The following is a 57,671-nucleotide window of genomic DNA, read 5'->3' as shown; positions in this document are numbered from 1 at the left end:
GCGCACCTGCAGCTCATCCTCGGGGGCGTAGTCGAAGATCCAGAAACCGAGCTCATTGCCCAATCCTTGGCTCCTCAAGAACTCTTCGGTGAGGATCTTGTCTGGGATCTGGTTTAGCCGATCCTGCAGTTGCTGATTCATGCGAACACTCCTTATTCCACGCCTACTATCCGGTGGCATTGGATACTTCCAAACAGGCTTTTATGCGATTGCGGTAGCTGTCATCCAGCAATACGCGGACCTCTGACCGAATCATCAGGTTTTGTAGTTTCATGTTGCGGGTGCTTTTCAACAGGCCGACCTCGGTCAGCATGCGATAGACGACCTGCGCCATCTTCTTGCGACTGGACTCCGTCCAGGTGGTGATGGCCGAATCTCGATGGCTGCGTTCATCCAGAAACTCATTCCAGTGGTAGGATTCGAGCACGCCGGCGCGGGTGACAAAAGCGTCTTTGAGGACGGTCTCGATGAATTCGACGAGGAGCAGGTTGCGCTCCAAGGCCGAGCAGAACACCACTTGGGTAGCGAGTTCATCATCTCCATCTCGAATTGCCCGCCAGAAAGGGGCATCCAGTCGCTCCAGACGCTTGCGGATGGCTTGAGCCACACGCTTGGCCGAAGCTGGTGCGCGTTTCTGCAGCCGGTTCTGTTGCTGTATGACCTCATGCCATTGCTCAGGGCTGGCGTCCTGCAGCAGCAGGTCTGCAACGATGCGTGATTCACGCACCTGCAACGAGCCGCCGATTAAGTCAGAGTCGTAATGGAAGCTATGCATGCCTATTCCCCATCACAGCTAAAAAGGAAGGGAGTTAGCTTGGCGCGATCAGCTGGAAGCAATTGCAATGGATGCTCGCGTACTCGCTCGGCTTCTTCTGAGGTGATGGCAGCCTGATAACGTTGAAGGGTGTAGTGGGCAAGTGCTGTGCGAACGGTCAGTTGTAGGCGGCCTTCTGGCATACCGAAATCGCGTTCAACTAAAGACTTTTGGGCATCGCTGAGTAGTTCATTAGGGATTAGTGTCAGGTTGACTTGGTCGTGCCAGCCAATGTCTGTACTCGATAAGGGGGCGTGAGCGTCGCACGATTTTGGCGTGCGATAGATACGTGAGAGTAAAAAGTCGCGGAAGGCCTGGCGCTTATGGCACCAAGCGCGAACGTGCCAGCGGAAACCCGTATAAACGAGAGTGTGAGGTGAAATCACACGTTCATGAATTTGCGGGTTGGACATGGAGGCGTAGAGTACTTTCAGGCTGCCGGCATTGCGGCAGGCTCTAATTAACTCGCGAACCACTTCAGGGCGGGCTGCACGGTCTGGAAGTTGGACTGTAGTGACGCTGGGGTGAGCTTCCAAAATCTCAGACACGGGCTGATCAGATTGCTCCCCGATGAGTGCCATGTACTCATTGATGTGTCCAGCGCTCAGTACGGGTTGAAAGCCAGCCGTCGGGACATAGCCTTTAACTGCAGGGCTGTGAATTAGCGAGCCTGGATTGAACTCACTGTTATAGCGATTGATGTCGGAAGAAGCTTGCTGGCGGCTGATGCCAAACCATGCCATCAGCTGAGTGGTGACCAGGCGACCCTCCCAATAGCTGATTAGCTCTATCGCGCGTAGCCTGAGGAGGGCTTCGTGTTTGGGGAGCGGCATTGGTATTCCTGAATGTGAACTGGTGCAAATGATGCCTGATACAGGGTGTGAGTGTAAGTTTATTTACTGTAAAGTTTTTTGCGCTCTGGGTGATTCCCTATATATTTGTGTATTCAATCGGTGGATGCTCGCTTCGGGTCGAGCGCCGGTTGTTGTCACTGCGGCCCGATGTGTCCAGGGCGGATGCAAATGCCGGGTCAGCTGGAATGCAGTAGCGGGGGGCATTGTAATCAAACGCTTGGGCAATATTTTCGTGACTGCGGAGTTAGATCAGTGGTGAGCTTAACGTGATCACGTCCCCATCGCGTGATCACGGAGCAGCGACTTGAGCATCCCCAAAAAACCAATGCCGCGTCAGAAGACGCGCCGCGACAACCACAAATTAGCGGGCGTTACCCGTATGACGGTCGGCCTGGATAAAATTACGATCCACATCCTGCGATCGCAGGCGGTCGAGCACAAGGTGACCCAGTCCGAAGTGCTTGAGATGGGTATGAAACTAGCGCGCAATGCGCTGAAAGTGTTTGCGGGGCGTCAATTGCCTTGTATCTGCTCCTTAGTACCAGTTGATCCTGTCGCCGTGCTGGCTAATCAGGTTTGTCAGTTTGCCCAGCTAAAAGTGGAGGGTGCGCTAGCTGCGAAGGCTTGTCCGCGAATTACAACAGCAGAAGATCGTACCGTTTCACTATTTGGCACCCATTCCCCTGAGATGCTCGAGTTGCGGGCATGAGCGTTACTGCTGAAATTTGTGCGGCTGCTGAGCCCTGCGCTGATGGAGTCGAATACTTTCAATGGGTGCCGGGCAAGCGCCATTTCCGTTGTGAGAAATTATGCGGCACTTGGAGTACCGACGACTGCTCGAGTCGGTACATGCGAGCCATGGCTAGTGATGAGCGCGTTTCGGCCTGCCGATTTTGCCCAATTGGTGCAGTTCACGCTGGGAAGGTGGACCCCAATCAGGCTGCGATACCCTCCGCTAAGGTCAAGATCACCGGGCGCCCAGATCATGACTCCAGATGTAAGAGTTGTGGGCGATTCAATCTGCGTATCATCCATTCTGGAGCAGAAATCTGTGTGAGCTGTTGGAACCGTCAGCGTGAGTGGAGGCTCGGTAGGAATTCCAGAGGTAAGGCGCCGATCACCTTCGTTCCGCTCCAGATTCGTCGTGTCGGTATCATGGTAGATGGCGTGCCCAGCTATCAAATGATCGCCGACACGCAGAATGAGGTCGAGCCTCTCGCCAAATGCATCCGCTTCGCTCGTGAATCCGTTCCCTTCCATGATGAACAGCCAGGCATAACTGTATGGAACGCACAGACTCGGAGGTTCGAGTACCGCGATCGAGCCGACCCTAGCAGGGTAATGCTTGAGCTGAAGCAAGACGGTGTGATTCGCTACGTCTCGGCAGCAACTGACAATCTATGTCCTGGAGACGTGGCGGCGGTAGTGCGAATGCCAACGCTCCGCTTGAGTGTTTACACTGCGGCCGACTGGCTGGGTATGGATGAGGAGGGTGATGGTGCGGCAATCTCAGTCGAGTGGCGCCCGCAGGCGATAGTTTGGGCGTCCTGCAACATTGCGCTGGTGCAGGCCCGCCGCTTTGCCGGGCGCATTGAGTGCCGCTGCCCCGCATGTAAATCGTCATCAATTGTCCATTAAGCGCAGTGTTGAGCGGAAATGAACTGTTGAGCAATTCGTTGAGCAGAAACAAAAAAGGCCAGCTAAGCGCTGGCCTTTTTCGTTGAATTTACTGGCTCCACGACCTGGACTCGAACCAGGGACCCAGTGATTAACAGTCACTTGCTCTACCAACTGAGCTATCGCGGAATGGCGTGTATGTTACTGATTCAAAAAGAGAAGTCAAGCACCTATGAGCAGATTGCGCGATTCTCGAAGACGAGTGGTGGTTTATCGCTGATTGGCGGTTACCAGAATCACCCCAGAGGTCTACCATGGCCGCCCGGAAGTGGTTACACGCGCTGCCGGCCATTCGCCGAAAAGGTACGCGCCATGAATCACCCAGTCCTCATCACCTCTCACCACGGGGTGTACGCATGAGCATCGCCCAGATCAGCCTGCCCAAAGGCGTCGGCCCACACGCGGAAAAGCTGTTCGACGCAATCACCCAGGCCAGCACCGCCGAAGAATTGAACCGAGCTGGCGGCAAGGCCGAGGGCTTTGTTCTCGGTCTGGAAAGCACCAAGGCGATCAAGAGCCAGGTCGCTGAATCGCTCTACGTCGCCTATGACGACGCTGCCAGCCAGCGTGCCGGCGAACTGGCCTAACCGCCGAACGTGAAGGTGCCAAGCATCACCTTGGCATACAGCATCGTGGCCGCCAGTTGCACCAGCCACAGCGCCAGGCCGCCGAGAAACACGCCGGTGGCCACCTGCATCACCAGGTTATTGCCGCGTTTGGCGGCGGGGCGCGGGACGAAATCGTCCAGTTCATCCCGGTCATCGCGCTCGGCGCGTAGGTCATCGTTTTTCATGAAGGTTCTCGCAGAAATTCCAGGCTGTACACAGACCCTGTAGGAGCTGCCGAGTGAAACGAGGCTGCGATCTTTTGATCTTGCTTTTTTAAAGGCCAGGTCAAAAGATCGCAGCCTCGTTTCACTCGGCAGCTCCTACAGATCAGATGTGTGACAGTCTAGAGGGCTTGTTCGGCCGATTGAAAAATATCTGCTGCAAATAAAAACGGGAAGCCCAAGGGCTTCCCGTTTTTCGTCACCAAACCGACTCAGATCACCGCAACAATGGCATCCGTCACGGCCTTGATGTTGCTCTGATTCAGCGCCGCAACGCAGATGCGGCCGGTGTCCAGGGCGTAGATACCGAACTCGTTGCGCAAGCGGTGAACCTGCTCGGTGGTCAGGCCGGAGTAGGAGAACATGCCGCGCTGGCGACCGACGAAGCTGAAATCACGCTGCGGTGCTTTCTGTGCCAGCAGGTCGACCATCTGAGTGCGCATGCCGCGAATGCGCAGGCGCATTTCGGCCAGTTCCGCTTCCCACTGGGCGCGCAGCTCAGGGCTGTTCAACACGGCGGCGACGATGCTGGCACCGTGGGTCGGCGGGTTGGAGTAGTTGGTGCGGATCACGCGCTTGACCTGGGACAGCACGCGCGCGCTTTCTTCTTTCGATTCGCTGACGATCGACAGGGCGCCAACGCGCTCGCCGTACAACGAGAACGACTTGGAGAACGAGCTGGAGACAAAGAAGGTCAGGCCCGATTGCGCAAACAGGCGCACCGCCGCAGCGTCTTCTTCGATGCCATCGCCGAAGCCCTGGTAGGCCATGTCGAGGAACGGCACGTGGCCTTTGGCTTTTACCACGTCCAGCACGTTGTTCCAGTCAGCCGGGCTCAAGTCCACGCCGGTCGGGTTGTGGCAGCAGGCGTGCAGCACCACGATCGAACCGGACGGCAGGGCGTTCAGGTCTTCCAGCAGGCCGGCACGGTTAACGTCATGGGTGGCGGCGTCGTAGTAGCGATAGTTCTGCACCGGGAAGCCGGCGGTCTCGAACAGCGCGCGATGGTTTTCCCAGCTCGGGTCGCTGATCGCCACGACGGCGTTCGGCAGCAGTTGCTTGAGGAAATCGGCGCCGATTTTCAGCGCGCCAGTACCGCCCACGGCTTGAGTGGTGATGACGCGGCCGGCAGAGATCAGCGGCGAGTCATTGCCAAACAGCAGTTTTTGCACGGCCTGGTCGTAGGCAGCGATGCCATCGATCGGCAAGTAGCCACGGGAAGCGTGTTGAGCGACGCGAATCGTCTCGGCTTCGACAACGGCGCGCAGGAGTGGAATTCGCCCCTCCTCGTTGCAGTAAACACCGACCCCCAGGTTGACCTTGGTGGTGCGTGGATCGGCGTTGAATGCTTCGTTGAGGCCCAGGATTGGATCGCGTGGTGCCATTTCGACAGCGGAGAACAGGCTCATTTTTGCGGCGGCTCTGAATGGAGTGTGGAGGGACGTGTCGCGCTCCAGCCGAATGCACTAGAGCGGTGCACAAACGGGGAGCTAGTATAGAGGCCATCATTGATCGATGGCGACAGACGATTCGGCATTTCCTGTAAGTTTTTTGCATTATTTATCGACCGTTAGTCGAACTGAACCGTCAAAGACTACAAGGGATGTAGGACGTTTGCCTTGAAAGCGCAGGCAATCGGCTCCACATTGAGCACAATCCAGTTTTTTCCTCGGGCGGCGTCAGTCGTTTGCGGCTTTTCTCGTTCCCGCCGGTTTGACTGTGCAGGCGCGACTCCCTGCTTCGAGAACCGAGAGGTACACATGTCTGAATTTCAGCTAGTCACCCGCTTCGAGCCCGCCGGCGATCAGCCGGAAGCCATCCGCCTGATGGTCGAGGGCATTGAGGCCGGGCTGGCCCACCAGACGCTGCTCGGTGTTACCGGCTCGGGCAAGACCTTCAGCATCGCCAACGTGATCGCCCAGGTGCAGCGTCCAACCCTGGTGCTGGCGCCGAACAAGACCCTGGCCGCGCAGTTGTATGGCGAGTTCAAGGCGTTTTTCCCGAACAACGCCGTGGAATATTTCGTTTCCTACTACGACTACTACCAGCCCGAAGCCTACGTGCCGTCCTCGGACACCTTCATCGAGAAGGATGCCTCGATTAACGACCACATCGAGCAGATGCGCCTGTCTGCGACCAAGGCCCTGCTGGAGCGCAAGGACGCGATCATCGTCACCACGGTGTCGTGCATCTACGGCCTGGGCAGCCCGGAAACCTATTTGAAGATGGTGTTGCACGTTGATCGCGGCGACAAGCTCGATCAGCGCGCCTTGCTGCGCCGCCTGGCGGACCTGCAATACACCCGCAACGACATGGATTTCGCCCGGGCGACCTTTCGGGTCCGCGGCGACGTGATTGATATCCACCCGGCGGAGTCGGATTTTGAAGCGATCCGCATCGAGTTGTTCGACGACGAGGTCGAGCGGATCTCCGCGTTCGACCCGCTGACCGGCGAAGTCACCCGCCAGCTGCCGCGATTCACCTTCTACCCGAAGAGCCACTACGTGACTCCGCGGGAAACCCTGCTCGGCGCCATCGAAGGGATCAAGGTCGAGCTGCAGGAACGCCTGGATTACCTGCGCTCCAACAACAAACTGGTGGAAGCCCAGCGCCTGGAGCAGCGCACCCGTTTTGACCTGGAAATGATTCTCGAGCTGGGCTACTGCAACGGCATCGAAAACTACTCGCGCTACCTCTCGGGTCGCGATTCCGGCCAGGCGCCGCCCACCTTGTTCGACTACCTGCCGGCCGACGCCTTGCTGGTGATCGACGAATCCCACGTCAGCGTGCCGCAGGTCGGCGCGATGTATAAGGGCGACCGTTCGCGCAAGGAAACCCTGGTGGAATACGGTTTCCGCCTGCCGTCGGCGCTGGATAACCGGCCAATGCGTTTCGACGAGTTCGAACAGATCAGTCCGCAGACCATTTTCGTTTCGGCAACGCCGGGCAACTACGAGGCGGAGCACGCCGGCCGCGTGGTCGAGCAACTGGTGCGACCGACCGGCCTGGTAGACCCGCAGATCGAAATTCGCCCGGCGCTGACCCAGGTCGACGATTTGCTTTCGGAAATCGGCAAGCGCGTGGCGCTGGAAGAACGGGTGCTGGTCACCACGCTGACCAAGCGCATGTCCGAAGACTTGACCGATTACCTGGCCGACCATGGCGTGCGTGTACGTTATTTGCACTCGGACATCGACACCGTGGAGCGGGTGGAAATCATCCGCGATTTGCGTTTGGGCACCTTTGATGTGCTGGTGGGGATCAACCTGCTGCGTGAAGGCCTGGACATGCCGGAAGTGTCGCTGGTGGCGATTCTCGATGCGGACAAGGAGGGTTTCCTTCGCTCCGAACGGTCGCTGATCCAGACCATCGGCCGTGCGGCGCGTAACCTCAATGGTCGGGCAATTTTGTACGCGGACCGGATTACCGGCTCCATGGAGCGGGCGATCGGCGAGACCGAGCGGCGCCGGGAAAAGCAGATTGCCTTCAACCTGGCCAACGGCATCACGCCCAAGGGGGTGTTCAAGGACGTCGCCGATATCATGGAAGGCGCCACCGTGCCGGGTTCGCGCAGCAAGAAGCGCAAGGGCATGGCCAAGGCCGCCGAGGAAAGCGCCAAGTACGAAGCCGAACTGCGCTCGCCGGGCGAAGTCGCCAAGCGCATCAAGGCGCTGGAAGAGAAGATGTACGCCTTGGCGCGGGACCTGGAGTTCGAAGCGGCTGCGCAGATGCGTGATGAGATTGGCAAGTTGCGGGAGCGGTTGATTAGCGTCTGAGATTTGTGCAGCCTTGCGGACCCCATCGCGAGCAGGCTCACTCCTACACTGGATCTCGGTGTGGCACCTATTGTGTGTCCACCAATGATCCGTGTAGGAGTGAGCCTGCTCGCGATGGCGTCGTGTCTGGTGCGCTACAAAATCAATGTGCCTCCCCAGCCTTGATCCCCGCCGGCAACGCCTTCGTCAACAACACAGCAATCATGCTGACCCCCAACGCAATCCCGACAAAATGAAACGCATCGTTATAGGCCATGATCGAAGCCTGCTGGTGCGCAATCTCGCTCAATTTTCCCAGCGCCGCCGTCTCACTGCCAAAACGGTCGGTCATCGAAGCCATGCGCTCCGCCACCTGCGGATTGGTCGGCACGAGCGCCTCGCGCAAGTAATCGAAGTAAGTCTTGGTCCGCGCATCCAGCAACGTGGCGAGGAGGGCGATGCCAATCGCGCCGCCGAGATTGCGCAGGATGTTGAACAGGCTCGACGCCGACCCTGCATCTTGCGGCAGGATATAAGCCGTGGCGATCAGCGAAATGGTGACCATGATCAGCGGCTGGCCCAGGGCACGGACAATCTGGATCTGGTTGAACTGCGGCCCGGCGAAATCCGGATTCAATACCCCCGATGAAAAACTCGCCAGGCCGAACAGCCCGAACCCCAGGGTGCACAGCCATTTCGGCGAGATGTATTTCATCAACTTCGGCACCAGCGGAATTAAAAACAGCTGGGGTACGCCCATCCACATGATCACTTCGCCGATCTGCAGGGCGTTGTAGTTCTGGATCTGCGCCAGGTACAGCGGCAGCAGATAGATTGAGCCATACAACCCGACCCCCATCCCCAGACTGGAGATGCTCGACAGGCCAAAGTTGCGATTGCGCAGGATGCCCAGATTGATCAGCGGGTTCGGCTTGGACACCTGCACGATCACAAAAGTAATCAGGCTGATCAGCGCAATACTGCCCAGGCTCACGATCAGGCTCGACTCCAGCCAGTCCTTGCGATGACCTTCTTCGAGAAAAACCTGCAGGCAGCCGAGGCCGACGCCCAGGGTGAGAATGCCCATGTAGTCCGTGCTTTTGAGCAGCTCCCAGTGCGCTTCCTTTTTTTCCAGGCCGTACATTAGGCCGACGATCATGAGCAGGCCCGGCGGGATGTTGATGTAGAAAATATATTCCCAGCCCCAGTTTTCCGTCAGCCAGCCGCCCAGCGTCGGGCCGATTGAGGGTGCGAAGGTCGCGGTCATGGCGAACATCGCCATGCCCTTGGCGCGGTGGTGTTCGGGCAGCTTGATCAGGGTCAGGGTGAACGCCAGCGGGATCAGCGCGCCGCCGGTAAAGCCCTGCAAGGCGCGAAACACGATCATGCTTTCCAGGCTCCAGGCCATGGAACAGAGCAGCGAAGCCACCAGGAACCCCAGCGACACCCACACCGCCAGGCGTCGCGCTGACAGCAACTGCACCAGCCACGCGGTCAGTGGAATCATGATGATTTCCGCTACCAGGTACGACGTGGAAATCCACGAACCTTCTTCCAGGGTCGCTGACAGCGCGCCCTGAATATCCTTGAGCGAAGAGTTGGTGATCTGGATGTCGAGCACGGCCATGAAGGCCCCGAGCATCACGCTCATCACCGCGATCCAGTCCCGCCGGCTCGGTTCGCCGACAGGGCGGATCAGTTGATCACCGGCCATTGTCAGGGGCGTCTTTGATGTTCACTTTGGCGGTGACCGACATTCCCGGACGGATCTTGCCGTGCAGCGGATTGTCCGCAGCGAAGGTCAGTTTGACCGGAATCCGCTGTACGACTTTGGTGAAGTTACCCGTGGCATTGTCCGGCGGCAGCAAGCTGAACTGCGCCCCGGAAGCGGCAAACAGGCTGTCGACCCGGGCTTCGATCGGCGTGTCGCTGTAGGCGTCGAAGGTCAGTTCGGCCTTTTGCCCTGGCTGCATATGGCCGATCTGGGTTTCCTTGAAGTTGGCCTGGATCCAGATGTCCTGGTCCGGCACGATCGACAGCAGATACGCCCCGGCCTGCACGTACTGACCGTTACGCGCGGCGCGTTGGCCGATCAGGCCGCTGATCGGCGCGTGGATTTCGCTACGGGTCAGGTTCAGCTCGGCCTGGGCCAGATCGGTTTTAGCGTTGGCGATCATCGCGTCCAGCCGCTTGATCTCGGCGCTCAGCGCGTTGACCTGCTGGCGCTGGCTTTGCGCGTCGGCCTGGGCCTTGGTCACTTGCGAGCGGGCGATGTGGGTGTCGGCGGAGAGGGTGGTGACTCGTTCTTCGGACACGTAACCGGGCTTGCGCAAGGTTTCTGCCCGGGACAGATCGATCTGCGAGCGACTGAGGCTGGCCTGGCTGGAGGCCACCTGCGCATCGCTCGCAGCGATCAGGCTGCCCTGTTGCGTCAGTTTGCTCTGGGCTTGCAGGCGTTCGGCCTGGCGGGTGGCGAGGGTCGCGTTGGCGCGGTCGACCGCGAGGTGGAAATCGTCGCCCTCAAGTTTCACCAGCAACTGGCCCTTCTCCACGTGCTGGTTGTCCTGCACCAGCACCTGGTCGATGCGCGCGCCGAGCTGGCTCGACACGCGGGTGATCTCGCCCTGGACATAGGCGTTGTCGGTGCTTTCATAGAACCGTCCCTTGAAAAACCAGTGGGCGAAGAAGCCCCCGGCGATGAGCACGACGATCAACAGGAAGATAAACAGGCGACGCTTGAGTTGGGCAGGCATGGGGCAGACTGTAGTCGAGAAATTGTAAGGAAAAGTATCAGCAGACAAATCTGGCATACAGCCGATAAACGGTAAATGGCCGCTACTGATATTCGACCATTCACCGGGTGCGCAGCACGTTGTAGACGCAACCTTGGCTTAAATGCCCTGCTGACTGGAGCCGGGCCGGTGTCGCCTGTTACCATTCGCCCTTTGTTTTACTTTCATTTCGAGACTTGCCATGACCACCGTCCGCACTCGCATCGCGCCATCGCCTACCGGGGACCCCCACGTAGGTACCGCTTACATCGCATTGTTCAACTACTGCTTTGCCAAGCAGCACGGCGGTGAGTTCATCCTGCGGATCGAAGACACCGACCAGTTGCGTTCGACCCGCGAGTCCGAACAGCAGATTTTCGACGCCCTGCGCTGGCTCGGTATCGACTGGAGCGAAGGCCCGGACGTCGGCGGCCCTCACGGTCCTTATCGGCAGAGCGAGCGCGGCGAGATCTATCAGAAATACTGCCAGCAGCTGGTGGAAATGGGCCATGCCTTCCCGTGCTTCTGCACCGCCGAAGAACTGGACCAGATGCGCGCCGAGCAACAGGCTCGCGGCGAAACCCCGCGCTACGATGGCCGTGCGCTGCTGCTGTCGGCAGAAGAAGTTGCCCGGCGCCTGGCCGCTGGCGAGCCGCACGTGATCCGCATGAAAGTACCGAGCGAAGGCGTCTGTGTGGTGCCGGACATGCTGCGTGGCGACGTCGAGATCCCGTGGGATCGCATGGACATGCAAGTGCTGATGAAGACCGACGGCCTGCCGACCTACTTCCTCGCCAACGTGGTCGACGACCACCTGATGGGCATCACCCACGTGTTACGTGGCGAAGAGTGGCTGCCATCGGCGCCGAAACTGATCCTGCTCTACGAGTACTTCGGCTGGGAACAACCGGAGCTGTGCTACATGCCGCTGCTTCGTAACCCGGATAAGAGCAAGCTGTCCAAGCGCAAGAACCCGACCTCGGTGACCTTCTACGAGCGCATGGGCTTCATGCCGGAAGCGATGCTCAACTACCTGGGGCGCATGGGCTGGTCGATGCCGGACGAGCGCGAGAAGTTCTCGTTGCAGGAAATGGTCGACAACTTTGACCTCAAGCGTGTGTCCCTCGGCGGGCCGATCTTCGATATCGAAAAACTTTCGTGGCTCAACGGCCAGTGGCTGCGCGACCTGCCAGTGGAAGAATTCGCCTCGCGCCTGCAGGCCTGGGCACTGAACCCTGAATACATGATGAAGATCGCCCCGCACGTGCAGGGCCGGGTCGAAACCTTCAGCCAGGTCGCACCGCTGGCCGGGTTCTTCTTCGCCGGTGGCGTCAACCCGGATGCGAAGCTGTTTGAGTCGAAAAAACTTTCGGGCGATCAGGTACGGCAGTTGATGCAGTTGATCCTGTGGAAGCTGGAAAGCCTGCGGCAGTGGGAAAAAGACAGCATCACCGCAACGATCCAGGCAGTGGTTGAATCCCTCGAACTGAAACTGCGCGACGCCATGCCGCTGATGTTCGCCTCGATCACTGGCCAGGCCAGCTCGGTGTCGGTGCTCGACGCCATGGAGATCCTCGGCCCGGACCTGACCCGTTTCCGCCTGCGCCAGGCCATCGATCTGCTCGGTGGTGTGTCGAAAAAGGAAAACAAGGAGTGGGAGAAGCTGCTGGCCAATATCGCCTGATCCCGAAAAGATCGCAGGCTACGCCAGCTCCTACATTGAAACGCATTCCCCCGCGTAGGAGCTGCCGAAGGCTGCGATCTTTTGATCTTGCCCTTCGGCAACACCCCTATTTCTCGGGGGAGGGGCGGTAAGTGATTGTAATCCCGGCAAAAAACTTTGAAATATTTTAAAAATAAATTTGACAGCCTCCCGAAGCGCCATTAAGATTCGCCCCGTCCTCAGCGATGACATCAACGATGAGGGGCTATAGCTCAGCTGGGAGAGCGCCTGCATGGCATGCAGGAGGTCAACGGTTCGATCCCGTTTAGCTCCACCAATTTACACTTTGAAGCCTGGCCACACTGGCTTCGAAGCGGTCAACGCTCAGTGTTGATCTGTTGTATAGAAGGGTTACGTCCCCTTCGTCTAGTGGCCTAGGACACCGCCCTTTCACGGCGGTAACAGGGGTTCGAGTCCCCTAGGGGACGCCAGTTTTACAGAAGTGATGTTGCAAGATGTCACTCCGCCGCGAGGCGAAAAATCCGGGGCTTTAGCTCAGCTGGGAGAGCGCCTGCATGGCATGCAGGAGGTCAGCGGTTCGATCCCGCTAAGCTCCACCAATTTTACAATTCAAGGTCTGGCCACACCGGCCTTGAATCGATCAGCTCTCAGCACTGATCAGTTGTATAGAAGGTTTTGCGTCCCCTTCGTCTAGTGGCCTAGGACACCGCCCTTTCACGGCGGTAACAGGGGTTCGAGTCCCCTAGGGGACGCCACGATTACCCGCTCTGCGGGATTTTATAAGGGTCATTCAATTATTGAATGGCCCTTTTGTTTGTCTGGCGTTTGGCCAAACCCCCTCTCTAGCTCAAACTGTTCTTCAGACCAGCGGTCACATTCGTGACTTGCAGAATATTATTATGAGAATAATATTCTAGTCGTAATATTCGGAGGCAACGATGAACGATAAAAAAGCTCAAACCCGCGAACGCATTCTCAAGGCCGCCAGCGCCGCGCTGATCCAGCGTGGCCCGGCCGAACCGAGCGTGGGCGAAGTGATGGGCGCGGCCGGCCTGACCGTCGGCGGCTTCTATGCGCACTTCGAAAGCAAGGACGCGATGATGCTGGAAGCGTTCAAGCAGCTGCTCGGTCACCGCCGTGGCCTGATCGCCGAGATGGACACCGAATTGACCGGCGAAGAACGTCGGGCGCTGGTTGCCGCGTTTTACCTGTCACGCAAACACCGCGACTCTTCCGAGTCCGCTTGCCCGATCCCGGCCTCTGTCGGCGAATTGGGGCGGCTGCCGGAAGCGTTTCGCGTGGCGTTGAATGAGCATGTGGAAATGATGGTCGCGCAATTGGCGGCCAGCCCGGAAGACACCGACAAAGCCCTGGCCGACATGGCCTTGATGGTCGGTGGCCTGGCACTGGCGCGGGCGCTGGGGCCGGGAGAGTTGTCCGATCGATTGTTGCGCGCCGCCAAATCGGCGGTGCTATGACCTGAAGGCGCAAGCCTGGGGAGTGTGAGCGATGAGCGGGTTAAAGTGGGTTCGTGGCGTCAACGGCACCTTGGGCTGGTTTGCCCCTCATCTGGTCGCGAGCAAGATGCGACTGGCGTTCATGACCCCGCGCGAGCGCCCCCCGCGTGATTGGGAGCTGCCCATGTTGGCCAAATCCGAGCGCATCACTCTGCGCTTTGGCCTCTCGGCACTGCGCTGGGGGCAAGGCCCGGCGGTCCTGCTGATGCACGGTTGGGAAGGGCGGCCGACACAGTTCGCCAGCCTGATCAACGCGCTAGTCGATGCCGGCTACACCGTGGTGGCCCTGGACGGCCCGGCTCATGGTCGTTCACCTGGCAGTGAAGCGAACGTCGTGCTGTTCGCCCGTGCCATGCTCGAAGCTTCCGCCGAGTTGCCGCCGTTGCAAGCGGTGATTGGCCACTCCATGGGCGGCGCCAGTGCGATGCTCGCCGTGCAACTGGGGCTGCGTACCGAAACCCTGGTGACCATTGCCGCTCCGGCACGAATTCTCGGGGTGCTGCGCGGTTTTGCGCGTTATATGCGGCTGCCGCCCAAGGCCCGTTCGGCGTTTATTCGCCAAGTCGAGCAAGATGTCGGCATGCGCGCGGCGACCCTGGATGTGGCCCACTATCAGCTCGATATGCCCGGGCTGATCGTGCATGCCGAAGACGACAATATGGTCTCGGTGAAAGAGTCCCAGCTGATCAACGAGGCCTGGTTCGACAGTCGCCTTTTACGCCTGGCAGAAGGTGGCCACCAGCGGGTACTGGCCGATCCGCAGGTGATTGATGGCGTGTTATCACTGCTGGCCGGGCGCAGTCTGCAATCGCGCCAATCGGCCTGAGCATCCGTTACACTGCGCCGGTCGACTATCTGACTGGAGTGGGGCATGGGCTGGGATCGGGCAACGCCGTTTATCATTGACCTGGAAGTGGGCGCCGAGGACATCGACGGCCTGGGGCACGCCAACAACGCGGTGTACGTTACCTGGCTGGAACGCTGCGCCTGGCGCCACTCGCAGCGGCTGGGGCTGGACCTGGTCGAGTACCGCCGCCTGGACCGGGCGATGGCGGTGGTGCGCCACGAGATCGACTACCTTGCGGCTGCCTACGAGGGCGACGAGTTGCAGTTGGCGACCTGGATCGTCGACTGGGACCAGCGCCTGAAAATGACCCGGCACTTCCAGCTCAAGCGCCCGAGTGACAACACCACGTTGCTGCGAGCGCAGACCACCTTTGTGTGCATCGAACTGTCGACCGGCAAGCCCAAGCGCATGCCGGCGGAGTTCATCGAAGGCTACGGCCCGGCGTTGCAACTGGAAAGTTAAGGAGCTTGGGCGGACTCTAATCGCGGGCAAGCCTTGCTCCCACAGGGTAGGTGGTTGCCTGTGGGAGCAAGGCTTGCCCGCGATTGGCGTCTGCAGAGTCAAACCACCCCGTCCGATGCCATACCGTCCGGCCCCTTAAACCAGTAAACTGCCCCACGTTTTTCGTCGAGTGTGTTTTTCATGCAAATTGCTTTAGCGCCCATGGAGGGGTTGGTCGACAACATCCTGCGGGACGTGCTCACCCGTGTCGGCGGTATCGACTGGTGCGTGACCGAGTTCATCCGGATCAACGACCAGCTACTCACGCCTGCCTATTACCACAAGTTCGGCCCTGAACTGCTGCACGGTGCGAAAACCGCCGCAGGTGTGCCGTTGCGCGTGCAGTTGCTCGGCTCGGACCCGGTGTGCCTGGCGGAAAACGCCGCGCTGGCCTGCGAACTCGGCTCCCAGGTGATCGACCTGAACTTCGGCTGCCCGGCCAAGACCGTGAACAAATCCCGCGGTGGCGCGGTATTGCTCAAGGAGCCGGAGCTGCTCAACCAGATCGTCGAGCATGTGCGCCGCGCCGTCCCGGCGCATATCCCGGTCACCGCGAAAATGCGCCTGGGCTTCGACAGTCCAGACGGCTCGCTGGTCTGCGCTACGGCCCTGGCCGAAGGCGGCGCGGCGCACATCGTGGTGCACGCACGAACCAAAACCGACGGCTACAAACCGCCAGCCCACTGGGAATGGATTCCGAGGGTGCAAGAGGTGGTCAAGGTCCCGGTATTCGCCAACGGCGACATCTGGGACGTCGCCGACTGGCGCCGTTGCCGCGAGATCAGCGGAGTCGAAGACATCATGCTCGGTCGCGGCCTGGTGTCGCGCCCGGACCTGGCCCGGCAGATCGCCGCCGCACGCGCCGGCCAGGAGGTCGTCGAGATGACCTGGGCGGAGCTGTTGCCGCTGATCCAGGCGTTCTGGCTGCAGGCCAAGGCGCAGATGACCCCGCGCCAATCCCCCGGTCGCCTGAAGCAATGGCTGGCCATGCTGACCCGCAATTACCCCGAAGCAGTGCAGCTGTTTACCCTGTTGCGGCGGGAAACCGAGCTCGACCAGGTCTCGCGTCTGCTCGGTTTACCGGTCGCCGAAGCGGCCTGAAAAAATCTTCAAATAATCTCTTGAAATGCAATCAGCGGTCCCTATCTAAGGGTTACGCGATGCCGAATTCGGGTCGCGGAGACATAAAACCTTGCTGATTGTTTTCAGGAGATTTGAACCATGACTACTGCATTTTCCCTGGCCCCACTGTTCCGTTCCTCGGTAGGCTTCGACCGTTTCAACGACCTGTTCGAAACCGCCCTGCGCAACGAGCCAGGCAGCACCTACCCACCTTACAACGTGGAAAAACACGGTGACGACCAGTACCGCATCGTCGTGGCGGCGGCCGGTTTCCAGGAAGAAGACCTGGACCTGCAAGTCGAGAAGGGCGTGCTGACCATCAGTGGCGGCAAACGCGACGCCAGCGAAGGCGTGACCTTTCTGCATCAGGGTATCGCCCAGCGCGCGTTTAAGCTGTCGTTCCGTTTGGCGGACCACATCGAAATCAAGGCTGCTGACTTGCGTAATGGTTTGTTGAGCATTGACCTGTTGCGAGTGGTTCCTGAGGAGGCGAAGGCTAAACGCATTCCGATTAATGGGATGGAAAAGCCGGCTTTGCAACACTGAGTCAAAGTGGGAAAAGGGCGCCATCAGGCGCCCTATTCTATTAAAGTAAATCTGTCCCCATTTAGCAGGTCGACAAACCCTGTAGGAGTGAGCCTGCTCGCGATGACGTTGGCTCTGGCGGCAATCGTATCGACTGACCTGACGCCTTCGCGGGCATGCCCGCTCCCACAATGGATCGCTGCCAGGCTCATCAAGTCGGGCCCGGAGCGCTACCTGAGCAACAACTGAAACTCCTCCACCGGCAACGGCCGGCTATGCAAATATCCCTGATAAAAGTGACACCCCAACCCCTGCAAGAACTCCAGCTGTTCCGGCGTTTCCACGCCCTCGGCTATCACCTTCAATTGCAGGCTGCGGGCCATGGCGACGATGGCGCGGATGATCTCGGCGTCGTTGGGGTCGGTAGTGGCGTCGCGGATGAACGACTGGTCAATTTTCAGGGTGTCGACCGGCAGGCGCTTGAGGTAGGTCAGTGACGAGTAGCCGGTGCCGAAGTCATCCATGGCGAAGCTCACGCCGAGTTTTTTCAGGCGGCACATTTTGCTGATGGTGTCTTCGATGTTCTGGATGACGATGCCTTCGGTGATTTCCAGTTTCAGCAGCGAGCAGGGCAGGCCGTGGCTGCTGAGGCTGTGCTCGACCCGTTCGACGAAGTCATTCTGCCGGAACTGGCGAGGGCTGATGTTCACGCACAGGCTGAAATCCAGCGGGTCGATCAGGCCCTCGGTCATCAGGTGTCTGAAGGCCGCGCAGGCTTCATCAATGATCCAGTTGCCGACCTCGAGGATCAGCCCGCTGTCTTCCAGCACCTTGATGAACTCGTGGGGCGACTGCGCACCGAGTTCCGGGTGATTCCAGCGCACCAGCGCCTCGGCGCCGACGATTCGGTTGTCCCTGGCGTCGATCTGCGGTTGGAAGTGCACGCGAAATTCGTTGCGAGAGAGCGCCAGGCGCAGGTCGGTTTCCATGCGCAGGCGTTCGCTGGCGGCCTTCTGCATGGTGTTGTGGTACATCTGCGTGGTATTGCGCCCCGAATCCTTGGCCCGATACAGGGCGATGTCGGCGCGCTTGAGCAGGTCGGTGGGGGTCGAGCCGTGGTCGGGAATCAGCGCGATGCCGATGCTGGGCGTGACTTGCAGGCGTTGGCCGTCGAGAAACATCGGCTCCGACAGCAGTTCGCGCAGGGTATCCGCCAGGCTGCGAACCTGCTCGCTGACCTCGTTGCGCGAGCCTTCCAGGCCGCTGAGCAGCACCACAAATTCATCACCACCCAGGCGCGCCACGGTGTCTTCCATGCGCACGCTGGCTTCGAGCCGTGCGGTGATGATTTTCAGCACGGTGTCGCCCACCGGATGGCCGAGGGAATCGTTGATGTGCTTGAAGTGGTCGAGGTCGAGAAACAGCAGTGCACCGCGCAGGTTGTGGCGCTTGAGCAGGGCGATCTGCTGGCTCAGGCGGTCCATCAGCAGTGCGCGGTTGGGCAGGTTGGTCAGGGGGTCGTGGTAGGCCAGGTGGCGAATCTGCGCCTCGGCGTTTTTCAGCAGGCTGACGTCCCGGGCGGTCAGCAGCAGGCAGTCGGTTTCGTTGAGGGTGATCGGTTCTACCGAGACTTCCACGGTGAGCAACTCGCCACGCTTGTTGCGCCCGAGCATTTCCTGGTGATGCACCCGGCCATTGAGCTGAAGTTCAGCGAGCAGCGAGGAGCGTTGTTTTTCCTCGGCCCAGATGCCGACCTGGTACACCGTGCGCCCGACCACCTCATCGGCGCGATAGCCGGTCAGGCGGCAGAAGCCGTCGTTGACCTCCAGGTAGCGTCCTGTGTCGCGTTCGGTGATGGTGATGGCGTCGGGACTTGAGTGGAAAGCCTTGGCGAACTTCTCTTCGCTGGCCTTGAGTGCCGCTTCGGAGCGTTGCTGCTGGGTGATGTCGCGCAGGGTGGTGACCACGCAGGGCTGATCGCCGACGCTGATCTGCCGGCTGGAGATCACGCAGGTCAGGGACTGGCCGTCCTTGTGCTGGACCTGGATGGCGACGTTGTTCAAGCCCTGTTCGCGGATCACCTGTTCGATCCGCCGCAGGCTTTTCGACGAGGCGTCCCACAGGCCGATTTCGTCGGCGCTGTGGCCGAGCACATCGGCGGCGCTCCAGCCAAAGGTCTGGGTGAAACTGGAGTTGATCTCGATAAAGTGGCCGCTGTCCTGGCGCGTCACGCAAATCGGGTCCGGGCTGACCTGAAACAAAGTGGCGAATTTCTCTTCCGAAGCAATCAGCAGCTGCTCGCGTTCCACCTGGTCGGTGATGTCGAGCAAGGTGCCGGCCATGCGCAGTGGCGTACCATTTTCGTCGCGGTAGAGCCGCGCCCGGCTTTCCAGGAAGCGCGAGCTGCCATCGGCGAGTTGCACGCGGTAAGTCAGCTGGTAGTTGCCCGCCGGACCTTCGCGCAAGCTTCTATAGGCGTCGCGCATGCTGTCGCGTTCTTCACCGGGCACGCCTTCGAAGAATGCGTCGAACGATTCATGGAACGGTATGGCTTCCAGACCGTGCAATTGCGCGGCCCGCGCCGAGCCGTAGAGCATGCCACTGGGGATATGCCAGTCCCAGGTGCCCAGTTGCGCAGAATCGAGCGCCAGGTCGAGGCGCTCCTGACTGTCCTTGAGCGCATGTTCGGCGGCTTTGCGTTCGGTGGTATCGAGGAAGGTGCTGAGCAGGTAGGGCTGTCCTTCGAGTTCGACCTTCTGGGCGCTGAGAATGCCATCGTGGATTTGCCCGTTGCTGGCGCGAAACTGCACCTCCATGCTGACCAACTCGCCTTTGGCCTTGGTCGCCTTGACCAGGCGCTCCCGCTGTTCCGGATGCACCCACAGGCCCAGTTCGACGGTGGTGCGGCCAATGGCGTTCTGCACCGGCCAGCCGAACAGGCTTTCAAAATACTGGTTGGCTTCGGTGATCAGGCCGTCTTCCTGACGGGTCAGCAGCACCATGTTCGGGCACAGGTGAAACAGCGTGGCGAAGCGTTTCTCCGAACTGCTCAGTGCCTGTTCGCGCTGGCGCTGGTGAGTGATTTCACGAATCACGCCGATCATTCGCGGGCGCCCGTCCTTGTCTGGCAGCAGGCTGCCGTTGATCTCCAGCCAGTGCAGGCTGCCGTCGGGCCAGCGAATGCGGTGATGCATCGCCTGTTCCAGCGGTGCGCCGGCGATCACTGCATGAAAGGCCCGGACGGTTTTCGCCCGGTCTTCCGGCGGCAGCAGGTCGAGGTATTCCAGGTCGGCGGGCAGCGGTGCATGGGGATCGAAGCCAAACAGCGCCTGGGTCCCCCGCGACCAGCTGATCTGCCCGCGCTCGATGTCCCAATACCAGGCGCCCAGGCGCGCTCCGTTGAGGGCAGCCAGCAACTGTGGCGCGCTTTCCCAGCTCTGCTCGGACCGTTTCGGGTCAAGCGCCTGGATACGCGGCATCGGCGGAATACGGTCAACAGATTTCGGCATTGGCAAGCCTTAGACTGAATGGGTGTTAGGCGCAGGGTCTCGCGGCTCTATAGGAGTAGCACAAGTTAGCCATGTGTCCCTGGCAGAGCGATTTGTGCATCCAGCAAGGCCATGAAAGCCCGTGCCGCATTCGACAGCGTCCGTTCGGTGTGCAGGATATAGCCTAGCTGGCGAGTGAGCTGTATGCCCGGCAAAGGTATCCGTGCCACCTGGTCATCGAGCATGGTGCGCGGCAGCACGCTCCAGGCCAGGCCGATCGAGACCATCATCTTGATGGTTTCCAGGTAATTGGTGCTCATGGCGATGTTCGGCGTCAGCCCCTGAGTCTCGAACAGGCGCTGCACGATGTGATGGGTAAAGGTGTTGCCGCCGGGGAATACCGCCGGGTGCAGGGCAATGTCTGCGAGGCTGACCGCACCGTTGCTGATCAGCGAATGCTCGGGCGCGACCACAAAATCCAGCGGGTCGTCCCACACCGGGGTGGCCTTGACCAGGTTGTGCGGCTCAGGCGCGAGGGTGATTACCGCCAGTTCCGCGCGGCCATGGAGGATTTCTTCGTAAGCCACTTCCGAATCGAGAAACTGTATATCCAGCGCCACTTGTGGGTAGCGTCGGGTGAACTCCCTTAATAGAGGTGGCAAACGGTGCAAGCCAATGTGGTGACTGGTGGCCAGGGTCAGGCGGCCACTGACTTCGCCGGTCAGGTTGGTCAGGGCGCGGCGGGTGTCGTCCAGCACATTAAGAATCTGATAGGCGCGGGGCAGCAGGGCGCGGCCGGCCTCGGTCAGGCCGACTTCGCGGCCCAGGCGATCGAACAGGCGCACCTTCAATTGTTGCTCCAGGCCGGCGATGCGCTTGCTGATCGCCGGTTGGGTCAGGTGCAGCCGTTCGCCCGCGCCAGAGAAGCTGCCGGTCTCGGCGATGGCGATAAAAGCATTGAGGTTGGCGAGGTCCATCTTAGTATTCCAGTTGGTTATCCAAAGCATAAAAAATATGAATTTGAGTTATTTAATGTAACCCCCTAGGATCGACCTCACAAGCCAAAGGGTTATTGAGTCGATCAAAACCCGGGGCATAGAAACAAATGATGAGGAAACCGTCTGATGGCCGGCAAAACGCTCTACGACAAGCTCTGGGATTCGCATTTGGTCAAGCAGCGCGACGATGGCTCGGCGCTGATCTATATCGATCGTCACATCATTCATGAAGTGACCTCGCCGCAAGCTTTCGAAGGCCTGCGTCTGGCCGGGCGCAAGCCATGGCGCATCGATGCCAACATCGCGACCCCGGACCATAACGTACCGACTACGCCGGAGCGCAAGGGCGGCATCGAAGCCATTGCCGACCAGGTCTCGCGCCTGCAGGTTCAGACCCTCGACGACAACTGCGATGAATATGGCATCGTCGAATTCAAGATGAACGACGTGCGTCAGGGCATCGTCCACGTCATCGGTCCGGAGCAGGGTGCAACCTTGCCGGGCATGACCGTGGTCTGCGGCGACTCCCACACCTCGACTCACGGCGCATTTGGCGCCCTGGCTCACGGCATCGGCACTTCCGAGGTGGAACACGTACTCGCCACCCAGTGCCTGGTCGCCCAGAAAATGAAGAACATGCTGGTATCCGTCGAGGGCAAGCTGCCGTTCGGCGTGACCGCCAAGGACATCGTGCTCGCCGTGATCGGCAAGATCGGCACCGCCGGCGGCAACGGCCATGCCATCGAGTTCGCCGGTAGCGCGATCCGTGACCTGTCTGTTGAAGGCCGCATGACCATCTGCAACATGTCCATCGAGGCCGGCGCGCGTGTGGGCCTGGTAGCAGCGGATGAAAAGACCGTGGCCTACGTCAAAGGTCGTCCATTCGCCCCGAAAGGCGCGGAATGGGACCTGGCGGTCGAAGCCTGGAAAGACCTGGTGTCCGATAAGGACGCTACTTTCGATACCATCGTCGAGCTCGACGCGACGCAGATCAAGCCGCAAGTCAGCTGGGGCACCTCGCCCGAGATGGTCCTGGCGGTTGATCAGAACGTGCCGGACCCGGCCAAAGAGCTGGACCTGGTCAAGCGCGGCTCCATCGAGCGCGCCTTGAAGTACATGGGTTTGACCGCCAATCAGGCGATCACCGACATCCAGCTGGACCGCGTCTTCATCGGCTCCTGCACCAACTCGCGGATCGAGGATCTGCGCGCTGCTGCGGTAATCGCCAAAGGCCGTAAAGTGGCGTCGACCATCAAGCAGGCCATCGTGGTACCGGGCTCGGGCCTGGTCAAGGCGCAAGCCGAGTCGGAAGGCCTGGACAAGATTTTCCTCGAGGCCGGTTTTGAATGGCGCGAGCCGGGCTGTTCGATGTGCCTGGCGATGAACCCCGACCGCCTGGAATCGGGCGAGCATTGCGCTTCCACCTCAAACCGCAACTTCGAAGGCCGTCAGGGCGCCGGTGGTCGTACCCACCTGGTAAGCCCGGCCATGGCCGCCGCCGCCGCCGTAAACGGTCGTTTCGTCGACGTCCGTGAATTGATCTAAAGGAGCGCAGCATGAGAGCTTTTACCCAGCACACTGGACTTGTCGCGCCTCTGGATCGTGCCAACGTCGACACCGACCAGATCATTCCGAAGCAGTTTCTCAAATCGATCAAGCGCACGGGTTTTGGCCCGAACCTGTTCGATGAGTGGCGCTACCTGGATGTCGGGCAGCCGTATCAGGACAACTCCAAGCGTCCGTTGAACAAGGATTTCATCCTCAACGCCGAACGTTATCAAGGCGCCAGCGTGCTGCTGGCCCGGGAGAACTTCGGTTGCGGGTCGAGCCGTGAGCACGCGCCGTGGGCTTTGGAAGAATACGGTTTCCGCAGCATCATCGCGCCGAGCTATGCCGATATTTTCTTTAACAACAGTTTCAAGAATGGCTTGTTGCCGATCATCTTGAGCGACGCTGAAGTGGATGAGCTGTTCCAGCAGGTTGAGGCGAATCCTGGGTATCAGCTGCAAGTTGATCTGCAGGCGCAGACGGTGACTCGTCCGGACGGCAAGGTGCTGGCGTTCGAGATCGATGCGTTTCGCAAGCATTGCCTGTTGAACGGCCTGGATGATATTGGCCTGACGTTGCAGGACCATGAGGCGATTGCGACGTTTGAAGGCAAGCATCGGGCTAGTCAGCCGTGGTTGTTTCGTGATGCCTGATGTTCTGAGGTGACCGTTGAAAAGATCGCAGCCTTCGGCAGCTCCTACAAGGAGCGGCGTACACCCGTAGGAGCTTCCGAAGGCTGCGATCTTTTGACCTTAAAGCTGCACCCCCAAAGGAAGCTCTCATGACCAGCACCCCCCAACACGCCCAAGTCGTGCAAAAGCAATTCGGTGAACAGGCCGCCGCCTACCTGAGCAGCGCCGTCCACGCTCAAGGCACCGAATTCGCCCTGCTACAGGCCGAACTGGCCGGGCAGGGCGATGCCCGTGTGCTGGACCTGGGTTGCGGTGCCGGTCACGTCAGTTTTCACGTGGCGTCGCTGGTGAAAGAAGTGGTGGCCTACGACCTGTCCCAACAAATGCTCGACGTGGTGACGGCCGCTGCCGCAGAACGTGGCTTGGCCAACGTCACCACCGTCAACGGCGCCGCCGAGCGCCTGCCGTTTGCCGATGGTGAGTTCGACTTCGTCTTCAGCCGCTATTCGGCGCACCATTGGAGCGACCTAGGGCTGGCGTTGCGCGAAGTGCGCCGGGTGTTGAGGCCGGGCGGGGTGGCGGCGTTCATTGATGTGTTGTCACCGGGCAGCCCCTTGTTCGACACTTACCTGCAAAGCGTCGAGGTGCTGCGCGACACCAGCCATGTGCGCGATTATTCCGCCGGCGAGTGGTTGCGCCAGGTCAGCGAAGCGGGGCTGCATACCCGCAGCACCACCCGCCAGCGCCTGCGTCTGGAGTACACCAGCTGGGTCGAGCGCATGCGCACGCCGCCGGTGATGCGCGCCGCGATCCGCGAGTTGCAGCAGTCCATGGGCAACGAAGTGCGCGACTATTTCGAGACTGCGCCCGATGGTTCGTTCAGCACCGATGTATTGGTGCTGTTCGCCGAACGATAGAATTTTTCCGGGTGTGCTCCAGAGGCCCACCGACTGATGACAAGAGGAAAGCATGAGCAAGCAGATTCTGATTCTCCCAGGTGACGGTATTGGCCCGGAAATCATGGCCGAAGCGGTCAAGGTGCTGGAGCTGGCGAGCGACAAGTACAGCCTGGGTTTTGAGTTGAGCCACGACGTGATCGGCGGCGCAGCCATCGACAAGCACGGTGTGCCGCTGGCCGACGAAACACTGGAGCGTGCCCGTGCTGCGGACGCAGTACTGCTGGGCGCGGTGGGCGGACCGAAATGGGACACCATCGAGCGCGACATCCGCCCTGAGCGCGGCCTGCTGAAAATCCGTGCACAACTGGGCCTGTTCGGCAATCTGCGCCCGGCGATCCTCTACCCGCAACTGGCCGAAGCATCGAGCCTGAAACCGGAAATTGTGGCCGGCCTGGACATCCTGATCGTTCGCGAGCTGACCGGCGGCATCTACTTCGGCGCGCCACGCGGCACCCGCACCCTGGAAAACGGCGAGCGTCAGGCCTACGACACCCTGCCGTACAGCGAAAGCGAAATCCGCCGCATCGCCCGGGTCGGTTTCGACATGGCCATGGTGCGCGGCAAGAAGCTGTGCTCGGTGGACAAGGCCAACGTATTGGCGTCCAGCCAGCTGTGGCGTGAAATCGTCGAGCAAGTGGCCAAGGATTACCCGGAAGTCGAACTGAGCCACATGTACGTCGACAACGCCGCCATGCAGCTGGTGCGCGCGCCGAAGCAGTTCGACGTGATCGTCACCGACAACCTGTTCGGCGACATTCTGTCCGACCAGGCGTCGATGCTCACCGGTTCCATCGGCATGCTGCCGTCGGCGTCCCTCGACACCAACAACAAGGGCATGTACGAGCCGTGCCACGGTTCTGCGCCGGACATCGCGGGCAAGGGCATTGCCAACCCGCTGGCGACCATTTTGTCGGTATCGATGATGTTGCGTTACAGCTTCAACCAGCAGGTTGCCGCCGACGCCATCGAGCAGGCCGTGAGCCTGGTGCTGGACCAGGGGCTGCGCACGGGCGACATCTGGTCGACTGGTTGCACTAAAGTCGGAACGCAGGAAATGGGTGACGCAGTAGTCGCCGCGCTGCGGAATCTGTAATCTCTCGGGCCCGCTGCCACTTTCAACTTTGAAAGCAGCGGCCCACTTTTCAAGAAGGTGTAGTTGCGATGAAACGTGTAGGTCTGATCGGTTGGCGCGGTATGGTCGGTTCCGTGCTCATGCAGCGGATGCTGGAAGAGCAGGATTTCGATCTTATCGAGCCGGTGTTTTTCACCACTTCGAATGTCGGTGGCCAAGGCCCGTCCGTGGGCAAGGACATTGCTCCGCTCAAGGACGCTTACAGCATTGAAGAGCTGAAAACCCTCGACGTGATTCTGACCTGCCAGGGTGGCGACTACACCAGCGAAGTCTTCCCCAAGCTGCGCGAAGCCGGCTGGCAGGGTTACTGGATCGACGCCGCTTCCAGCCTGCGCATGCAGGATGACGCAGTGATCGTGCTGGACCCGGTGAACCGCAAGGTCATCGACCAGCAGCTCGATGCGGGCACCAAGAACTACATCGGCGGCAACTGCACCGTCAGCCTGATGCTGATGGGCCTGGGCGGTTTGTTTGAAGCCGGCCTGGTCGAGTGGATGAGCGCCATGACGTATCAGGCGGCCTCCGGTGCCGGCGCGCAGAACATGCGTGAACTGATCAAGCAGATGGGCGCGACCCACGCCGCTGTCGCCGATCAACTGGCCGACCCGGCCAGCGCGATCCTCGACATCGACCGTCGTGTGGCCGAAGCCATGCGCAGCGATGCGTACCCGACCGAAAACTTCGGTGTACCGCTGGCCGGCAGCCTGATCCCTTGGATCGACAAGGAGCTGCCGAACGGTCAGAGCCGTGAAGAGTGGAAGGCCCAGGCCGAAACCAACAAGATCCTCGGCCGCTTCAAGAGCCCGATCCCGGTGGACGGCATCTGCGTGCGCATCGGCGCCATGCGTTGCCACAGCCAGGCGCTGACCATCAAGCTGAACAAAGACGTGCCGATCGCCGATATCGAAGGGCTGATCAGCCAGCACAACCCATGGGTCAAGCTGGTGCCGAACAGCCGCGAAGCGAGCATCCAGGAACTGAGCCCGACGAAAGTCACCGGCACCTTGAATGTTCCGGTGGGCCGTCTGCGCAAGCTGAACATGGGCACCCAGTACCTCGGCGCCTTCACCGTTGGCGACCAGCTGCTGTGGGGCGCGGCCGAACCGCTGCGTCGCATGTTGCGGATTCTGCTGGAACGTTGATCGCTTGAAGCAATGAAAGAGCCCGTGCCTTGAAAGAGGTGCGGGTTTTTTTATGGATTTGTGTCGCCTGTGCCGGCCTTATCGCGGGCAAGCCTTGCTCCCACAGGTTTGGAGTGTCCACAGGTTCTGTGGTTGTCGCGGCACTTGTGGGAGCAAGGCTTGCCCGCGATGAGGCCAGCCCGGGCACCGCAAGTCCCGGATCAATTGCCTGCACCCCCACCACCCGGTAAAGTGCCGCTCCCCCCGTTTCGCCAGAGGTAGACCCATGACCCAGTCCTTTGACATCGCCGTAATCGGCGCCACCGGAACTGTCGGCGAAACGCTGGTGCAGATTCTCGAAGAACGCGACTTTCCGGTCGCCAACCTGCACCTGCTGGCCAGCAGCGAATCCGCCGGGCATTCGGTGCCGTTTCGCGGCAAGAACGTGCGGGTGCGCGAAGTCGATGAATTCGACTTCAGCAAGGTCCAACTGGTGTTTTTCGCTGCCGGCCCAGCGGTCACCCTCAGTTTCGCCTCGCGCGCCACTGCCGCCGGTTGCTCGCTGATTGACCTGTCCGGCGCCTTGCCCGCCGACCAGGCTCCGCAAGTGGTGCCCGAGGCCAACGCGCAGGTAATCGTCGGCCTGAAAAAGCCGTTCCAGGTCAGCAGCCCAAGCCCATCAGCCACCACCCTGGCCGTACTGCTGGCGCCATTGCTCGGCATCATCGACCTGCAGCGCATCAACCTGACCGCCAGCCTGGCAGTGTCGGCCCAAGGCCGCGAAGCGGTGACCGAGCTGGCCCGCCAGACCGCCGAGCTGCTCAACGTGCGCCCGCTGGAGCCGAGCTTCTTTGACCGGCAGATGGCGTTTAACCTGCTGGCCCAGGTCGGCAAGCCTGACGAGCAGGGCCACACCCTGCTGGAAAAGCGCCTGGTACGCGAAGTGCGCCAGGTCATGGCGCTGCCATCGTTGAAGATTTCCGTGACTTGCATTCAAGCCCCGGTGTTTTTCGGCGATAGCTTTAGCGTGACCCTGCAGACTTCGGCTGAAATCGACCTGGCGCAAATCAACGCGGCGCTGGAAGACGCACCCGGCATCGAACTGGTCGAGGCCGGCGATTATCCGACCGCAGTCGGTGATGCAGTCGGGCAGGACGTCGTCTACGTCAGTCGGGTTCGCCGGGGAATCGACGACCCGTCGGAACTAAATGTCTGGCTGACGTCAGATAACGTACGCAAAGGTGCCGCCCTCAATGCAGTGCAGGTGGCTGAATTGTTGATAAAAGCCCTTTCGTAAAAGATACTTGCCAATAATTTGTCGACTGAATGCTGTCGGGCGCTATGCTTGCCCGCAGTGCTCGACAGCGCGGTTCAAACTAAGGATGAGGCTATGGTTCAAGTTCGCAAACTGGTGTTAGCAATAGCGGCCGCCTCGGCGCTGTCCTCCGGTATGGCGCATGCCCTCGGGCTCGGGGAGCTGACCCTGAAGTCGACCCTGAACCAGCCGCTGGTGGCGGAAATCGAGCTCCTCGATATCAAGGAGCTCACGGCTGCCGAAGTGGTGCCAAGTCTCGCCTCGGCCGAAGATTTCGCCAAGGCCGGCGTTGATCGCCAGGCGTTCCTCAACGACCTGACCTTTACTACGGTGCTCAACCCCGGCGGCAAAAGCATCCTGCGGGTCACTTCCAGCAAACCACTGTCGGAACCGATGGTGAAATTCCTCGTGCAGGTGATGTGGCCCAACGGCCGTTTGCTGCGCGATTACAGCGTGCTGCTCGATCCTTCGAAATTCTCGCCGCAGACCGCTGACGCGGCTGCGCAGCCGGCTCCAACACAGACCGGCACCGCGCCTGTGACCGGTGCGACCAAGCCGACCGAGTACACTACCACCCGCCGCGACACCCTGTGGGAAATCGCCGCGAAGGCACGTAATGGCGGTTCGGTGCAGCAGACCATGCTGGCCATCCAGGCGCTGAACCCGGACGCCTTCATCGATGGCAACATCAACCGTTTGAAGACCGGCCAGGTACTGCGCCTGCCGGACCAGACCCAGAGTACCAATCTGCCGCAAGCCAAAGCCGTCGCCGAAGTCGCCGCGCAAAACACCGCCTGGCGCCAGGGCCGTCGTTATGTGCCGCAACCCGGCACCGGCCAGCAGCAACTCGACGCGACCAATCGTCCGCGTGGCGAAGGCCCGACCTCCCAGGCCGCAAAGGACAACCTCAGCCTGGTTTCAGCCGAGACCGGCAAGGCCGGTAAAAAAGGCGCCGCAGGTGATGCAAAGAACCTGAGCAACAAGCTGGCAGTGACTCAGGAAAGCCTCGACACCACCCGTCGCGACAATGAAGAACTGAAAAGCCGCATGACCGATCTGCAGAGCCAGCTGGACAAGCTGCAGAAGCTGATCGAGCTGAAAAACAATCAACTGGCCAAGTTGCAGGCTGAAGGCGCTAAAGAAACGCCGGAGGATGTTGCCGTCGCTCCGGCGATCAGTGCCGAGCTGGCTGCTGCTCCTGCGGCGACCCCGGCTGAAGCCGTGCCGCCAGCGCTGGTTGTCGCTCCCGAAGCTTCGCCGGTGGTGCAGGACAAGCCTGTCGAGCCTGTAGCGGCTACTGACGAGCAGAAATACAACGACCTGCTAACCAACCCATGGCTGCTGGGCATGGTCGGCGGTGGCGCCGTTGTTCTACTACTCCTTTTGCTGCTGCTGGCTCGCCGTCGCAAGGCCCAGCAGGAAGCCGAGAAGCACCTGCGCATGGCTCGCGCCCTTTCCGAAGAGCAGGATTTCCCGGTCGATCACGACCTGCCGGAAAGCAGCTTCGAAGGTCTGGAAGTTGCGCCGCCAAGCGTGAAGCTGGCAAATGTGCCAGAGCCGACTCCTGCGCCAACGCCTGCACCAGCACCCGCGCCGGTGATTGCCCCGGTTGTCGTCACGCCACCGATCGCTGCACCTTTGATCTCGCCGGCCGCAGAGCATTCCGACGACGTGTTGCCACGGGCGCAGTCGCACATCAACGCCGGTCGCCTGAATCAGGCGGGCGCGCTGCTCGAAGAAGGCATCAAGCAGGAACCGCAGCGCAGTGACCTGCGACTCAAGCTGATGGAAGTCTACGGCCAGCAGGGCGATCGTGATGCATTCGTTGCCCAGGAACGCAAGCTGGTGGCCAATGGCGACAACTATGCCCAGGTCGAGCAGCTTAAAAACCGTTTTCCGGCCATGGCGCTGGTTGCCGCGGGTGGTATCGCCGCTGCTGCCCTGACCGCACAAATGGATGCGCAATACGTCAAGGACCTGATGCTGGACGAGCCGCAAGAGCCGGCTCCAGTCCCGGAACCGGTTGTCGATGAGAGTCTGGACGACACGTTCGATTTGAGCCTGGATGACCTGGAAGCTGCCTCTCCAGCGGTAGTTGCGACAGAGGCGGAGCCGGACACGCTGGGCGAACTCGAAGAATTCCCGTCGGACGACGACCTGAGCTTCGAGTCGGTGCTGCAGCAGCAGACCGAAATCAAAGAAAACCTCGACGACCTGTCGGATTTCGATCTGGACATGGACCTCGGTGCCGGCGATACCTCGCCCGCCATCCTGGCCGAAGATGACTTCCTGTTGGACCTCGACGAAGGGGTCAAGGACCTGCCGGTCGCTGAAGCTCCAGGTGCAGCGCAAGTGCCGCTGGACGACCTGGAACTCCCTGACGATTTCGACCTGTCGCTGGCGGACGAGATGGACGCGCATACCGCGCCTGAAGCATTGCCCGCTGAACCGGACGACATGAGCGCCGAGCTCGATCGCCTGTCCCGGGATATCAGCGCACCGACCTTCACGGCCGACGACGCCCTGGTGTCCGCCGACGACGAGCCGGAGTTCGATTTCCTCTCGGGTACCGACGAAGTCGCCACCAAGCTCGACCTGGCCCAGGCCTACATCGACATGGGCGACAGCGACGGCGCGCGGGACATCCTCAATGAAGTGGTCAGCGAGGGTGATGATGGGCAGAAGAGCGAAGCGAAGGAGATGTTGTCGCGTCTGGCATGATTCGTAAGGTGTGAAATAAAGCGGCAGCCATTGAGGCTGCCGTTTTTTTTATAAGAGCAGATCAAAAGTTCGCAGCCTTCGGCAGCTCCTACAGAGGATGGTGTGAACTCTGTAGGAGCTGCCGAAGGCTGCGATCTTTTGATCTTGGCTGGCATCCCATCCCCACAGCCTTATAATGCCCGCCTTTGCGCACATCAGCAGGCTCTCACCCCTTGGCAAATATTGATAATCCGGCTGCCGAAATGGCGGCCGATGGCTTTTTCCGCATCGCCCTGGGCGTTGAATACAAAGGCTCGCGCTACCGCGGCTGGCAGCGCCAGGCTTCCGGTGTGCTCACCGTGCAGGAAACCCTGGAAAAGGCCCTGTCGAAAGTTGCCGACGCACCTGTTTCACTGCTGTGCGCCGGGCGCACCGACGCCGGGGTGCATGCCTGCGGCCAGGTGGTGCATTTCGACACCCAGGTCGAACGCACGATGAAGGCCTGGGTCATGGGTGCCAACATCAACTTGCCCCACGACGTCAGTGTCAGTTGGGCCAAAGCCATGCCGGCGGATTTCCATGCGCGGTTCAAGGCCGTCGCCCGACGCTATCGCTACGTGATCTACAACGACCAGATACGCCCGGCGCACCTGAACGAAGAAATCACCTGGAACCATCGCCCGCTGGACGTCGAGCGCATGGCCGAGGCGGCACAGTACCTGGTCGGTACCCATGACTTCAGCGCGTTCCGTGCCGGCCAGTGCCAGGCCAAGTCTCCGGTCAAGGAGCTGCACCACCTGCGCGTGACCCGTCATGGCAAAATGATTGTGCTGGACATCCGCGCCAGCGCGTTTCTGCATCACATGGTGCGCAACATCGCCGGCGTCTTGATGACCATCGGTGCCGGCGAGCGACCGGTGGAGTGGATGAAGGAAGTGCTGGAGAGCCGGATCCGCCGATCGGGCGGGGTCACCGCGCATCCTTTCGGCCTGTACCTGGTGCAGGTGGAATACCGCGACGAGTTCCAGCTGCCCGAGCGTTACATTGGCCCACACTTCCTCACCGGTTTCGCCGAACTTGACGGCTGACGCCCTCGAACGAGTTTGTTACCATCCGGGACTTTCCCGGAATTACCTTGGGGTTTAATCGACATGCCAGCCGTTCGCAGCAAGATTTGCGGGATTACCCGCTTGGAGGATGCGCTGGCGGCGGTCGAAGCGGGGGCGGATGCCATTGGTTTTGTGTTCTACGCCAAGAGCCCACGCGCAGTGAACGTGCAACAGGCCCGCTCGATCATCCAGGCGCTGCCGCCGTTCGTGACCACCGTCGGCCTGTTCGTCAACGCCAGTCGCTGCGAGCTGGGGGAAATCCTCGACGCCGTACCGTTGGATCTGCTGCAGTTCCATGGCGATGAAGCGGCAGAGGACTGTGAGGGCTGGCATCGGCCGTACATCAAGGCGCTGCGGGTCAAGGCAGGCGATGATATCACTGCGGCGTGCAACGCTTTCCCAAGCGCCAGCGGCATTCTGCTGGATGCCTACGTCGAAGGCGTGCCGGGCGGAACCGGCGAGGCGTTCGACTGGTCTCTGATTCCGCAGGGCCTGAGCAAGCCGATCATCCTTGCGGGTGGCTTGACGCCGGATAATGTCGCCGAGGCGATTTCCCGGGTGCAGCCTTACGCGGTGGATGTCAGCGGCGGAGTGGAAGCGAGGAAGGGCATCAAGGATCAGGCGAAGATTCAGGCTTTCATCAAGGCGGTCGCAGGAGCTGCCGTAGGAGCTGTCGTAGGAGCTGTCGAGTGAAACGAGGCTGCGATCTTTTGATCGGGCCTTTGATCCAGGCGTTGATGTGACGGCTGGCAGTCTGCCGCCGTCCATAACTGCACTTGCACAAAGCAGGCATGGCTGAGGATTCATGCGTTGTACGCAGGTCACGTTTTTCGCTGACCGTGGCCACCCATCGATCATCGCCGCACACATGAATTTAGCTCAAGGGCATACGCGGGGCTGCGAACCAGAGCGTTCGAGCCGCCGGTACTGGAGAAAGAAAGCATGAGCAACTGGTTGGTAGACAAACTGATCCCTTCGATCATGCGTTCCGAGGTCAAGAAGAGCTCGGTGCCTGAAGGTCTGTGGCACAAATGCCCATCTTGCGAGGCGGTGCTGTACCGTCCGGAGCTGGAAAAGACCCTGGATGTTTGCCCCAAGTGCAATCACCACATGCGTATCGGCGCCCGCGCGCGCATCGACATCTTCCTCGACGCCGAAGGCCGTGCCGAACTGGGCGCTGACCTGGAGCCGGTTGACCGTCTGAAGTTCCGCGACGGCAAGAAGTACAAGGACCGCCTGGTTGCGGCCCAGAAAGCCACTGGCGAGAAAGACGCCCTGGTGTCCATGAGCGGCACCCTGCTGGGCATGCCGGTGGTGGTTTCGGCGTTCGAATTCTCCTTCATGGGCGGTTCCATGGGCGCCATCGTCGGCGAGCGCTTTGTTCGCGCGGCCAATTACGCCCTGGAAAACAAGTGCCCGATGATCTGCTTCGCCGCTTCCGGTGGCGCGCGGATGCAGGAAGCTCTGATCTCCCTGATGCAAATGGCCAAGACCTCCGCGGTATTGGCGCGTCTGCGTGAAGAAGGCATCCCGTTCATCTCCGTATTGACCGACCCGGTCTACGGCGGCGTATCCGCCAGCCTGGCGATGCTCGGCGACGTGATCGTCGGTGAGCCGAAAGCGCTGATCGGCTTTGCCGGCCCGCGCGTGATCGAGCAGACCGTGCGGGAAAAACTGCCGGAAGGCTTCCAGCGCAGCGAGTTCCTGCTGGAACACGGCGCGATCGACATGATCGTTCACCGTCAGGAACTGCGTCCACGCCTGGGCAACCTGTTGGCACAGATGATGGGCCTGCCGACGCCGAAATTCGTCGCTGCGCCAATCGAACCGATCGTGGTTCCGCCGGTGCCTGCCAACATATGACCCAACGTACCCTTGGCGAGTGGCTCGCCTACCTGGAACAGTTGCACCCTTCGGCCATCGACATGGGGCTGGAGCGTTCGCAACAGGTAGCGTCCCGCATGGGGCTGGGCAAGCCGGCGCCTCGGGTGATCACGGTCACCGGCACCAACGGCAAGGGTTCGACCTGCGCATTCGTGGCGTCATTGCTGCGCGCGCAGGGCCTGAAAGTCGGTGTCTACAATTCTCCGCACCTGCTGCGTTACAACGAGCGGGTGCAGGTCAACGGCGTTGAAGCCACTGACGCCGAGCTGTGCCAAGCCTTCGCTGCAGTCGAGGCGGGCCGCGGCGAGACCTCGCTGACTTACTTCGAAATGGGCACCCTGGCGGCGTTCTGGCTGTTTCAACAGTCCGGGCTTGACGCCGTGGTGCTCGAAGTCGGTTTGGGCGGGCGCCTGGATACGGTCAACGTGGTGGACGCGGACATGGCGCTGGTCACCAGTATCGGCGTCGACCACGCTGATTATCTGGGCGACACCCGCGAGTCGGTGGCCTACGAAAAGGCCGGTATCTTTCGCCAGGGTGCTCCGGCACTCTGCGGCGACCTGAATCCTCCACAACCCTTGCTGGATAAAGCGCGCGAGCTGGCTTGCCCGTTTTTCCTGCGTGGGCGCGATTTTGATCTGGGCGTGACCGATCACCACTGGCAATGGCGCGGTGTTGACGTCCAAGGGCACACGGTCGAGCTGCGGGATCTGCCGCTGCTAGACTTGCCAATGGAGAACGCCGCACTGGCCTTGCAGGCTTATCTGCTGCTCGGGCTGCCTTGGGTGGATGCACAGATCATTGCAGCCCTGGAAGCCACTCGGGTGGTAGGGCGCCTTGATCGCCGCGAGTTCGACTGGCAGGGCAAGCGCCTGCACCTGTTGCTCGACGTGGGGCATAATCCCCATGCAGCCGAGTATCTGGCGCGCCGTCTGTCCAGTCGTCCGCCGGTCGGCAAGCGCCTGGCAGTTTTCGGTTTGCTGGCGGACAAGGATCTGCAAGGTGTTGTTGGCGAGTTGCATGCCAGTGTCCAGCACTGGGCTGTTGCGCCGCTGGATTCACCCCGGGCGCGCCCGGTTGCGGATTTACAGCAGGCGCTGCAGAACCTTGGCGCTTCGGTAACGTCCTATGCCAGCGTGGCCGCCGCCCTTGAAGGGCAGTGCGCACGAGCGACGAGCGACGACGAGATTCTGTTGTTCGGATCATTTTATTGTGTCGCCGAGGCCCTTGAGTGGTTGGCCCGGCGCTCCACGGAGGAAGCGGCAAATGGCATTGCTGGATAAGGCTTACAAACAACGCATGGTCGGCGCCCTGGTGCTGGTGGCCCTGGCGGTGATTTTCCTGCCGATGCTGTTCTCCCGTCAGGATGAACAGCGCCAGGTGACCGTCGAGGCGCCGTCTGCACCGCAAGCGCCTGCGCAGCCTCAGGTTCAGATTGAGCCCGTGGTCGTGCCTGAACCTCAGGCCCTGCCGCAGGAACCGGTGCCGAGCGATGAAGAAATCGCCCAGCAGGAAGCACCCTCCACGCCAATCGCGCCTGCCGCCCCAGCCCCAGCCCCAGCCCCGGCGCCGGCTCCAGCAGCCAAGCCTGTAGCACCGGCCCCGGCACCCGTGCCAGCGCTGGCCGCCAAGCCAAGCACGCCGCCGGCCCAGCCAATCACTGCAGCGCCAGGCAAGCCGGACACCAGTCAAAGCCGTGTCGACGCCAATGGCCTGTCGGTCAGCTGGTCGGTGCAACTGGCCAGTCTGGCGAACCGTGCCAGTGCCGAAAGCCTGCAGAAATCCCTGCGCAGCCAAGGCTACAACGCCTACATCCGCACGGCTGACGGCAAGAATCGGGTGTTCGTCGGACCGCTGATCGAGCGCGCCGAAGCCGACCGCTTGCGTGATTTGCTGGGTCGCCAGCAGAACCTCAAGGGTTTTGTCGTGCGTTTCCAGCCTGAGCGCGGTTGAAAACTATCGCCCTCATTTGAAATGCACTGCTAATCGCAGCTTACCGACAGGCATGCGCTCTGCTAAAATGCGCCGCCTTATCCGTCTGTAGGCTGCACTGTGCCATTTACCTGGGTTGACTGGGCGATCGTTGCAATCGTCGCCATCTCCGCATTGATCAGTCTTAGCCGCGGCTTCGTCAAAGAAGCATTATCGCTGGTGACCTGGATCATCGCAGGAGTCGTCGCCTGGATGTTCGGTGGCGCACTGTCCGAGCACCTCGCCGGATACATCGAAACGCCATCAGCCCGTGTGATCGCGGGCTGTGCCATCATGTTTGTCGCCACTTTGATAGTAGGCGCAATGATCAATTATCTTATCGGCGAGTTGGTACGCGTCACCGGGTTGTCCGGGACCGATCGATTCCTCGGCATGGCCTTCGGCGCCGCGCGTGGCGTGCTGTTGGTGGTCGTGGCGGTCGGGCTGTTGAGCCTGGGGCCGGTACAGCAGGACGGGTGGTGGAAAGAATCACAGCTCGTGCCAAAGTTTCTATTGGTCGCCGACTGGTCCAAGAACCTGATTCTCGGGTGGAGCAGTCAGTGGCTTGCCAGCGGTATCAGCGTACCCGCTGAGATACCGTTCAAGGAGCAACTCATGCCGACGGCGAAAACGCCTCAGTGAGAGTTGCTCAGTTCAGATCCATTAAGTAGGGGTTGCGTCGCATGTGTGGCATCGTCGGTATCGTCGGTAAGTCGAACGTCAATCAGGCGCTGTATGACGCGCTAACCGTCCTCCAGCACCGCGGCCAGGACGCTGCCGGTATCGTGACCAGCCATGATGGCCGGTTATTCCTGCGCAAGGACAATGGCCTGGTACGTGACGTGTTCCATCAGCGTCACATGCAGCGCCTGGTCGGTCACATGGGTATCGGCCACGTCCGTTATCCGACCGCCGGCAGTTCGACTTCGGCCGAGGCTCAACCGTTTTACGTCAACTCGCCTTACGGCATCACCCTGGCGCACAACGGCAACCTGACCAACGTTGAACAGCTGGCCAAGGAGATTTACGAATCTGACCTGCGCCACGTCAACACCAACTCCGACTCGGAAGTGCTGCTCAACGTGTTTGCACACGAACTGGCCCAGCGCGGCAAGTTGCAGCCAACCGAAGAAGACGTGTTCGCCGCCGTCACCGACGTGCACAACCGTTGCGTGGGTGGTTACGCAGTCGTGGCGATGATCACCGGCTACGGTATCGTCGGTTTCCGTGACCCGCACGGCATCCGTCCGATCGTCTTCGGTCAGCGTCACACCGACGAAGGCGTCGAGTACATGATCGCCTCCGAAAGCGTGTCCCTGGACGTGCTCGGTTTCACCCTGATTCGCGACCTGGCGCCGGGCGAAGCGGTCTACATCACGGAAGACGGCAAGTTGCACACCCGTCAGTGCGCCAACAACCCGTCCCTGACCCCGTGCATCTTCGAACACGTCTACCTGGCGCGTCCGGACTCGATCATCGACGGCGTGTCGGTGTACAAGGCACGCCTGCGCATGGGCGAGAAACTGGCCGAGAAGATCCTGCGCGAGCGTCCGGAGCACGACATCGACGTGGTTATCCCGATCCCGGACACCAGCCGCACCGCCGCCCTGGAGCTGGCGAATCACCTGGGCGTGAAATTCCGCGAAGGCTTCGTGAAGAACCGCTACATCGGCCGGACCTTCATCATGCCGGGCCAGGCAGCACGGAAAAAGTCCGTACGCCAGAAGCTCAACGCCATCGAACTGGAATTCCGCGGCAAGAACGTGATGCTGGTGGACGACTCGATCGTGCGCGGCACCACCTGCAAGCAGATCATCCAGATGGCTCGCGAAGCCGGCGCCAAGAACGTCTACTTCTGCTCCGCAGCACCAGCCGTGCGCTACCCGAACGTGTACGGCATTGACATGCCGAGCGCGCATGAACTGATCGCGCACAACCGTTCGACCCAGGATGTGGCGGATCTGATCGGCGCCGACTGGCTGATCTACCAGGACCTGCCTGACTTGATCGAAGCCGTCGGTGGCGGCAAGATCAAGATCGACAAGTTCGATTGCGCAGTGTTCGACGGCCAGTACGTCACCGGTGACGTCGATGAGGCTTACCTGAACAAGATCGAGCAGGCACGCAACGATGCCTCCAAGGTCAAGACCCAGGCAGTCAGCGCGATCATTGATCTGTATAACAACTGAGTAACTACCGGCTTGTAGGAGCAAGGCTTGCCCGCGATGGCGTTTGCGAGACCCCATCGCGGGCAAGCCTTGCTCCCACAGGCCGGTTTGGTTTCCATTACCGAGCAAGGCAAAGGAGTGACAGCATGAGTCAGGATTGGGATGCCGGTCGGCTGGACAGCGACCTCGAAGGCGTAGCGTTCGATACCCTGGCCGTACGCGCCGGTCAACACCGCACGCCGGAAGGCGAACACGGTGATCCGATGTTCTTCACTTCCAGCTATGTCTTCCGCACCGCTGCAGACGCCGCGGCACGTTTTGCCGGGGAAGTGCCAGGCAACGTTTACTCGCGCTACACCAACCCGACCGTGCGCGCCTTCGAAGAGCGCATCGCTGCGCTGGAAAGCGCCGAGCAAGCCGTGGCCACCGCCACCGGCATGGCGGCGATCATGGCCGTGGTCATGAGCCTGTGCAGCGCCGGCGATCACGTACTGGTGTCGCGCAGCGTGTTCGGTTCGACCATCAGCCTGTTCGAAAAGTACTTCAAGCGTTTTGGCGTCGAAGTCGACTACGTGCCCCTGGCGGACCTGTCCGGCTGGGATGCGGCGATCAAGGCCGACACCAAATTGCTGTTCGTCGAGTCGCCGTCCAATCCGCTGGCCGAGCTGGTGGATATCGCCGAACTGGCGAAGATCGCCCACGCCAAAGGCGCGATGCTGGTGGTCGACAACTGCTTCTGCACCCCTGCATTGCAACAGCCGCTGAAGCTGGGCGCGGACATCGTCGTGCACTCGGCGACCAAATTCATCGACGGCCAGGGTCGTTGCATGGGTGGTGTGGTCGCCGGTCGTAGCGAGCACATGAAAGAAGTCGTCGGCTTCCTGCGCACCGCCGGGCCGACGTTAAGCCCGTTCAACGCCTGGATTTTCCTCAAAGGCCTGGAAACCCTTGGCTTGCGGATGAAGGCGCATTGCGCCAATGCCCAGCAACTGGCCGAATGGCTGGAACAGCAGGACGGCATCGAAAAAGTCCACTATGCCGGCCTCAAGAGCCATCCACAGCACGAACTGGCCCAACGTCAGCAGAAAGGCTTTGGCGCGGTTGTGAGCTTCGAGGTCAAAGGCGGCAAAGAGGGCGCCTGGCGCTTTATCGATGCAACCCGGTTGATTTCCATCACCGCCAACCTCGGCGACACCAAGACCACCATCACTCACCCGAGCACCACGTCCCACGGCCGCCTGGCGCCGCAGGAACGTGAGGCGGCGGGTATTCGTGACAGCTTGATCCGCGTTGCGGTCGGCCTGGAAGACGTGGCAGACCTGCAAGCCGACCTGGCGCGCGGTCTGGCTGCGCTGTGATCGAGTTGTCGACGCCCGGTACCGGCACCAATGGCCGGGTTGCGCTGGTCACGGGTGCTGCCCGCGGCATCGGCCTGGGTATTTCGGCCTGGCTGATCAGCGAAGGCTGGCAAGTCGTGCTGACCGACCTGGATCGGGTCCGCGGTTCGAAAGTGGCCAAGGTGCTGGGTGATAACGCCTGGTTCATTGCCATGGACGTCTCGAACGAAGGGCAGGTGGCACTGGGTGTGGCCGAAGTGCTGGGGCAGTTCGGGCGGCTGGATGCGCTGGTCTGCAACGCGGCGGTGGCCGACCCGCACAACATCACCCTGGAAAGCCTCGATCTGGCCTACTGGAATCGGGTGCTGGCGGTCAATCTCAGCGGCCCGATGCTGTTGGCCAAGCACTGCGCGCCGTACCTGCGCGCGCACAGCGGAGCGATCGTCAACCTGGCCTCGACCCGCGCCGGGCAGTCGGAGCCGGACTCAGAGGCCTATGCGGCGAGCAAGGGCGGCCTGTTGGCCCTGACTCATGCCCTGGCGATCAGCCTGGGGCCGGAGATTCGGGTCAATGCCGTCAGCCCCGGCTGGATCGACGCCCGGGATCCATCCGCGCGTCGCGCCGAACCGCTGACCGATGCCGACCACGCCCAGCATCCGGCGGGCAGGGTAGGGACGGTCGAGGACGTGGCGGCGATGGTGGCGTGGTTGCTGTCGAGAAATGCCGGCTTCGTCACGGGGCAGGAGTTTGTGGTGGATGGTGGTATGAGCAAGAAGATGATTTATAGCGAGTGACAGGGTCAGGCCCCATCGCGAGCAGGCTCACTCCTACAGGTGCAACGCGGACCATTGTAGGAGTGAGCCTGCTCGCGATAGCGGTCTGGCAGTCATCACGCCCATCAGCAACTGACACCATTTCGTCTTTTTCAGAAAAACTTCAATCCTGCTATTGACTTAGCATCGGTACCTGCGTAAATTTCGCGGCCTCGGAGATGCAAACGGGTGATTAGCTCAGCTGGGAGAGCGTCTGCCTTACAAGCAGAATGTCGGCGGTTCGATCCCGTCATCACCCACCACTTCCGAGAGTCTTGCGCAAGCAAGATGGAAGCTGTTAAAAGCCTCCACCGACGCGCAGCGGTAGTTCAGTCGGTTAGAATACCGGCCTGTCACGCCGGGGGTCGCGGGTTCGAGTCCCGTCCGCTGCGCCATATTTTCCGAGTCAGGTCTAACCTGGCTCGAGATTGAAAGCCTCGAAGCTTCCAGTCAGACGAGTTAGGACGCAAGTCCAAAGCGATACGCAGCGGTAGTTCAGTCGGTTAGAATACCGGCCTGTCACGCCGGGGGTCGCGGGTTCGAGTCCCGTCCGCTGCGCCATATCTGCTACAAGGCCCACTGAACGCCTTGGAGCTACGAAGAAAAGCCGTAGGCTATCTTCGAGTCGATAGCAAAGACCCTGGTCGAAAGACCGGGGTTTTTTGTGTCTGCGATTTACCTATCTCCCTGAAACACCGCCCCCTCCTGCTCGCGATGGCGTCAGGTCAATCAGCACCATTGCTGGCTGAACCGCCGCAATCGCGAGCAGGCTCGCTCCCACAGGGGAGAGTGGACATGGATATCTTCGTGCTCAATGCATAAACAGCTTCCTTCCCAGCGCCGACATTAATTAGAATCACTCTCATTTACGATAACTCCTGGCACAGGGCTTCTTGAGATGAGTGACGCAGTGATGCCGAAGGAGCCAACCTTTCACGACCTGTACCGCGATCATCGCGGCTGGCTCGAGACCTGGTTGCGCAGGCGCCTGGGTAACAGCTGTGATGCCGCAGACCTCAGCCAGGATACGTTCCTGCGGGTGCTCGCCAGCTCCCAGCGAATCGCCGACCTGCAAGAACCCCGAGCCTACCTGCTGACCGTGGGCAAGCGCCTGCTGAGCAATTTCTACCAGCGCCGCAGCCTCGAACAGGCCTACCTGGCGGCACTGGCATCGATGCCGGAAGACTGTGCGCCATCGCCCGAGCAACGCTGGCTGCTGCTGGAGACCCTGCAAGCACTGGACGAACTGCTCGACGGCCTCCCACGCGCCGTGCGCCGGGCATTTCTCTGGAGCCAGCTCGAAGGCCTGACTTACGGGCAAATCGCCGAGCGCCTGCAAGTGTCCGAGCGCACCATCAAGCGCTACATGGCGCAAGCCTATGAACATTGCCTGCTGGTGGACCTGTGAACGCTCAGGCTGCCGATACTCGCCAGGCTGTCCGCGCAGCCGCTCAATGGCTCGCACTGCTGGAATCCGGCAGCGCCAACGAGCAGGATCGGGCGAATTTGCAGCGCTGGCGTGATGCCTGTGCCACCCATGAGCAGGCCTGGCAGAAGGCCCAGGCCCTGCGCCAGCGTTTTGCCGACCTGCCATCAGGGCTGGCACTGAGCAGCCTGGATCGTCCCGATCCGGCCCGGCGCAAGGTGCTGAAACGTGCGTTGGGCGCGGTGGCGCTGGTGCCGGCGGCGTGGTTGATCAGCCGGGAATTGCCCCTGGATACCTGGCGTGCCGATCTGCGCACCGCCACCGGCGAGCGCAAACAGATCCAGCTGGCCGACGGCAGCACGTTGCAGCTCAACACTGCCAGTGCCGTCGATGTTGATCTGCAGGCGCAGCGCGTGAAGCTCATAGAGGGCGAGCTGTCACTGAAGGTGCCGGGAAATGTGCCGCTGACGATCCAGACCCGTTTTGGCAATGTCATCGTCAGCCACAGCGAAGTCTGCGTTCGCCAAGACGCGAGTGCCTGCCGGGTATCGGTGTTCGGCGGCACCGTCCAGTTGCAACCGTTGCAAGGTCCGACAGTGGCACTGCGCGCAGGTCAGCAAATCAGCCTTCAGGCCGTTGGTGCCGGATCTGTCATGCCATTCGATATCCAGGCCCCGGGATGGCGCGAGGGCGTTCTGACGGCGAACAACCAGGCGCTGGGGGATTTTCTGCGCGAACTGAGCACCTATCGACCGGGCCTGTTGCGCTGGGAACCGGAGCTGGAAACCCTGCGCGTCACCGGCAGTTTTCGCCTGGACGACACCGACCGGGTCCTCGCGCTGCTGGCGGCCAGCCTGCCGTTGGAGGTGCATTCGCGAACCCGCTATTGGGTGACGTTGCTGCCGCGCAAAAATAGTGTGTAAGGCCTGTCCCCTTTTTTCGACTCGCTTGTCATTCAAGGCATGTGAACGAATCAAGAGAGCCTATTCGATGCCTACCGCTTCCTCCCCACGCTTGCGTCCGTTGTTGCACCTGAGCCTGCTGCTCGGACTGAGTGCCAGTCCATTGTTGATCTCGCCAAGCTGGGCCGAGGACAGCAACCGGCGCAGCTATCAGGTACCGGCCGGCAGCCTGAGCGATGCACTGACCCGTTTCGCCGGTCTGTCCGGCGTCAATCTGTCGGTCGACCCGGCGCTGGTCAGCGGGCGCAGCAGTCGCGGGCTGTCCGGTGAATTCGCCGTGGAGGAGGGCTTCGCACGGTTGCTCCAGGGTTCTGGTCTGCAACTGCAGGCGGTGGGCGAGCAAGCGTACATTCTCACGCCTACGCCGGAAGGCAGCAGCCTGCAGCTCGCTCCCACCTCGATTCTCGGCGCCACCGGCGGGGAGGGTGGCGAAGTGTTTGCCGGCGGCCAGGTCGCACGGCGCGGTTCCCAAGGCTTGCTCGGCTCCAAAGACTTCATGGAAACGCCGTTCAGCATGACCACTTACACCAGCGAAGTAATCGAGAACCAGCAGGCTCGCACTCTGGGCGACCTGATCGCCAACGACCCTTCGGTGCGCGCCACCAATCCGGCCGGTGGGCGCTATGAGCAATTCACCATTCGCGGGCTCAGCCTGTTCAACAGTGATGTCGCCTACAACGGTCTCTATGGCGTGCTGCCGACTTACACCATCGACATGGAAATGGCAGACCGCGTCGACATCCTCAAAGGCCCGAGCCAGCTGATCAACGGCATCTCGCCCCGGGGCAGTGTCGGCGGCGGGATAAACGTTGTGCCCAAGCGTGCGACCGACAAACCAATCACTTCGTTTACCGGCAGCTACGCGTCCAACAACCAGCTCGGCGGAGCCGTGGATGTCGGCCGGCGCTTTGGCGAGGATGACAAGTTCGGCCTGCGCTTCAACGGCGTGAAACAGTCCGGCGACACCGAGTGGGATCACCAGAGTATCGACCGCGAGATGGCCGTGCTGGGCCTGGATTTTCGCGGCGAGCGCCTGCGCCTATCGACCGACATCGGCCACACCGAGCGCAATACCGACGCGCCCCAGGAGCGCGTGCAGGTCGGCGTCAACGCCCAAGTCCCGCGAGCCGGTGATGTCCGCCACAATTATGCGCAGGCGTGGAGCAAGGCGCGTACCGAGGACACCTTCGGCACAGTGAATGGTGAATTCGACGTCAATGATTCAGTGATGCTCTATGGCGGAGTCGGCGCGCGTAAAAGTAATCACGACTTCCTCCGGCATGCGGTTTCAGTCACCAATGATGCCGGAGATTTCAGCGTGCAACCCCGTGACTTCACCCGCGACGAAAATGTGCGGACAGCCACGGCCGGGGTGCGCAACTGGTTTCATACCGGCCCGGTGAGCCATGAGGTCAATCTAGCAGCCAGCTACTTCTACATGGACTTCGAGAATGGCGGTGCGCGGTACGCCGCAGCGCCCAGCAATATCTACAACCCAGTGGACACTCCCACGCCGGCCAGGCCGACGCGCCAGGACGCCAAGGTCTACACCGAGAACCGCTTCAGCGGAGTGGCGTTGTCCGACACTCTGGGGTTCTTCGATGACCGGTTGCTGCTGACCGTTGGTGCACGCTGGCAGCGGGTGAAAGTGGACGACTGGTCCGATAACATCAAGGGCGCGACCGCCTACGACGAGGAAAAGATTTCGCCGTCGGGCGGCATCCTGTTCAAGGCCACCGACAAGCTGTCGTTATACGCCAACTACATGGAAGGTTTGAGCCAGGGCAAGATCGCGCCGTCGACCTCGGTCAACGAAGACGAAATCTTCCCGCCCTTCATCAGCCGTCAGGTCGAAGTCGGCGCCAAATATGACGCCGGCCCGTTCGCCGTTACCGCAGCGGTATTCCGCATCAAGCAACCGGCTTACGAAACCAACGCCACCACGCGGGTCTTCGGCCCGAACGGCAAGCGTGAGAACAAGGGCGTGGAGCTGAGCGTATTTGGCGAACCCCTCGAAGGTTTCCGCCTGCTGGGCGGCGTGATGTACATCGACAGCGAACTGACCCACACCACTAACGGCACCTTCGATGGTAACCGCGCGCCGGCCACGCCGAAATACAACGTCAACCTCGGCGCCGAGTGGGACGTGCCGACCCTCCAGGGCCTGACCCTGACCAGCCGCGGCATCTACTCAAGCTCGCAGTACCTGGACCAGTCCAACAACAAGGAGATCGACTCGTGGGAACGCTTCGACGTGGGTGCACGTTACGCGTTCAAGCTCGATGACAGGACTATCACCTTGCGCGGCAACGTCGAGAACGTGGCGGACAAACGCTACTGGAGCTCGGCGGGTGCGTCGGATGACAGCGAGCCGGGGTTGACGCTCTCAACACCGCGGACTTACCTGCTCTCGGCGACAGTGGATTTCTAACCTTTAGGAGTTGGCTTGCTGGCGATGCCGGATGGTGTTGACTGACCCGACGCCATCGCGAGCAGGCTCACTCCTACAGTATCCGCAGCGCACACCATTTTTACGTTCGCCGCAACCCCCTGTAGGAGCGAGCCTGCTCGCGATAGCGGTGGCACATCCAACAGGGAGGTGGCTGACCTGACGCCATCGCGGGCAAGCCCGCTCCCACAGTAATCTGCTGCGAACTCCATTCACGCGTACACTGAAAATCCCTGTGGGAGCCGGGCTTGCCCGCGATAGCGGTGGTACATCCACTAAAAAATTAACTGCTCAGACCCCATCGCGAGCGAGCCCCCCAGAAACATCCCACCCAAATACCAGAACACGCCTACACCAACTTGGGACGCTCCACGCGCCCACAAGATTGAATAAAAACACCTCGACGACACTAATGAATGCCCAGCAACAACTGCGACGGCAACCTCATGCAATCACTCATCAAAACAGCCTGCCAAAACCACTCAGCGCTGCTACTATCAACCGTCACCGCAGTGATAGCCCTGAAACTCATCGCACTGGCACCACCGTTGTTGCTAGGAAAAATCGTCGATGCACTGAGTGCTGCCAGCCCACCCGAAACCAACGTTCTGCTACTGCTGACAGCGGCCATCACTGCGGCTGGCTGCATCCAGGCGATCATCAATCCGCTGCAAATATTCTGCCTGTCGAAACTGGTTCAACAAGTAGTCCTGGATGCCTCGATAAACTGGATCGCGCAGTTGATGCGCAAAGAGTTTGCGCAATTCAATTCCTGGCGCATCGGAAACTTCATCAAGTCCGTGGAGCGCGGAATCTCGGCCCATGAGCAGTTGCTGACTTTTTTCGTCACCGTCAGGCTCCCCCTGTGCCTGGAGTTCCTCATCGTCGGGGGCGCTTTTTATTACATGGGCGGCACCGCTATTTTCTTCGCGATGAGCGGGATGGGAGTCGTCTACATGTGCGTCGCCCACCAGATCATCAGGTGGCGCAGAAAGCACATCGACGCGGTCAACGACACGGAGGATGAGTTGGGGGCGGTGCTCTTCGCCACCTTGAGCACTGCCAAGTCGATCAAGCTGGAAAGCGCCGAGCGAACCGCAATCCAGCCCTTGAACCATGCATTCGGGCAGTACGCCAAGGCGGCAGTAACCGTCGCCGGCTCTGGCGGTTTATTGGGTGGCGCTAAAATCCTGTTCATCAGCCTGTCCACAGGGGCATTACTCGGCTGGGGAGTTCTGGATCAGCTTTCAGGCGCGCCCAGTATCAGCGTTGGGCAGCTTGTGGCCATCTTCTCGATTGCGACAGGTTTTCTGCTCAACATCAGCGCATTGACTGAAGGCTATCGACTACTGGATCAGTTTCTTGCAGATCAGCGTCGACTCCAGCAGTTATTGGCAATGCCCGATTTCGACGATGACAGCCGGCAGGCTTCGGTTCTTCCCCGGGAACCGTCGACGCTGGTACTCGAACCCTGCGTGGTGACTGATGGTGAGGCTGAGCGATTGTGCGTCGCGCAAACCCTCACGTTCACCCAAGGCCAGTCGGTGGCCATTACAGGCCCCAGTGGTTCGGGTAAATCAACATTGCTGGAGGTGCTGGCTGGGCTGGATGTGGCTTCGAGAAATCGATTGAGTATCGACGACGTTGCCGTATCAACACTACAGGCCCGCAGCCATTTGCAAGCCCTGAGATACTGCCCTCAATCACCCGCGTTTCTCGAAGGCATCTTTAAACACTCTGTGCTGTTGGGTGTTGAGCCTTCTTCGCAATTGGATCAGGCGATTCAGCGCCTGAACATTGAGGTGATCGTTTCCCAACGCAGCCTTACGGAAAATGCCTCCAACATTTCCGGCGGGGAGGCCAAGCGTCTGTCGTTGCTGCGGCTGATCAACAGACCCGGTGTGTTCAATTTGTTCGACGAACCCAGCGCATCCATCGAACCGAAACTGGCGGGACCGGTTTGGGATCTGCTGTTCGAATCCTTTGCCGGGCGCGGGCTGATTTGCGCGACTCACGACGTGGAGCATCTGCATCGGTTTGATCGGGTGATCGTCATGCATGACGGCGCGATTGCTGAGGATGGGCCGTGGATTGAGTTGGTCGGCAGGACTGCAGTGAAGAGTTTACTGAGCTCGCTTCATTCGCAGGACCAACGGGTCGACTGATCTGACGTCATCGCGAGCAGGCTCACTCCTACAGGGAAATGCGGCATATTCGATTTCGAGCCTGGCACCGACCCAGTGTGGGAGCGGGCTTGCTCGCGAAAGCGGTGTGGCATCCACCATCTGCGTCGCCTGACACGGCCCCTTCGCGAGCAAGCCCGCTCCCACAGGGTTTTCCGTTGTTCACTCAATGTATGCCACAACACAGATCACTGTAGGAGTGAGCCTGCTCGCGATGACGTCATCCCATCCGCCATGGGACTGACTAACCCGCCACCATCAACTCAAAACCTACCAATATTTTGATCTTCCAGTCAGTTTTTTGTAACTGGTTGTTTGCCGCGAGCGCATAAACCTTTAAAGTTAACCTTTCGGTCAGCTTTGCACTGTCAACCAAGCCCTTTTGCTTCGTCCAAAAAGGGTTCCTGCAAGACTCGAGATTTCCAGAACATAACCACAAGGGCGGGCCCATAACCGCCCAGAGGATGATCCATGTCCAACCGTGAAATATCCCGGCGCTCGTTCCTGCAGGGCGGCCTGGTGGCGGGGGTGAGCGTGACGCTTACGCCGCTCAGCACCCAGGCCCTGGCCGCCTTGATGGAGAACAGCGTGACCGTGCCGTCCGAGCAGTGGCTCGGCAACGACGGCAAGGCGCGCTCGCGTAACGATGCCCTGTCCAAGGTCTGCGGCAGCAAGGTGTTCGCCCGCGACATCCGCGCCAAGGACATGCCGGGCTGGCCCGAGCAGCAAGGCCACGCCATGCTGCTGAAAATCACCAAGGCCGACCGGATCTACGCCGGTTACGACCTGGCGTGGCTCGGCGCTGATTTACAGCCGGACCGCATCGTCACTGCCGAAGACCTGGTGAAAGACGGCATCGTCTTCCCCGAAGAACACGCCCCCGATCCGCTGCTGCCGGTCGGCAAGGTGCCGATGTTCATCGGCCATCCGGTGGCGATTCTGATCTGGAATGACTTCGAGCGCTTCCGTCAGGCCAAGGCCAAGCTCAAGTTCAACGACAAAGCCATTCGCTATGGCGACAAAGTGCCATTCTACGAGGGTGATCCCTACGGCAGCTTCCGCTACGTGCGAGTCGGCGGTGCAACCTCGGCTGACGAGGACGAATTCGCCAGCCTCAAGGATTCGATCCTGTTCCCGATGTTGAAAAACCGTCGCCCTGTGTGGAATTCCCAGCCCAACCTGCACGGCAACCTGACCGAGCGCGGGCTGTTCTATGCCGATCGCATGAAGCAGCAGATCGACACGCCGCCCGACAACTGGCTGGTGTTCGACGAGCGCTACAAAACCCCGTCGATCGAGCCGGCCGCCATGGAGCCGGACAACGGCAACGGCTGGTACGACCCCGCGAGCAAGACTCTGCATTTTGTGGTCGCCACCCAGTGCCCGCTGGAGACCGCCACCGAGACCGCGAAGATGATCGCGCCGTCGCGTTTCGGCCTGGCCAATCTCAACATGCACCCGGGCTACACCGTGGGTTACGGTTCCAAGGACCACAACATTTTCGTCTACTACGCGGCGCTTGCGGCCCTGTACGGCGCCGGTGTGCCAGTGCGTCTGGCCAACGATCGCTACGAGCAGTTCCAGAGCGGCATCAAGCGTCACCCGTTCGATATCCGCTACCAGTTGGCGGTGGACAAGACCGATTACAGCTTCAAGATCTTCCGCGCCGAAATGAGCGTCGACGGCGGTGGACGCGTCAACTATAGCCCGTCCGTAGCGGCGGTCGGCGCCACCGCGGCGCAGTCGATCTACTACATGCCGCAGAACGATCTGCAGGTCACGGCCTACCATTCCCGCGCCGTTGAAGCCGGGTCGATGCGCGGCTACGGCACCTTGCAGAGCATGGCTTCAACCGAGATGATGGTCGACGAAATTGCCGGTCGCCTCGGCATCGACGCTATCGACCTGCGCCGCAAAAACGCCATGGTCTCGGGCATGAAAAACACCCAGGGAGCGGTGCCGGCAGGTGCGTTGCGCCTGCACGAAATACTCGACAAGGCGGCCGTGCACGAGGTCTGGAAAAACCGCGACCAGATCAAGCAACAGCGCGAAGCACAGGATCCGGATCACTGGTATGGCGTCGGCTTCGCCATCTGCCAGAAGGACTTCGGCACCGGTTCCGAAGCGCCGATGGCGAGCGTCGAATTCAATGCTGAAGGGCGCATCCATCTGCGTCACATCGGCATCGAAATCGGCACCGGCATGTCCACTTCGCAAGCGCTGGTGGTGGCCGATTTCCTCGGCAGCCCGGCTCACGAAGTGAAGACTGGCGAGACCGAATGGCAAGAGCTGGCGCTGATCACCGGCGGCAACCCGTACATCATGAGCCAGGCCGAGCAGGACACCTTGCTGCGTAATCCGCGCTGGGTCGGCAAGCTGGCGTCGGCCTCTTCGGCGACCAACTCCGCCTACTACTTCAGCCACGCCACCCGTGAAGCGGCGCGCGTGCTGTTCAACCACGGCCTGTGGCCGGCAGCGCTGCAGATCTGGGGCCAGGGCCCTTACGGCGGTCAGGCCAACCCGTATGTGGTGCGCCGCGAAGACGCGCACTGGGTCGACGGCAAGCTCACGGCCAACGGCATGCAGCCGCTGAGTTTCGAGCAGTTGGCCAAGCACGCCCACGACAAAGGCCTGGTTACGGGCGCCAGCGTCCACGGTTTCAACCGCTGGAGTTGGGCCGAGGCCGAGTACAGCATCGACGGCGTGCGCGAGCGCCTGCCACTCGATGGGCTGGCGGTGAAGTACGGCGATGGCGCACCGAACGCGAAAAAGGCGCAGATGAACAGCGCCGGTTTCCATCTGCTGGATCGGCAGAACGTGCACTACCCGGACACCCAGCTGAACAACGCTGCGGTGACTTACTACAGCCCGGTGGCAACGCTGGTCGAGTTGAAAGTCAACAAGGGCTCCGCCGAAGTGCAGGTGCTCAACCATCACTCGTGGGTCGAGTGCGGTCGGGTGCTGGTGGAAGAGCTGGTCAGGGGGCAACTGGAGGGCGGCATCGCCATGGGCATCGGCCACGCGCTGCTGGAAGAAATGCCGCTGTACGAAGGCGGGCCGGGGGAGGGTGACTGGAACTTCAACCGTTATCGCCTGCCGATGGCACGCCACGTGGCGGTGTGGAACCAGACCGCGGACATTCTCCCGCCGCTGTCACCGAGCGATCCCTCCAAGGGCATCGCCGAAGTGGTGATGATCCCCGTGGTCGGCGCCATCGGTAACGCCGTGGCCCACGCTATCGGCAAACGCGTGCGCGACCTGCCTATCACTTCTGCTCGCATCAAGGAGGCCCTCAATGGCTAACCGTCCGTTTCAACTGACCCTCAACGGTCAATCCGTCGGCCCGGTGGACATCCCTGATGACCTGCCGATGATCGACTACCTGCACGAATACAAGAACCTCACCGGCTCGCGCCTGGGCTGCGGCCAGGGTATCTGCCACGCCTGCGTGGTGATCGTTGACAACCCTGACGGCACCAGCGAGGAAGTGCGCACCTGCATCACCGGCGCGCACTATTTCGAAGGCAAGAAAGTCCGCACCATCGAAGGCCATGCGACCCGCGACGAGCAGGGGCAGGTCACCGAACTGAACCCGATCCAGCAACGCTTCGTCGATGAATTCGCCTTCCAGTGCAGCTATTGCGCGCCGGGCTTCGTCAACGCCGCGACCGTCCTGGTTGAGAAACTGCAGCGTCAGCCGATCGTCAAAAGTCAGCTGGAACAAGTCATCGAGGACAGCCTCGGTCACCACGTCTGCCGCTGCACCGGCTACGTGCGTTACTACAGCGCGACGCGCAACGTGCTGACCGATCTCGGCCTGGTCAAGGAGGGTTAAGCATGAAGCACTTAATTTTCCGCCTGGCGTTGGCGGTCAGCCTGGCTGCGCCGGTGTTGCTGGTTCACGCGGACGATCAGGTCAAGCGCGGCGAATACCTCGCACGCGCCGCCGATTGCATGGCCTGCCACACCGCACCGGGTGGCGCTCCATACGCGGGTGGCCTGCCGATCGTGTCGCCGTTCGGCACCATCTACGGCACCAACATCACCCCGAGCAAGGAACATGGCATCGGCCAGTACAGCGATGAAGAATTCTTCGCTGCACTCACCGAAGGCAAGCGTCGCGACGGCGCCAACCTGTACCCGGCGATGCCTTACACCTCCTATCACCTGATGCCTCGCGAAGACTCCGACGCGATTCACGCGTACCTGAAAACCGTCGAGCCGATCGAGCGCGCGGCGCCAGTGACCAGCCTTAGCTTTCCGTTCAACGTGCGCCTCGGCCTGACGGGCTGGAACATGCTCTACGGCAAGGACGTCAAGCTGGCGCCCACCGAGGGCAAGAGCGAGGCGTTCAAGCGCGGCCAGTATATGGTCGACGTGCTTGGCCACTGCGGCGAATGCCACACCCCGCGCGGTTTGCCCGGTGCCATGCAGCAGGATAAGCGCATGACTGGTGGCGTGCTCAACGGCTACCTGGCACCGAGCCTGCTGGCGCAAGATCTGGCCAACCGTGGCTGGAATCACCAGGACCTGAGTTCGTTCCTCAAGCACGGCATGAGCGCCCAAGGCACGATGTTCAACGAGATGTTCCCGGTGTTCCACAACAGCACCCAGGGCTTGACGGATCCAGACCTGGCGGCGATGGCCACCTACTTGCTCGGTGATCAACCGCCGGCAGCGAAAGTGCTCAGCGAAGTGCCTCTCGGCCAGTTGAGCGCCAGTGCCCAGCGTGGTCGTCAGGCATACCTCAACGTCTGCGCCGGCTGTCACGCGGTAGAGGGCGAGGGCAAGCCGCACATCGCGGTGGCCATGCGCGGCAACACTACGCTGCGCCTGGACGATCCGCGCAACCTGCTGCGGGTGATCGAGGACGGTATCGGCGAGCAGAAGTTTGTTGGCTTCGAACGCATGCAACCGATGCCGGGTTTTGCCGACAAGCTCAGCGCTGGTCAACTGACCGACTTGCTCAATTACCTGCGCCAGGGCTGGGGTGGTCAGGCCGGTGAGCTGGCGCTTGGCGACGTGCAAAAACTGCAGGCGGATGCGCCTCCAACCGAACACAAGGTGCACTGATATGCAGCATCTGGATCTGCAAGTGGTACGGCGCGCGCTGCAATGGTCGATTGCCGGCCAGCAGGTCTGGCTGTGCACGGTGCTCGCCACCTACGGCTCGGCGCCGCGCGCGCCGGGCTCGCTGTTGGCGGTGAACGCCGACGGGCACTGGATCGGCTCGCTGTCGGGCGGCTGCGTCGAGGAAGACTTCCTCGAGCGGGTGGCCGAGGGCGCGTTCGAGCAAGCGGTGTGTGTGGTTCGGTACGGCGAAGGCGATGACCCGCGCTCACGCATCAGCCTGCCCTGTGGCGGGATACTTGACGTGCTGGTGGAGAAGCTTGCGCCTGCGTGTGAGGTTCAGGCGCATCTGCGCGAACTGGAAGCGGCGCTGCTGGGCCAGCGTCGACTGATCCGCGAGGTCGACCTGGCCAGCGGGGCGCGCAACCTGTTCGCCGATCGCGAGCAGGGTGTACGCATCGAGCGCGAAGTCGACCGGGTTCGGGTACGCATCGGGGCCGCCCAGCGTTTGTTGCTGGCGGGTTATTCCAGTGTTGCTCAGGCCTGCGCCGAGTTCGCCGTGGGCCTGGGTTTCGAAGTGATCCTCTGCGACCCACGCGATGAAGTGCTCGAAGGTGTGGTGCTGGAAAACGTCGAGATCCGCCGGCAGTTGCCCTCGGTGTTCATCGCCGACGGCGGCTGCCACAGCGACACCGCAGTCGTGGCCTTAACCCACGACCCGCGCATCGATGACCTGGCAATGATGGAAGCGGTGCGCACTGACGCGTTCTACATTGGCGTCATGGGCTCGGTGCAAACCTCCCAGAAACGCTTCGAACGCTTGCGCCGCATTGGCGGTCTGGGCGACGCCGACCTCTCACGAATCCACGCGCCCATCGGCCTCAACCTGGGCAGCAAGACCCCCGCAGAAATCGCCCTTGCCGTCCTCGCCGACATCCTGCGAATCCGCAGCGGCATCCCCCGTAATCGGATCTAGACGCCATTCCACCTGTAGGAGTGAGCCTGCTCGCGATAGGGCACCGACAGGCAACGTCGATGTTGCATGTGCTGGCCTCATCGCGAGCAGGCTCGCTCCCACAGCGGTTTTGCGGTGTCGATTAGTAGCCGAACTTATCCCGCAACCCGTAATACCAAGCCCCCAGCGCCGCAAACGGCGTCCTCATCAACTGCCCACCCGGAAACGGATAATGCGGCAGATCAGCAAACGCATCAAAACGCTCCGCCTGACCGCGCAACGCCTCGGCCAACACCTTGCCTGCCAGATGCGTATAGGTCACCCCGTGCCCGCTGCAACCCTGGGAATAATAAATGTTGTCCCCCAGCCGCCCAACCTGCGGCAACCGCGACAAGGTCAGCAGGAAATTCCCGGTCCAGGCGTAATCGATTTTCACATCCTTGAGCTGCGGAAACGCCTTGAGCATCTTCGGCCGAATGATCGCCTCGATGTTCGCCGGATCCCGCGCCCCGTACACCACACCACCGCCGAAAACCAGGCGCTTGTCACCCGTCAGACGGTAGTAGTCCAGCAGATAATTACAGTCCTCCACGCAGTAATCCTGCGGCAACAAACTGCTGGCCAACGCATCGCCCAAGGGTGCTGTAGTGATCACCTGAGTCCCGCAAGGCATTGACTTCGCAGCCAGCTCCGGCACCAGATTACCCAGATACGCATTACCCGCCACAATGATGAACTTGGCCCTGACCTTGCCCTGCGGTGTATGCACCACCGGACTCGCGCCGCGCTCGATACGCACCGCTGGCGATTGCTCATAAATAGTCCCACCCAACGACTCCACCGCCGCCGCTTCACCGAGTGCCAGGTTCAACGGATGAATATGCCCGCCGCTCATATCAAGCATGCCGCCGACATACTGATCACACGCCACCACCTCACGAATGCGCGCCTGATCCATCAACTCCAGCTGCGTATGCCCAAAGCGCTCCCACAGGCGCTTCTGCGCCTCCAGATGACCCATCTGCTTGGCCGTGATCGCGGCGAACACGCCACCGTCTTTTAGGTCGCACTGGATATTATATTTGGCCACCCGCTCACGAATGATCCGCGCACCCTCAAACGCCATCTGCCCCAACAACTGAGCCTGCTTCGGCCCGACCGTGCGCTCGATCACATCGATGTCACGGCTATAGCTGTTAACGATCTGCCCGCCATTGCGCCCTGAAGCACCAAAACCCACCTTGGCGGCTTCCAGCACCACGACCTTGAAACCGTTCTCCAGCAGAAACAGCGCAGAGGACAACCCGGTGTAGCCGGCGCCGATCACACAGACATCAGTTTCTACCTCATCCTGCAAAGCCGGGCGCGGCGGAACCGCGTTGGCCGATGCGGCGTAATAGGACTCTGGGTAAGGAGTGTTCGCCATCCTGCTGCCTCTGTTTAATATATTTTACGAGTGCATCGATCCTACCCGAGTTGAAAATCCCCCGCCAGCCACCGGAAAATCTTCTTCCCAGCGCCGAAATTAAATATTTTGCATATTCATAGGGTTAGCGCGAAAAAAGGTGTTGACACCCCTCCGGAATTCCGTAGAATGCCGCCACACAGCAGGCACGTAGCTCAGTTGGTTAGAGCACCACCTTGACATGGTGGGGGTCGTTGGTTCGAGTCCAATCGCGCCTACCAAACAAAATCCGCTCTGCTGGGCGGTCTAGAAGGGCTCACCGAAAGGTGGGCCCTTTTTTGTTGTTTGGGATTTCTTCAGAACGTTCACAAAATATCGGGTTCGTTCACACTGGGCAATGTGAACGCCGATATCAGTTCATTTCCGGATGGGATTCTGCTTTGGGTTGGCGGTGATGGGGCGGGTGTTGAAGGTTGTGATCAGCCTTGCGACTGCTTGACTGCAATGTCTCGAATGGTCTGGATATTCTGGTGGATTGCTGAGAGAACGAACCACACTCCAGAGCCTAGGCAGCCTACGGCGAAGCCAATCAGGGCGCCGATGTACTCATAGTTGCCTTTCATTGCGAAGTAACCCACAACCGTTGCAACGACGATTCCTGCCCAAGCGAAGAAATTCACTACGGTGATTACGATGTCTTTCATTGCCTTTGCTTCCTGCATAAAATGGGTGTGGCCACTTTGCCATCATCGATATGGGCCGTAAATGCTTGGACAGTGTTGCCCTGACCATCAAGAGCGGCTACCGAACCACGGTCGCATCTTCACCGCTGAAAGGAAGGAAGCACCCGCCAGCAGTCTTCATAAGAAATCGTAATTTGAGCTGGCTACCTTTTGAGAGGTCATACCCGGCCTGCTTGTCGGCGAAATCGGCCTGTAGGTCTTGAGTTCCAATGCCATCCACATTCAACGAAACCTCATCAGACTCCAGCAGAGCAATCTCACCTTTCCATGTCATCCAATGATTTTTGTATTTCGCATTGAATATGTCGTCTTTCTTCTGATCGCTGTAGGTGCTTTTGCAACCTATGTCCGCGTTCACTTGATTGTAGGTTGCTGTGCTCTCGGGATATTCGGTGGCGGGGGCGGAAGCTGTGTAGGTGCTCCCGGTTGAGCTTGTAGGCTTGGCAGGTGCGTTGATCACGCCTTTAATAACAACGTAGGCGAGGCCGACTGCGAGCACGATCCCGATAGTTCGTTTGGCTGACACGATTCAATCCCTGAAGAATAAGGTGAGGCATGGTGGCAGTATGGTACGACAGGTGTCCAGTTTATGGGGCTCGGAAGCACGCAAGGAGCTCCACAGTGGAAATGCTATTTGCAATAGTGCTGCTACTGGGAAGCGCATCGGCGACTGCCGCTACGTTTGACGGTTATGAGTGCACCGATGACTGCTCGGGCCATCAGGCCGGGTATGACTGGGCTGAGCAAAACGATGTCGACGACGAATCGTCATGCAGCACGCCATCACCCTCATTCAACCAAGGGTGTTAGTCCTACGTCGAAGAGAATGCTGCCGCTGTGTCTGATGATGAAGAGGATGAGGATGAGGACGAATAACCAAGATCGCTTTCCACAGAAAGCACTGCATCCGGTAACGGGGCGCAAAAGTAGTGATTTGTTGCGTTGATTTTGGGTTTGCTTGAGTTTCGACATTCCTAATGTCGTATTGCCATGTGCTCCTGTTTAGGGCATAAAGGGAGTGGGCACCCCTCCAAGCTTTAACTATGCAGTGCGACCACTGCAATGATCGTTAATGTAAGGACATATGCTACTGTGAGTTACGTTGAGACTTATTCGCAATGTTATGGGTCTCGCGGGGCGTAAGGTAAATAGCGGGGGGTGCCGCTTCTTACTCAGGTAGCGTACAGGCCGGAGTCTGCCTTGAAGCTACTGAATCCCCCAAATCGATCCATCCAAAAGCTTGCCTCCCTCGATGGCCTTTGCGATTTACTAGGCGTGAAAAAAGGACATCTGCTTTTCATCTGCTACAAGCGTACAGATGAACTCAAATACAAATCCTTTGAAATCCCGAAAAAACGTGGCGGCCTTCGCAAGATTGACTCACCTCAAAAAGGCTTGAGGGTAGTCCAGCAAAAGTTGGCAGAGTTATTGGATGAAAATCTTGATTTCAAAACCTGTGTTCAAGGGTTTATCAAAAAGAGGGGAATCCTACAAAATGCCACTCTTCACAAAAAATCAACTTGGGTCTTAAACGTAGACATCAAAGATTTTTTTGGTTCGATAAATTTTGGGAGAGTAAGAGCGGTCTTCATTGCGAAACCTTTTGAAATCCATCCAGATGTAGCAACCGTAATCGCTCAAATTTGCTGTTTCAATAATTATCTACCCCAAGGGGCTGCCACGTCCCCGATTGTGTCGAATATCGTCGCCAGTACCTTGGATAATCGAATTATTAAGCACGTTCGAAGCCATCATCTTACTTACTCACGGTATGCTGACGACATAACTCTATCCTCAAAAAGACTATTTCCCCGTGAGATCGCTCACATCAGCGATGGCCGGACTATCGTGGGCGAGGATTTAGCTAGCATTTTTTCCAGGGCTAGATTTGAAATCAACGAAAATAAAAGCAGGCTTCAGTCAAAGTATGACAGGCAAGAAGTAACTGGATTGATAACAAATAAGAAAGTAAATATTCCTGCTGAATATAAACACAAGGTTCGTACCGCGATACATCATTGGATTCAAGACCCAAAAGAAGCTGAGCGAAAATATTTCATCGACATTTTAGGGCTGAAACCCGAAGAGGTGGAGCTGACCGATGATGGCAGCAAGCTTAAGCACAATATATATGGCAGATTGTCTTTTATCGCGATGGTGAAAGGAAAAGATGACCCGACTTATATTAAGCTAATTTTAAAAATGGCTGAGCATGACAAGTCCCCGCCTAAATTCCTAAAATCTATTAAGGAAGAGTATAAAATGTACGACGTTTTCCTCTGCCACGCGTCCGAAGATAAAAAAGCCATCGTTGAACCTCTATATGAAGCATTAGAGAAAATAGGAGTTCATGCGTTTTATGATTCGAAGGAAATTGGGTGGGGCGATTCACTTATTGAAACAATAAA

At 60.1% G+C, this 57,671-nt stretch carries 46 protein-coding genes and 9 tRNA genes (2 of these 55 only partly in view); 42 read left to right on the top strand and 13 right to left on the bottom strand.

Features of this window, described 5'->3' with window-relative positions; genetic code table 11:
• The 3 genes in view from ACYZTK_RS05930 to ACYZTK_RS05920 are tightly spaced (at most 25 nt apart) and all read right to left on the bottom strand, a layout consistent with a single transcriptional unit that may run on beyond the window.
• Window positions 1-141, bottom strand: partial view of a DUF1788 domain-containing protein gene (locus tag ACYZTK_RS05930; protein WP_047303169.1) — the 5' end (the start) only. The gene continues 435 nt to the left of window position 1, outside the view; 141 of the gene's 576 nt are visible here — the first part of the coding sequence; the start codon lies at window positions 139-141; its stop codon lies off the left edge, out of view.
• A gap of 25 nt (window positions 142-166) precedes the next feature.
• Window positions 167-775 carry a DUF1819 family protein gene (locus ACYZTK_RS05925; protein ID WP_462013587.1) on the bottom strand — a complete coding sequence of 203 codons (609 nt, stop codon included), beginning with the start codon at window positions 773-775 and terminating at the stop codon, window positions 167-169.
• A 2-nt stretch (window positions 776-777) separates the two neighbouring features.
• A complete protein-coding gene (locus ACYZTK_RS05920) occupies window positions 778-1,647 on the bottom strand; it encodes a helix-turn-helix transcriptional regulator (protein WP_462013586.1) in 870 nt (289 codons plus the stop codon).
• A gap of 325 nt (window positions 1,648-1,972) precedes the next feature.
• On the opposite strand from ACYZTK_RS05920, the gene ACYZTK_RS05915 reads away from it, so the two are divergent.
• Entirely contained in the window at window positions 1,973-2,377 is a 405-nt protein-coding gene (locus ACYZTK_RS05915; RefSeq protein ID WP_462013585.1) for a hypothetical protein, read from the top strand.
• Between the two features lie 1,021 nt (window positions 2,378-3,398).
• On the opposite strand, the gene ACYZTK_RS05910 is transcribed toward ACYZTK_RS05915, so the two are convergent.
• Window positions 3,399-3,474, bottom strand: a tRNA-Asn gene (locus ACYZTK_RS05910).
• A gap of 227 nt (window positions 3,475-3,701) precedes the next feature.
• On the opposite strand from ACYZTK_RS05910, the gene ACYZTK_RS05905 reads away from it, so the two are divergent.
• Window positions 3,702-3,932: a hypothetical protein gene (locus tag ACYZTK_RS05905; RefSeq protein WP_462013584.1), complete on the top strand. Its 231-nt coding sequence runs from the start codon at window positions 3,702-3,704 to the stop codon at window positions 3,930-3,932.
• Here the strand turns inward: ACYZTK_RS05905 and ACYZTK_RS05900 are convergent.
• Together ACYZTK_RS05900 and ACYZTK_RS05895 are read right to left on the bottom strand one after the other, a co-directional pair.
• A complete protein-coding gene (locus ACYZTK_RS05900; protein WP_462013583.1) occupies window positions 3,929-4,138 on the bottom strand; it encodes a hypothetical protein in 210 nt (69 codons plus the stop codon). The genes ACYZTK_RS05905 and ACYZTK_RS05900 overlap by 4 nt on opposite strands.
• A 248-nt stretch (window positions 4,139-4,386) precedes the next feature.
• Window positions 4,387-5,583, bottom strand: coding sequence for an amino acid aminotransferase (locus tag ACYZTK_RS05895; protein WP_462013582.1), 1,197 nt, complete (start codon window positions 5,581-5,583; stop codon window positions 4,387-4,389).
• Between the two features lie 351 nt (window positions 5,584-5,934).
• Here ACYZTK_RS05895 and uvrB point away from each other — a divergent pair, with 351 nt between their 5' ends.
• Entirely contained in the window at window positions 5,935-7,950 is a 2,016-nt protein-coding gene (uvrB, locus tag ACYZTK_RS05890; RefSeq protein ID WP_462013581.1) for an excinuclease ABC subunit UvrB, read from the top strand.
• 142 nt (window positions 7,951-8,092) lie between these two features.
• Here the strand turns inward: uvrB and ACYZTK_RS05885 are convergent, their stop codons facing one another.
• Window positions 8,093-9,643: an MDR family MFS transporter gene (locus ACYZTK_RS05885; RefSeq protein WP_462013580.1), complete on the bottom strand. Its 1,551-nt coding sequence runs from the start codon at window positions 9,641-9,643 to the stop codon at window positions 8,093-8,095.
• Window positions 9,633-10,682 (bottom strand): HlyD family secretion protein, encoded by a 1,050-nt coding sequence (locus ACYZTK_RS05880; RefSeq protein ID WP_462013579.1) that lies wholly within the window; start codon window positions 10,680-10,682, stop codon window positions 9,633-9,635. Before ACYZTK_RS05880 ends, ACYZTK_RS05885 begins: the two co-directional genes overlap by 11 nt.
• Before the next feature lie 220 nt (window positions 10,683-10,902).
• Here ACYZTK_RS05880 and gltX point away from each other — a divergent pair, with 220 nt between their 5' ends.
• From gltX to ACYZTK_RS05830, 10 genes are all read left to right on the top strand, one after another.
• Complete coding sequence (gltX, locus tag ACYZTK_RS05875; protein ID WP_462013578.1) at window positions 10,903-12,384, top strand: glutamate--tRNA ligase; 1,482 nt, start codon at window positions 10,903-10,905, stop codon at window positions 12,382-12,384.
• A gap of 240 nt (window positions 12,385-12,624) precedes the next feature.
• Window positions 12,625-12,700 (top strand) — tRNA-Ala (locus ACYZTK_RS05870).
• Between the two features lie 78 nt (window positions 12,701-12,778).
• A tRNA-Glu gene (locus ACYZTK_RS05865) sits at window positions 12,779-12,854 on the top strand.
• A gap of 53 nt (window positions 12,855-12,907) precedes the next feature.
• Window positions 12,908-12,983 (top strand) — tRNA-Ala (locus tag ACYZTK_RS05860).
• Between the two features lie 80 nt (window positions 12,984-13,063).
• A tRNA-Glu gene (locus ACYZTK_RS05855) sits at window positions 13,064-13,139 on the top strand.
• Between the two features lie 183 nt (window positions 13,140-13,322).
• Window positions 13,323-13,862 carry a TetR/AcrR family transcriptional regulator gene (locus ACYZTK_RS05850; protein ID WP_462013577.1) on the top strand — a complete coding sequence of 180 codons (540 nt, stop codon included), beginning with the start codon at window positions 13,323-13,325 and terminating at the stop codon, window positions 13,860-13,862.
• A gap of 31 nt (window positions 13,863-13,893) precedes the next feature.
• Window positions 13,894-14,727, top strand: coding sequence for an alpha/beta fold hydrolase (locus ACYZTK_RS05845; protein ID WP_462013576.1), 834 nt, complete (start codon window positions 13,894-13,896; stop codon window positions 14,725-14,727).
• Between the two features lie 45 nt (window positions 14,728-14,772).
• The gene (locus tag ACYZTK_RS05840; protein ID WP_462013575.1) at window positions 14,773-15,210 is read left to right on the top strand and encodes an acyl-CoA thioesterase; all 438 of its coding nucleotides are present in this window, start codon (window positions 14,773-14,775) and stop codon (window positions 15,208-15,210) included.
• Between the two features lie 180 nt (window positions 15,211-15,390).
• Window positions 15,391-16,350 carry a tRNA dihydrouridine synthase gene (locus ACYZTK_RS05835; protein ID WP_462013574.1) on the top strand — a complete coding sequence of 320 codons (960 nt, stop codon included), beginning with the start codon at window positions 15,391-15,393 and terminating at the stop codon, window positions 16,348-16,350.
• Between the two features lie 120 nt (window positions 16,351-16,470).
• Window positions 16,471-16,917, top strand: a complete 447-nt coding sequence (locus ACYZTK_RS05830; protein WP_462013573.1) for an Hsp20 family protein — start codon at window positions 16,471-16,473, stop codon at window positions 16,915-16,917.
• 209 nt (window positions 16,918-17,126) lie between these two features.
• Here the strand turns inward: ACYZTK_RS05830 and ACYZTK_RS05825 are convergent, their stop codons facing one another.
• Both ACYZTK_RS05825 and ACYZTK_RS05820 read right to left on the bottom strand, forming a co-directional pair.
• A complete protein-coding gene (locus ACYZTK_RS05825; RefSeq protein ID WP_462013572.1) occupies window positions 17,127-20,405 on the bottom strand; it encodes a PAS domain S-box protein in 3,279 nt (1,092 codons plus the stop codon).
• Window positions 20,406-20,470: 65 nt separating this feature from the next.
• Window positions 20,471-21,361, bottom strand: a complete 891-nt coding sequence (locus tag ACYZTK_RS05820; protein WP_462013571.1) for a LysR family transcriptional regulator — start codon at window positions 21,359-21,361, stop codon at window positions 20,471-20,473.
• Window positions 21,362-21,508: 147 nt separating this feature from the next.
• On the opposite strand from ACYZTK_RS05820, the gene leuC reads away from it, so the two are divergent.
• The 27 genes from leuC (at window position 21,509) to ACYZTK_RS05685 (ending at window position 53,136) form a co-directional block, all read left to right on the top strand.
• Window positions 21,509-22,927: a 3-isopropylmalate dehydratase large subunit gene (gene leuC, locus ACYZTK_RS05815; protein ID WP_462013570.1), complete on the top strand. Its 1,419-nt coding sequence runs from the start codon at window positions 21,509-21,511 to the stop codon at window positions 22,925-22,927.
• An 11-nt stretch (window positions 22,928-22,938) separates the two neighbouring features.
• Window positions 22,939-23,583, top strand: coding sequence for a 3-isopropylmalate dehydratase small subunit (gene leuD, locus ACYZTK_RS05810; RefSeq protein ID WP_462013569.1), 645 nt, complete (start codon window positions 22,939-22,941; stop codon window positions 23,581-23,583).
• A gap of 128 nt (window positions 23,584-23,711) precedes the next feature.
• A complete protein-coding gene (locus ACYZTK_RS05805) occupies window positions 23,712-24,479 on the top strand; it encodes a class I SAM-dependent methyltransferase (RefSeq protein ID WP_462013568.1) in 768 nt (255 codons plus the stop codon).
• Window positions 24,480-24,531: 52 nt separating this feature from the next.
• On the top strand, window positions 24,532-25,614 hold the full coding sequence (gene leuB / locus ACYZTK_RS05800; RefSeq protein WP_462013567.1) for a 3-isopropylmalate dehydrogenase: 1,083 nt from the start codon (window positions 24,532-24,534) through the stop codon (window positions 25,612-25,614).
• Window positions 25,615-25,682: 68 nt separating this feature from the next.
• A complete protein-coding gene (gene asd, locus ACYZTK_RS05795; RefSeq protein WP_149658895.1) occupies window positions 25,683-26,795 on the top strand; it encodes an aspartate-semialdehyde dehydrogenase in 1,113 nt (370 codons plus the stop codon).
• A 265-nt stretch (window positions 26,796-27,060) separates the two neighbouring features.
• On the top strand, window positions 27,061-28,071 hold the full coding sequence (locus ACYZTK_RS05790; RefSeq protein WP_462013566.1) for an aspartate-semialdehyde dehydrogenase: 1,011 nt from the start codon (window positions 27,061-27,063) through the stop codon (window positions 28,069-28,071).
• A 93-nt stretch (window positions 28,072-28,164) separates the two neighbouring features.
• Window positions 28,165-30,810, top strand: a complete 2,646-nt coding sequence (locus ACYZTK_RS05785; RefSeq protein ID WP_462013565.1) for a FimV/HubP family polar landmark protein — start codon at window positions 28,165-28,167, stop codon at window positions 30,808-30,810.
• A gap of 242 nt (window positions 30,811-31,052) precedes the next feature.
• Window positions 31,053-31,877: a tRNA pseudouridine(38-40) synthase TruA gene (truA, locus tag ACYZTK_RS05780; RefSeq protein WP_462014859.1), complete on the top strand. Its 825-nt coding sequence runs from the start codon at window positions 31,053-31,055 to the stop codon at window positions 31,875-31,877.
• Between the two features lie 63 nt (window positions 31,878-31,940).
• Window positions 31,941-32,591 carry a phosphoribosylanthranilate isomerase gene (locus tag ACYZTK_RS05775; protein ID WP_462013564.1) on the top strand — a complete coding sequence of 217 codons (651 nt, stop codon included), beginning with the start codon at window positions 31,941-31,943 and terminating at the stop codon, window positions 32,589-32,591.
• Between the two features lie 249 nt (window positions 32,592-32,840).
• On the top strand, window positions 32,841-33,761 hold the full coding sequence (accD, locus tag ACYZTK_RS05770) for an acetyl-CoA carboxylase, carboxyltransferase subunit beta (RefSeq protein WP_462013563.1): 921 nt from the start codon (window positions 32,841-32,843) through the stop codon (window positions 33,759-33,761).
• Entirely contained in the window at window positions 33,758-35,065 is a 1,308-nt protein-coding gene (folC, locus tag ACYZTK_RS05765) for a bifunctional tetrahydrofolate synthase/dihydrofolate synthase (RefSeq protein WP_462013562.1), read from the top strand. The genes accD and folC overlap by 4 nt, the downstream gene beginning before the upstream one ends.
• Window positions 35,049-35,735 (top strand): SPOR domain-containing protein, encoded by a 687-nt coding sequence (locus ACYZTK_RS05760; RefSeq protein WP_462013561.1) that lies wholly within the window; start codon window positions 35,049-35,051, stop codon window positions 35,733-35,735. Before folC ends, ACYZTK_RS05760 begins: the two co-directional genes overlap by 17 nt.
• Before the next feature lie 99 nt (window positions 35,736-35,834).
• Window positions 35,835-36,395, top strand: a complete 561-nt coding sequence (locus ACYZTK_RS05755) for a CvpA family protein (protein ID WP_462013560.1) — start codon at window positions 35,835-35,837, stop codon at window positions 36,393-36,395.
• Between the two features lie 41 nt (window positions 36,396-36,436).
• Window positions 36,437-37,942 carry an amidophosphoribosyltransferase gene (purF, locus tag ACYZTK_RS05750; protein WP_266012920.1) on the top strand — a complete coding sequence of 502 codons (1,506 nt, stop codon included), beginning with the start codon at window positions 36,437-36,439 and terminating at the stop codon, window positions 37,940-37,942.
• 125 nt (window positions 37,943-38,067) lie between these two features.
• Window positions 38,068-39,279 (top strand): O-succinylhomoserine sulfhydrylase, encoded by a 1,212-nt coding sequence (locus tag ACYZTK_RS05745; RefSeq protein WP_462013559.1) that lies wholly within the window; start codon window positions 38,068-38,070, stop codon window positions 39,277-39,279.
• Window positions 39,276-40,052, top strand: a complete 777-nt coding sequence (locus ACYZTK_RS05740; RefSeq protein WP_462013558.1) for an SDR family oxidoreductase — start codon at window positions 39,276-39,278, stop codon at window positions 40,050-40,052. The genes ACYZTK_RS05745 and ACYZTK_RS05740 overlap by 4 nt, the downstream gene beginning before the upstream one ends.
• Window positions 40,053-40,257: 205 nt before the next feature.
• A tRNA-Val gene (locus ACYZTK_RS05735) sits at window positions 40,258-40,333 on the top strand.
• A 55-nt stretch (window positions 40,334-40,388) separates the two neighbouring features.
• A tRNA-Asp gene (locus ACYZTK_RS05730) sits at window positions 40,389-40,465 on the top strand.
• 89 nt (window positions 40,466-40,554) lie between these two features.
• Window positions 40,555-40,631 (top strand) — tRNA-Asp (locus tag ACYZTK_RS05725).
• A gap of 337 nt (window positions 40,632-40,968) precedes the next feature.
• Window positions 40,969-41,478, top strand: a complete 510-nt coding sequence (locus ACYZTK_RS05720; RefSeq protein WP_462013557.1) for a sigma-70 family RNA polymerase sigma factor — start codon at window positions 40,969-40,971, stop codon at window positions 41,476-41,478.
• A complete protein-coding gene (locus ACYZTK_RS05715) occupies window positions 41,475-42,419 on the top strand; it encodes a FecR domain-containing protein (protein ID WP_462013556.1) in 945 nt (314 codons plus the stop codon). The genes ACYZTK_RS05720 and ACYZTK_RS05715 overlap by 4 nt, the downstream gene beginning before the upstream one ends.
• A 67-nt stretch (window positions 42,420-42,486) precedes the next feature.
• Window positions 42,487-44,889 (top strand): TonB-dependent siderophore receptor, encoded by a 2,403-nt coding sequence (locus tag ACYZTK_RS05710; protein ID WP_462013555.1) that lies wholly within the window; start codon window positions 42,487-42,489, stop codon window positions 44,887-44,889.
• 434 nt (window positions 44,890-45,323) lie between these two features.
• Entirely contained in the window at window positions 45,324-47,072 is a 1,749-nt protein-coding gene (locus ACYZTK_RS05705; RefSeq protein WP_462013554.1) for an ATP-binding cassette domain-containing protein, read from the top strand.
• Window positions 47,073-47,561: 489 nt separating this feature from the next.
• A complete protein-coding gene (locus tag ACYZTK_RS05700; RefSeq protein WP_462013553.1) occupies window positions 47,562-50,393 on the top strand; it encodes a xanthine dehydrogenase family protein molybdopterin-binding subunit in 2,832 nt (943 codons plus the stop codon).
• Window positions 50,386-50,925 carry a (2Fe-2S)-binding protein gene (locus tag ACYZTK_RS05695; RefSeq protein WP_462013552.1) on the top strand — a complete coding sequence of 180 codons (540 nt, stop codon included), beginning with the start codon at window positions 50,386-50,388 and terminating at the stop codon, window positions 50,923-50,925. Before ACYZTK_RS05700 ends, ACYZTK_RS05695 begins: the two co-directional genes overlap by 8 nt.
• A 2-nt stretch (window positions 50,926-50,927) precedes the next feature.
• A complete protein-coding gene (locus tag ACYZTK_RS05690; RefSeq protein ID WP_462013551.1) occupies window positions 50,928-52,163 on the top strand; it encodes a c-type cytochrome in 1,236 nt (411 codons plus the stop codon).
• Between the two features lies 1 nt (window position 52,164).
• Window positions 52,165-53,136: an XdhC family protein gene (locus ACYZTK_RS05685; protein ID WP_462013550.1), complete on the top strand. Its 972-nt coding sequence runs from the start codon at window positions 52,165-52,167 to the stop codon at window positions 53,134-53,136.
• Between the two features lie 121 nt (window positions 53,137-53,257).
• On the opposite strand, the gene ACYZTK_RS05680 is transcribed toward ACYZTK_RS05685, so the two are convergent.
• Window positions 53,258-54,541, bottom strand: coding sequence for an NAD(P)/FAD-dependent oxidoreductase (locus ACYZTK_RS05680; RefSeq protein ID WP_462013549.1), 1,284 nt, complete (start codon window positions 54,539-54,541; stop codon window positions 53,258-53,260).
• Between the two features lie 183 nt (window positions 54,542-54,724).
• Between ACYZTK_RS05680 and ACYZTK_RS05675 the strand changes: the two genes are divergently transcribed.
• Window positions 54,725-54,801: transfer RNA gene (locus tag ACYZTK_RS05675), tRNA-Val, on the top strand.
• Window positions 54,802-54,999: 198 nt separating this feature from the next.
• Here the strand turns inward: ACYZTK_RS05675 and ACYZTK_RS05670 are convergent.
• Together ACYZTK_RS05670 and ACYZTK_RS05665 are read right to left on the bottom strand one after the other, a co-directional pair.
• Window positions 55,000-55,224, bottom strand: a complete 225-nt coding sequence (locus ACYZTK_RS05670; RefSeq protein WP_462013548.1) for a hypothetical protein — start codon at window positions 55,222-55,224, stop codon at window positions 55,000-55,002.
• A gap of 97 nt (window positions 55,225-55,321) precedes the next feature.
• Complete coding sequence (locus ACYZTK_RS05665; protein ID WP_462013547.1) at window positions 55,322-55,789, bottom strand: hypothetical protein; 468 nt, start codon at window positions 55,787-55,789, stop codon at window positions 55,322-55,324.
• A gap of 674 nt (window positions 55,790-56,463) precedes the next feature.
• Between ACYZTK_RS05665 and ACYZTK_RS05660 the strand changes: the two genes are divergently transcribed.
• Window positions 56,464-57,671, top strand: the 5' portion of a protein-coding gene (locus ACYZTK_RS05660) for a TIR domain-containing anti-phage reverse transcriptase (protein WP_462013546.1). 259 nt of this gene lie beyond the right edge of the window; the window shows 1,208 of its 1,467 coding nt (coding positions 1-1,208); its start codon is at window positions 56,464-56,466; its stop codon lies beyond the right edge, outside the window.

This window comes from Pseudomonas sp. LB3P31 (assembly GCF_054897945.1).
Note: the sequence above shows the minus strand (reverse complement) of the source record. Positions and strands in the feature narration are given on the sequence as shown.

Bases quoted from the DNA above. Each gene is read 5' to 3' on its own strand.
- ACYZTK_RS05925 (WP_462013587.1), bottom strand. From the start codon at position 775: ATGCATAGCTTCCATTACGACTCTGACTTAATCGGCGGCTCGTTGCAG.
- ACYZTK_RS05920 (WP_462013586.1), bottom strand. From the start codon at position 1,647: ATGCCGCTCCCCAAACACGAAGCCCTCCTCAGGCTACGCGCGATAGAG.
- ACYZTK_RS05905 (WP_462013584.1), top strand. From the start codon at position 3,702: ATGAGCATCGCCCAGATCAGCCTGCCCAAAGGCGTCGGCCCACACGCG.
- ACYZTK_RS05900 (WP_462013583.1), bottom strand. From the start codon at position 4,138: ATGAAAAACGATGACCTACGCGCCGAGCGCGATGACCGGGATGAACTG.
- ACYZTK_RS05895 (WP_462013582.1), bottom strand. From the start codon at position 5,583: ATGAGCCTGTTCTCCGCTGTCGAAATGGCACCACGCGATCCAATCCTG.
- uvrB (WP_462013581.1), top strand. From the start codon at position 5,935: ATGTCTGAATTTCAGCTAGTCACCCGCTTCGAGCCCGCCGGCGATCAG.
- ACYZTK_RS05885 (WP_462013580.1), bottom strand. From the start codon at position 9,643: ATGGCCGGTGATCAACTGATCCGCCCTGTCGGCGAACCGAGCCGGCGG.
- ACYZTK_RS05880 (WP_462013579.1), bottom strand. From the start codon at position 10,682: ATGCCTGCCCAACTCAAGCGTCGCCTGTTTATCTTCCTGTTGATCGTC.
- gltX (WP_462013578.1), top strand. From the start codon at position 10,903: ATGACCACCGTCCGCACTCGCATCGCGCCATCGCCTACCGGGGACCCC.
- ACYZTK_RS05850 (WP_462013577.1), top strand. From the start codon at position 13,323: ATGAACGATAAAAAAGCTCAAACCCGCGAACGCATTCTCAAGGCCGCC.
- ACYZTK_RS05845 (WP_462013576.1), top strand. From the start codon at position 13,894: ATGAGCGGGTTAAAGTGGGTTCGTGGCGTCAACGGCACCTTGGGCTGG.
- ACYZTK_RS05840 (WP_462013575.1), top strand. From the start codon at position 14,773: ATGGGCTGGGATCGGGCAACGCCGTTTATCATTGACCTGGAAGTGGGC.
- ACYZTK_RS05835 (WP_462013574.1), top strand. From the start codon at position 15,391: ATGCAAATTGCTTTAGCGCCCATGGAGGGGTTGGTCGACAACATCCTG.
- ACYZTK_RS05830 (WP_462013573.1), top strand. From the start codon at position 16,471: ATGACTACTGCATTTTCCCTGGCCCCACTGTTCCGTTCCTCGGTAGGC.
- ACYZTK_RS05825 (WP_462013572.1), bottom strand. From the start codon at position 20,405: ATGCCGAAATCTGTTGACCGTATTCCGCCGATGCCGCGTATCCAGGCG.
- ACYZTK_RS05820 (WP_462013571.1), bottom strand. From the start codon at position 21,361: ATGGACCTCGCCAACCTCAATGCTTTTATCGCCATCGCCGAGACCGGC.
- leuC (WP_462013570.1), top strand. From the start codon at position 21,509: ATGGCCGGCAAAACGCTCTACGACAAGCTCTGGGATTCGCATTTGGTC.
- leuD (WP_462013569.1), top strand. From the start codon at position 22,939: ATGAGAGCTTTTACCCAGCACACTGGACTTGTCGCGCCTCTGGATCGT.
- ACYZTK_RS05805 (WP_462013568.1), top strand. From the start codon at position 23,712: ATGACCAGCACCCCCCAACACGCCCAAGTCGTGCAAAAGCAATTCGGT.
- leuB (WP_462013567.1), top strand. From the start codon at position 24,532: ATGAGCAAGCAGATTCTGATTCTCCCAGGTGACGGTATTGGCCCGGAA.
- asd (WP_149658895.1), top strand. From the start codon at position 25,683: ATGAAACGTGTAGGTCTGATCGGTTGGCGCGGTATGGTCGGTTCCGTG.
- ACYZTK_RS05790 (WP_462013566.1), top strand. From the start codon at position 27,061: ATGACCCAGTCCTTTGACATCGCCGTAATCGGCGCCACCGGAACTGTC.
- ACYZTK_RS05785 (WP_462013565.1), top strand. From the start codon at position 28,165: ATGGTTCAAGTTCGCAAACTGGTGTTAGCAATAGCGGCCGCCTCGGCG.
- truA (WP_462014859.1), top strand. From the start codon at position 31,053: ATGGCGGCCGATGGCTTTTTCCGCATCGCCCTGGGCGTTGAATACAAA.
- ACYZTK_RS05775 (WP_462013564.1), top strand. From the start codon at position 31,941: ATGCCAGCCGTTCGCAGCAAGATTTGCGGGATTACCCGCTTGGAGGAT.
- accD (WP_462013563.1), top strand. From the start codon at position 32,841: ATGAGCAACTGGTTGGTAGACAAACTGATCCCTTCGATCATGCGTTCC.
- folC (WP_462013562.1), top strand. From the start codon at position 33,758: ATGACCCAACGTACCCTTGGCGAGTGGCTCGCCTACCTGGAACAGTTG.
- ACYZTK_RS05760 (WP_462013561.1), top strand. From the start codon at position 35,049: ATGGCATTGCTGGATAAGGCTTACAAACAACGCATGGTCGGCGCCCTG.
- purF (WP_266012920.1), top strand. From the start codon at position 36,437: ATGTGTGGCATCGTCGGTATCGTCGGTAAGTCGAACGTCAATCAGGCG.
- ACYZTK_RS05745 (WP_462013559.1), top strand. From the start codon at position 38,068: ATGAGTCAGGATTGGGATGCCGGTCGGCTGGACAGCGACCTCGAAGGC.
- ACYZTK_RS05720 (WP_462013557.1), top strand. From the start codon at position 40,969: ATGAGTGACGCAGTGATGCCGAAGGAGCCAACCTTTCACGACCTGTAC.
- ACYZTK_RS05710 (WP_462013555.1), top strand. From the start codon at position 42,487: ATGCCTACCGCTTCCTCCCCACGCTTGCGTCCGTTGTTGCACCTGAGC.
- ACYZTK_RS05705 (WP_462013554.1), top strand. From the start codon at position 45,324: ATGCCCAGCAACAACTGCGACGGCAACCTCATGCAATCACTCATCAAA.
- ACYZTK_RS05700 (WP_462013553.1), top strand. From the start codon at position 47,562: ATGTCCAACCGTGAAATATCCCGGCGCTCGTTCCTGCAGGGCGGCCTG.
- ACYZTK_RS05695 (WP_462013552.1), top strand. From the start codon at position 50,386: ATGGCTAACCGTCCGTTTCAACTGACCCTCAACGGTCAATCCGTCGGC.
- ACYZTK_RS05690 (WP_462013551.1), top strand. From the start codon at position 50,928: ATGAAGCACTTAATTTTCCGCCTGGCGTTGGCGGTCAGCCTGGCTGCG.
- ACYZTK_RS05685 (WP_462013550.1), top strand. From the start codon at position 52,165: ATGCAGCATCTGGATCTGCAAGTGGTACGGCGCGCGCTGCAATGGTCG.
- ACYZTK_RS05680 (WP_462013549.1), bottom strand. From the start codon at position 54,541: ATGGCGAACACTCCTTACCCAGAGTCCTATTACGCCGCATCGGCCAAC.
- ACYZTK_RS05670 (WP_462013548.1), bottom strand. From the start codon at position 55,224: ATGAAAGACATCGTAATCACCGTAGTGAATTTCTTCGCTTGGGCAGGA.